The sequence below is a fragment of the Streptomyces sp. NPDC093094 genome (assembly GCF_044754345.1).
In the GTDB taxonomy this organism is placed as follows: Bacteria; Actinomycetota; Actinomycetes; order Streptomycetales; family Streptomycetaceae; genus Streptomyces.
Map to the genome: position 1 here is coordinate 166870 of NZ_JBIVOX010000009.1, position 56778 is coordinate 223647.

The 56778-nt window shown below is 69.9% G+C and carries 54 protein-coding genes and 4 tRNA genes (1 of these 58 only partly in view); 44 read left to right on the forward strand and 14 right to left on the reverse strand.

Features of this window, described 5'->3' with window-relative positions; translation table 11 throughout:
• The 5 genes from ACIQGV_RS20895 to ACIQGV_RS20915 all read right to left on the reverse strand — a co-directional run.
• On the reverse strand, positions 1-922 hold the 5' portion of the coding sequence (locus ACIQGV_RS20895) for a 2-oxoacid:ferredoxin oxidoreductase subunit beta (protein WP_402496554.1). Its footprint begins 128 nt before the window's first position; the window shows 922 of its 1050 coding nt (coding positions 1-922); its start codon is at positions 920-922; the stop codon falls past the left edge of the window.
• Positions 915-2843, reverse strand: coding sequence for a 2-oxoacid:acceptor oxidoreductase subunit alpha (locus tag ACIQGV_RS20900; RefSeq protein WP_402496555.1), 1929 nt, complete (start codon positions 2841-2843; stop codon positions 915-917). Before ACIQGV_RS20900 ends, ACIQGV_RS20895 begins: the two co-directional genes overlap by 8 nt.
• Before the next feature lie 270 nt (positions 2844-3113).
• Positions 3114-3785, reverse strand: coding sequence for a LuxR C-terminal-related transcriptional regulator (locus ACIQGV_RS20905; RefSeq protein WP_402496556.1), 672 nt, complete (start codon positions 3783-3785; stop codon positions 3114-3116).
• A 163-nt stretch (positions 3786-3948) separates the two neighbouring features.
• Complete coding sequence (locus ACIQGV_RS20910; RefSeq protein WP_402496557.1) at positions 3949-5286, reverse strand: sensor histidine kinase; 1338 nt, start codon at positions 5284-5286, stop codon at positions 3949-3951.
• 153 nt (positions 5287-5439) lie between these two features.
• Positions 5440-6633, reverse strand: a complete 1194-nt coding sequence (locus ACIQGV_RS20915) for a sensor histidine kinase (protein ID WP_402496558.1) — start codon at positions 6631-6633, stop codon at positions 5440-5442.
• Between the two features lie 192 nt (positions 6634-6825).
• On the opposite strand from ACIQGV_RS20915, the gene ACIQGV_RS20920 reads away from it, so the two are divergent.
• From ACIQGV_RS20920 to ACIQGV_RS20975, 12 genes are all read left to right on the forward strand, one after another.
• Entirely contained in the window at positions 6826-7218 is a 393-nt protein-coding gene (locus tag ACIQGV_RS20920) for an NADH-quinone oxidoreductase subunit A (protein WP_402496559.1), read from the forward strand.
• On the forward strand, positions 7209-7808 hold the full coding sequence (locus ACIQGV_RS20925; protein WP_402496560.1) for an NADH-quinone oxidoreductase subunit B: 600 nt from the start codon (positions 7209-7211) through the stop codon (positions 7806-7808). Before ACIQGV_RS20920 ends, ACIQGV_RS20925 begins: the two co-directional genes overlap by 10 nt.
• The gene (locus ACIQGV_RS20930; RefSeq protein ID WP_402496561.1) at positions 7805-9097 is read left to right on the forward strand and encodes an NADH-quinone oxidoreductase subunit C; all 1293 of its coding nucleotides are present in this window, start codon (positions 7805-7807) and stop codon (positions 9095-9097) included. Before ACIQGV_RS20925 ends, ACIQGV_RS20930 begins: the two co-directional genes overlap by 4 nt.
• Positions 9094-10062 carry an NADH-quinone oxidoreductase subunit H gene (locus ACIQGV_RS20935; protein WP_402496562.1) on the forward strand — a complete coding sequence of 323 codons (969 nt, stop codon included), beginning with the start codon at positions 9094-9096 and terminating at the stop codon, positions 10060-10062. The genes ACIQGV_RS20930 and ACIQGV_RS20935 overlap by 4 nt, the downstream gene beginning before the upstream one ends.
• Complete coding sequence (locus ACIQGV_RS20940) at positions 10062-10610, forward strand: NuoI/complex I 23 kDa subunit family protein (RefSeq protein WP_402496563.1); 549 nt, start codon at positions 10062-10064, stop codon at positions 10608-10610. Before ACIQGV_RS20935 ends, ACIQGV_RS20940 begins: the two co-directional genes overlap by 1 nt.
• Entirely contained in the window at positions 10607-11185 is a 579-nt protein-coding gene (locus tag ACIQGV_RS20945; RefSeq protein ID WP_402496564.1) for an NADH-quinone oxidoreductase subunit J, read from the forward strand. Before ACIQGV_RS20940 ends, ACIQGV_RS20945 begins: the two co-directional genes overlap by 4 nt.
• On the forward strand, positions 11185-11562 hold the full coding sequence (gene nuoK, locus ACIQGV_RS20950) for an NADH-quinone oxidoreductase subunit NuoK (RefSeq protein ID WP_402496565.1): 378 nt from the start codon (positions 11185-11187) through the stop codon (positions 11560-11562). The genes ACIQGV_RS20945 and nuoK overlap by 1 nt, the downstream gene beginning before the upstream one ends.
• Positions 11559-13553, forward strand: coding sequence for an NADH-quinone oxidoreductase subunit L (locus ACIQGV_RS20955; protein WP_402496566.1), 1995 nt, complete (start codon positions 11559-11561; stop codon positions 13551-13553). Before nuoK ends, ACIQGV_RS20955 begins: the two co-directional genes overlap by 4 nt.
• Positions 13554-13559: 6 nt before the next feature.
• Positions 13560-15134, forward strand: a complete 1575-nt coding sequence (locus ACIQGV_RS20960; RefSeq protein ID WP_402496567.1) for a NuoM family protein — start codon at positions 13560-13562, stop codon at positions 15132-15134.
• Positions 15131-16654 (forward strand): NADH-quinone oxidoreductase subunit N, encoded by a 1524-nt coding sequence (locus tag ACIQGV_RS20965; RefSeq protein ID WP_402496568.1) that lies wholly within the window; start codon positions 15131-15133, stop codon positions 16652-16654. The genes ACIQGV_RS20960 and ACIQGV_RS20965 overlap by 4 nt, the downstream gene beginning before the upstream one ends.
• 195 nt (positions 16655-16849) lie before the next feature.
• Positions 16850-17713 carry a zinc metalloprotease HtpX gene (htpX, locus tag ACIQGV_RS20970; RefSeq protein WP_402496569.1) on the forward strand — a complete coding sequence of 288 codons (864 nt, stop codon included), beginning with the start codon at positions 16850-16852 and terminating at the stop codon, positions 17711-17713.
• The gene (locus ACIQGV_RS20975) at positions 17710-18102 is read left to right on the forward strand and encodes a YccF domain-containing protein (protein ID WP_402496570.1); all 393 of its coding nucleotides are present in this window, start codon (positions 17710-17712) and stop codon (positions 18100-18102) included. Before htpX ends, ACIQGV_RS20975 begins: the two co-directional genes overlap by 4 nt.
• 33 nt (positions 18103-18135) lie before the next feature.
• On the opposite strand, the gene ACIQGV_RS20980 is transcribed toward ACIQGV_RS20975, so the two are convergent.
• Both ACIQGV_RS20980 and ACIQGV_RS20985 read right to left on the reverse strand, forming a co-directional pair.
• Positions 18136-19383: an APC family permease gene (locus tag ACIQGV_RS20980; protein ID WP_402496571.1), complete on the reverse strand. Its 1248-nt coding sequence runs from the start codon at positions 19381-19383 to the stop codon at positions 18136-18138.
• 101 nt (positions 19384-19484) lie between these two features.
• Complete coding sequence (locus ACIQGV_RS20985) at positions 19485-19973, reverse strand: YajQ family cyclic di-GMP-binding protein (protein WP_402496572.1); 489 nt, start codon at positions 19971-19973, stop codon at positions 19485-19487.
• A 170-nt stretch (positions 19974-20143) separates the two neighbouring features.
• Here ACIQGV_RS20985 and ACIQGV_RS20990 point away from each other — a divergent pair.
• Both ACIQGV_RS20990 and ACIQGV_RS20995 read left to right on the forward strand, forming a co-directional pair.
• Positions 20144-20225, forward strand: a tRNA-Tyr gene (locus ACIQGV_RS20990).
• 104 nt (positions 20226-20329) lie between these two features.
• On the forward strand, positions 20330-20542 hold the full coding sequence (locus ACIQGV_RS20995; RefSeq protein ID WP_402496573.1) for a hypothetical protein: 213 nt from the start codon (positions 20330-20332) through the stop codon (positions 20540-20542).
• Between the two features lie 21 nt (positions 20543-20563).
• Here the strand turns inward: ACIQGV_RS20995 and ACIQGV_RS21000 are convergent, their stop codons facing one another.
• Together ACIQGV_RS21000 and ACIQGV_RS21005 are read right to left on the reverse strand one after the other, a co-directional pair.
• Positions 20564-21220 carry an SDR family oxidoreductase gene (locus ACIQGV_RS21000; RefSeq protein ID WP_402496574.1) on the reverse strand — a complete coding sequence of 219 codons (657 nt, stop codon included), beginning with the start codon at positions 21218-21220 and terminating at the stop codon, positions 20564-20566.
• A 136-nt stretch (positions 21221-21356) separates the two neighbouring features.
• The gene (locus ACIQGV_RS21005) at positions 21357-22613 is read right to left on the reverse strand and encodes an amidohydrolase family protein (protein ID WP_402496575.1); all 1257 of its coding nucleotides are present in this window, start codon (positions 22611-22613) and stop codon (positions 21357-21359) included.
• 225 nt (positions 22614-22838) lie between these two features.
• Between ACIQGV_RS21005 and ACIQGV_RS21010 the strand changes: the two genes are divergently transcribed.
• The 9 genes from ACIQGV_RS21010 to ACIQGV_RS21050 all read left to right on the forward strand — a co-directional run bounded on the left by ACIQGV_RS21010 (position 22839) and on the right by ACIQGV_RS21050 (position 28304).
• Positions 22839-22911: transfer RNA gene (locus ACIQGV_RS21010), tRNA-Thr, on the forward strand.
• A gap of 46 nt (positions 22912-22957) precedes the next feature.
• Positions 22958-23030 (forward strand) — tRNA-Met (locus ACIQGV_RS21015).
• A 91-nt stretch (positions 23031-23121) separates the two neighbouring features.
• Positions 23122-23286: a 50S ribosomal protein L33 gene (gene rpmG / locus ACIQGV_RS21020; protein WP_003948671.1), complete on the forward strand. Its 165-nt coding sequence runs from the start codon at positions 23122-23124 to the stop codon at positions 23284-23286.
• 106 nt (positions 23287-23392) lie between these two features.
• Positions 23393-23845: a MaoC family dehydratase N-terminal domain-containing protein gene (locus ACIQGV_RS21025; RefSeq protein WP_402496576.1), complete on the forward strand. Its 453-nt coding sequence runs from the start codon at positions 23393-23395 to the stop codon at positions 23843-23845.
• A 4-nt stretch (positions 23846-23849) separates the two neighbouring features.
• Complete coding sequence (locus ACIQGV_RS21030; protein ID WP_402496577.1) at positions 23850-24278, forward strand: MaoC family dehydratase; 429 nt, start codon at positions 23850-23852, stop codon at positions 24276-24278.
• A 91-nt stretch (positions 24279-24369) separates the two neighbouring features.
• The gene (locus tag ACIQGV_RS21035; protein WP_402496578.1) at positions 24370-24942 is read left to right on the forward strand and encodes a TetR/AcrR family transcriptional regulator; all 573 of its coding nucleotides are present in this window, start codon (positions 24370-24372) and stop codon (positions 24940-24942) included.
• Positions 24943-25045: 103 nt separating this feature from the next.
• A complete protein-coding gene (locus ACIQGV_RS21040) occupies positions 25046-26506 on the forward strand; it encodes an MFS transporter (RefSeq protein WP_402496579.1) in 1461 nt (486 codons plus the stop codon).
• Positions 26507-26745: 239 nt separating this feature from the next.
• A complete protein-coding gene (locus tag ACIQGV_RS21045; RefSeq protein WP_402496580.1) occupies positions 26746-27126 on the forward strand; it encodes a DUF3291 domain-containing protein in 381 nt (126 codons plus the stop codon).
• A gap of 122 nt (positions 27127-27248) precedes the next feature.
• On the forward strand, positions 27249-28304 hold the full coding sequence (locus ACIQGV_RS21050) for a UDP-N-acetylmuramate dehydrogenase (RefSeq protein WP_402496581.1): 1056 nt from the start codon (positions 27249-27251) through the stop codon (positions 28302-28304).
• Positions 28305-28538: 234 nt separating this feature from the next.
• On the opposite strand, the gene ACIQGV_RS21055 is transcribed toward ACIQGV_RS21050, so the two are convergent.
• Both ACIQGV_RS21055 and ACIQGV_RS21060 read right to left on the reverse strand, forming a co-directional pair.
• Positions 28539-29570 (reverse strand): adenosine deaminase, encoded by a 1032-nt coding sequence (locus ACIQGV_RS21055; RefSeq protein WP_402496582.1) that lies wholly within the window; start codon positions 29568-29570, stop codon positions 28539-28541.
• Between the two features lie 137 nt (positions 29571-29707).
• Complete coding sequence (locus tag ACIQGV_RS21060; protein ID WP_402496583.1) at positions 29708-30934, reverse strand: pyridoxal phosphate-dependent aminotransferase; 1227 nt, start codon at positions 30932-30934, stop codon at positions 29708-29710.
• A gap of 273 nt (positions 30935-31207) precedes the next feature.
• On the opposite strand from ACIQGV_RS21060, the gene ACIQGV_RS21065 reads away from it, so the two are divergent.
• The 17 genes from ACIQGV_RS21065 to ACIQGV_RS21145 all read left to right on the forward strand — a co-directional run bounded on the left by ACIQGV_RS21065 (position 31208) and on the right by ACIQGV_RS21145 (position 52026).
• Positions 31208-31280, forward strand: a tRNA-Trp gene (locus ACIQGV_RS21065).
• Positions 31281-31385: 105 nt separating this feature from the next.
• The gene (gene secE / locus ACIQGV_RS21070) at positions 31386-31673 is read left to right on the forward strand and encodes a preprotein translocase subunit SecE (protein WP_402496584.1); all 288 of its coding nucleotides are present in this window, start codon (positions 31386-31388) and stop codon (positions 31671-31673) included.
• Positions 31674-31753: 80 nt separating this feature from the next.
• Positions 31754-32605: a transcription termination/antitermination protein NusG gene (gene nusG, locus ACIQGV_RS21075; RefSeq protein ID WP_402496585.1), complete on the forward strand. Its 852-nt coding sequence runs from the start codon at positions 31754-31756 to the stop codon at positions 32603-32605.
• A gap of 168 nt (positions 32606-32773) precedes the next feature.
• Positions 32774-33208, forward strand: a complete 435-nt coding sequence (gene rplK / locus ACIQGV_RS21080) for a 50S ribosomal protein L11 (RefSeq protein ID WP_018543896.1) — start codon at positions 32774-32776, stop codon at positions 33206-33208.
• 80 nt (positions 33209-33288) lie between these two features.
• Positions 33289-34014, forward strand: a complete 726-nt coding sequence (gene rplA, locus ACIQGV_RS21085) for a 50S ribosomal protein L1 (RefSeq protein WP_402496586.1) — start codon at positions 33289-33291, stop codon at positions 34012-34014.
• A 117-nt stretch (positions 34015-34131) separates the two neighbouring features.
• A complete protein-coding gene (locus ACIQGV_RS21090; protein WP_402496587.1) occupies positions 34132-34992 on the forward strand; it encodes a hypothetical protein in 861 nt (286 codons plus the stop codon).
• 75 nt (positions 34993-35067) lie between these two features.
• On the forward strand, positions 35068-35907 hold the full coding sequence (locus tag ACIQGV_RS21095; RefSeq protein ID WP_402496588.1) for a DUF1396 domain-containing protein: 840 nt from the start codon (positions 35068-35070) through the stop codon (positions 35905-35907).
• Between the two features lie 298 nt (positions 35908-36205).
• Positions 36206-36736, forward strand: coding sequence for a 50S ribosomal protein L10 (gene rplJ, locus ACIQGV_RS21100; protein ID WP_328873243.1), 531 nt, complete (start codon positions 36206-36208; stop codon positions 36734-36736).
• 121 nt (positions 36737-36857) lie between these two features.
• Complete coding sequence (gene rplL / locus ACIQGV_RS21105; RefSeq protein WP_402496786.1) at positions 36858-37241, forward strand: 50S ribosomal protein L7/L12; 384 nt, start codon at positions 36858-36860, stop codon at positions 37239-37241.
• 578 nt (positions 37242-37819) lie between these two features.
• Positions 37820-41305, forward strand: a complete 3486-nt coding sequence (rpoB, locus tag ACIQGV_RS21110) for a DNA-directed RNA polymerase subunit beta (protein WP_402496589.1) — start codon at positions 37820-37822, stop codon at positions 41303-41305.
• 97 nt (positions 41306-41402) lie between these two features.
• On the forward strand, positions 41403-45299 hold the full coding sequence (locus ACIQGV_RS21115) for a DNA-directed RNA polymerase subunit beta' (protein ID WP_402496590.1): 3897 nt from the start codon (positions 41403-41405) through the stop codon (positions 45297-45299).
• A gap of 175 nt (positions 45300-45474) precedes the next feature.
• Complete coding sequence (locus tag ACIQGV_RS21120) at positions 45475-45981, forward strand: DUF1707 and DUF4190 domain-containing protein (protein WP_402496591.1); 507 nt, start codon at positions 45475-45477, stop codon at positions 45979-45981.
• A 293-nt stretch (positions 45982-46274) separates the two neighbouring features.
• The gene (gene rpsL, locus ACIQGV_RS21125) at positions 46275-46646 is read left to right on the forward strand and encodes a 30S ribosomal protein S12 (RefSeq protein WP_003948652.1); all 372 of its coding nucleotides are present in this window, start codon (positions 46275-46277) and stop codon (positions 46644-46646) included.
• A gap of 2 nt (positions 46647-46648) precedes the next feature.
• The gene (rpsG, locus tag ACIQGV_RS21130) at positions 46649-47119 is read left to right on the forward strand and encodes a 30S ribosomal protein S7 (RefSeq protein ID WP_003992340.1); all 471 of its coding nucleotides are present in this window, start codon (positions 46649-46651) and stop codon (positions 47117-47119) included.
• A 39-nt stretch (positions 47120-47158) separates the two neighbouring features.
• Complete coding sequence (fusA, locus tag ACIQGV_RS21135) at positions 47159-49285, forward strand: elongation factor G (protein WP_402496592.1); 2127 nt, start codon at positions 47159-47161, stop codon at positions 49283-49285.
• 156 nt (positions 49286-49441) lie between these two features.
• The gene (gene tuf, locus ACIQGV_RS21140; protein ID WP_351143372.1) at positions 49442-50635 is read left to right on the forward strand and encodes an elongation factor Tu; all 1194 of its coding nucleotides are present in this window, start codon (positions 49442-49444) and stop codon (positions 50633-50635) included.
• A 230-nt stretch (positions 50636-50865) separates the two neighbouring features.
• Positions 50866-52026: an acyltransferase family protein gene (locus tag ACIQGV_RS21145; RefSeq protein WP_402496593.1), complete on the forward strand. Its 1161-nt coding sequence runs from the start codon at positions 50866-50868 to the stop codon at positions 52024-52026.
• Here ACIQGV_RS21145 and ACIQGV_RS21150 read toward each other — a convergent pair.
• The 3 genes from ACIQGV_RS21150 to ACIQGV_RS21160 all read right to left on the reverse strand — a co-directional run bounded on the left by ACIQGV_RS21150 (position 52009) and on the right by ACIQGV_RS21160 (position 54220).
• On the reverse strand, positions 52009-52623 hold the full coding sequence (locus tag ACIQGV_RS21150; RefSeq protein WP_402496594.1) for a Uma2 family endonuclease: 615 nt from the start codon (positions 52621-52623) through the stop codon (positions 52009-52011). The genes ACIQGV_RS21145 and ACIQGV_RS21150 overlap by 18 nt on opposite strands.
• A 49-nt stretch (positions 52624-52672) precedes the next feature.
• The gene (locus ACIQGV_RS21155; protein WP_402496595.1) at positions 52673-53521 is read right to left on the reverse strand and encodes a helix-turn-helix domain-containing protein; all 849 of its coding nucleotides are present in this window, start codon (positions 53519-53521) and stop codon (positions 52673-52675) included.
• 177 nt (positions 53522-53698) lie between these two features.
• Positions 53699-54220, reverse strand: a complete 522-nt coding sequence (locus ACIQGV_RS21160; protein ID WP_402496787.1) for an ATP-binding protein — start codon at positions 54218-54220, stop codon at positions 53699-53701.
• Between the two features lie 103 nt (positions 54221-54323).
• Between ACIQGV_RS21160 and ACIQGV_RS21165 the strand changes: the two genes are divergently transcribed.
• The 4 genes from ACIQGV_RS21165 (at position 54324) to rplC (ending at position 56778) form a co-directional block, all read left to right on the forward strand.
• A complete protein-coding gene (locus tag ACIQGV_RS21165; RefSeq protein ID WP_402496596.1) occupies positions 54324-55178 on the forward strand; it encodes a helix-turn-helix domain-containing protein in 855 nt (284 codons plus the stop codon).
• A complete protein-coding gene (locus ACIQGV_RS21170; protein ID WP_402496597.1) occupies positions 55175-55357 on the forward strand; it encodes a DUF397 domain-containing protein in 183 nt (60 codons plus the stop codon). The genes ACIQGV_RS21165 and ACIQGV_RS21170 overlap by 4 nt, the downstream gene beginning before the upstream one ends.
• A 450-nt stretch (positions 55358-55807) precedes the next feature.
• The gene (rpsJ, locus tag ACIQGV_RS21175) at positions 55808-56116 is read left to right on the forward strand and encodes a 30S ribosomal protein S10 (RefSeq protein ID WP_003948644.1); all 309 of its coding nucleotides are present in this window, start codon (positions 55808-55810) and stop codon (positions 56114-56116) included.
• A gap of 17 nt (positions 56117-56133) precedes the next feature.
• Complete coding sequence (gene rplC, locus ACIQGV_RS21180) at positions 56134-56778, forward strand: 50S ribosomal protein L3 (protein ID WP_402496598.1); 645 nt, start codon at positions 56134-56136, stop codon at positions 56776-56778.

The window sequence follows — 56778 nt, forward strand, 5'->3', positions numbered from 1 at the left end:
GCAGCACGCCGATCGGCGTGTGGTGCAGGGTGTCGGGGTCGGCGAGGCGCGACAGGGCGAACGCGGTGGTCGGGGACGCCGCGTGGGCGTCGTGGACGAGCACGTCGGCCTCGTTGTCCGGTGTCACCGTGACCACCTTCAGATCGCCGGTCGCCCGGTCCCGTACGACGCCCTTGGCGAGGTCCGTGCCGAAGCGGACGGGCTGTCCGTGCTCCAGCCGGATCAGCGCCTCCTGCGCGGACTCCCTGTCCTTGAGGGAGTCGAAGGCTCCGTCGTTGAAGATGTTGCAGTTCTGGTAGATCTCGACCAGCGCCGTGCCCGGGTGGGCGGCGGCCCGGCGCAGCACCTCGGTCAGGTGCTTGCGGTCGGAGTCGATCGTGCGGGCCACGAAGGACGCCTCGGCGCCGAGCGCCAGCGAGACCGGGTTGAAGGGCGCGTCCAGCGACCCCATCGGCGTCGACTTGGTGATCTTCCCGACCTCGGAGGTGGGGGAGTACTGGCCCTTGGTGAGACCGTAGATCCGGTTGTTGAACAGCAGGATCTTGAGGTTCACATTGCGGCGCAGCGCATGGATCAGATGGTTGCCGCCGATGGACAGGGCGTCGCCGTCGCCGGTGACCACCCACACGCTCAGGTCCTGGCGCGAGGCGGCCAGGCCCGTCGCGATGGCCGGGGCGCGGCCGTGGATGGAGTGCATGCCGTACGTGTTCATGTAGTACGGGAAACGGGACGAGCAGCCGATGCCGGAGACGAAGACGATGTTCTCGCGGGCCAGGCCCAGCTCCGGCATGAAGCCCTGGACCGCCGCGAGGATCGCGTAGTCGCCGCAGCCGGGACACCAGCGCACTTCCTGGTCGGACTTGAAGTCCTTCATGGACTGCGCGGCCTCGGCCTTGGGGACCAGCTTCAGTGCCTCAGTCATCGATGGCCTCCTTGAGGGCCTTGGCGAGCTGCTCGGCCTTGAACGGCATGCCGTTGACCTGGTTGTAGGAGTGCGCGTCCACCAGGTACTTCGCCCGGATCAGCGTGGCGAGCTGGCCGAGGTTCATCTCGGGGACGACGACCCGGTCGTAGCGTGCGAGGACCTCGCCGAGGTTGCGCGGGAAGGGATTGAGGTGGCGCAGGTGGGCCTGCGCGATCTCCTGCCCGGCCGTCCGCAGCCGCCGCACCGCGGCGGTGATCGGCCCGTAGGTGGAACCCCAGCCCAGCACCAGGGTCTTCGCGCCGTGCGGGTCGTCGACCTCCAGGTCCGGCACCTCGATCCCGTCGATCTTCGCCTGGCGGATGCGGACCATGAGGTCGTGGTTGGCCGGGTCGTAGGAGATGTTCCCGGTGCCGTCCTGCTTCTCGATCCCGCCGATCCGGTGCTCCAGACCGGGCGTGCCCGGCACCGCCCACGGCCGGGCGAGGGTCTGCGGGTCCCGCTTGTAGGGCCAGAACACCTCGGTGCCGTCGTCCAGGGTGTGGTTCGGGCCCTGGGTGAACTGCACCCGCAGATCCGGCAGCTCGTCCACCTCCGGGATGCGCCAGGGCTCGGAGCCGTTGGCGAGGTAGCCGTCGGAGAGGAGGAACACCGGGGTGCGGTAGGCCAGCGCGATCCGGGCCGCCTCGATCGCGGCGTCGAAGCAGTCCGCCGGGGTGCACGGGGCGATCACCGGGACGGGCGCCTCGCCGTTGCGGCCGTACATCGCCTGAAGCAGGTCCGCCTGCTCGGTCTTCGTCGGCAGTCCGGTGGAGGGGCCGCCGCGCTGGATGTCCACGATCAGCAGCGGCAGCTCCAGCGACACCGCCAGCCCGATCGTCTCCGACTTCAGCGCCACACCCGGACCGGACGTCGTCGTCACCGCCAGCGAGCCGCCGAACGCCGCGCCCAGCGCCGCGCCGATGCCCGCGATCTCGTCCTCGGCCTGGAAGGTGCGCACACCGAAGTTCTTGTGCCGGCTGAGCTCGTGCAGGATGTCGGAGGCCGGAGTGATCGGGTACGAGCCCAGGAACAGCGGCAGATCCGCCTGACGCGAGGCCGCGACCAGCCCGTACGACAGCGCCAGGTTCCCCGAGATGTTGCGGTAGGTGCCCACCGGGAACGCCTTCGCGGCCGGCGCCACCTCGTAGGAGACCGCGAAGTCCTCGGTGGTCTCCCCGAAGTTCCAGCCCGCCCGGAACGCCGCGATGTTCGCCGCCGCGACCTGCGGCTTCTTCGCGAACTTCGACGTCAGGAACTTCTCCGTGCCCTCCGTGGGCCGGTGGTACATCCACGACAGGAGGCCGAGCGCGAACATGTTCTTGCTGCGCTCGGCCTCCTTGCGGGTGAGGTCGAATTCCTTCAGGGCCTGGACCGTCAGCGTGGTCAGGGGGACGGGGTGGAGGTGGTAGCCGTCGAGGGAGCCGTCCTCCAGCGGATTGCTGTCGTAGCCGACCTTCTGCATCGCCCGCTTGGTGAACTCGTCCGTGTTGACGATGATCTCCGCGCCGCGCGGCAGATCGCCCACGTTCGCCTTCAGCGCGGCCGGGTTCATCGCCACCAGCACGTTCGGCGCGTCGCCCGGCGTGAGGATGTCGTGGTCCGCGAAGTGCAGCTGGAACGAGGACACACCGGGCAGGGTCCCGGCGGGCGCCCTGATCTCGGCGGGGAAGTTCGGCAGCGTGGAGAGGTCGTTGCCGAAGGACGCCGTCTCCGAGGTGAAGCGGTCACCGGTGAGCTGCATGCCGTCACCCGAGTCACCCGCGAACCTGATGATCACCCGGTCGACGCGCTGGACGTCCTTCGCCCCGGCCGGTCTGCGCTGCTCTCCTACGACGGTTCCGTCGGCCTGCTCCGCTGGGCTGCTGACCTGGCTGGTCACTGAACTGGACCTCCTTCGAGGCGGCTGTCGGGGAGCGGCCTGCCGGCAGGCCCTCCCAGGATCAACCCTACGACCGTGAGGGTCGCCTTCCCTGGACCGTTCACCCGACGATCACCGCATCGAGAGCGTCCGGCCCCCGCGCGCGCCCTCGCCCCGGCGCCCTGACTTGTCATCTCGCCCTCGGCTTCCTCGTGAAGAGGTACTCCGCCCATCGTTCGGTTCTCGGCTCGACAGCGGCTAGAACGGTGCGGCAGCCCCCCCGGGGGGAGCTCAGGAATTCAGATACGTCAGCACCGCCAGCACCCGCCGGTGGTCGCCCTCGCTCGGGGACAGCCCCAGCTTGAGGAAGATGTTGCTGACGTGCTTCTCCACCGCGCCGTCGCTGACCACCAGCTGCCGGGCGACGGCGGAGTTCGTCCGGCCCTCGGCCATCAGCCCCAGCACCTCCCGCTCCCGCGGGGTGAGCACCGCGAGCACGTCCTGCTTGCGGCTGCGCCCCAGCAACTGCGCGACCACCTCAGGGTCGAGCGCCGTACCTCCCCGGGCCACCCGCACCACGGCGTCCACGAACTCGCGCACCTCGGCCACGCGGTCCTTGAGCAGATACCCGACGCCCTGCGTGGAACCGGCCAGCAGTTCGGTGGCGTAGCGCTCCTCCACGTACTGCGACAGCACCAGCACCCCGAGCTCCGGGTGCGACTGCCGCAGCCGCACCGCGGCCCGCACACCCTCGTCCGTGTGGGTCGGCGGCATCCGGACGTCGGCGACGACGACGTCCGGCAGGGCGCCCTCGGCGTCCAGCTCCGTGATCGTCTTGATCAGCGCCTCCGCGTCCCCGACCCCGGCGATCACCTCGTGTCCGCGGTCGGTCAGCAGCCGGGTCAGGCCCTCCCTGAGCAGCACTGAATCCTCGGCGATGACCACCCGCACCCTGTCCTCCACGACTTTCGGCCCCCCATGCCCCCGGCTCCACTCGTACGCCCCTCAAGCATCCCAGCAATCGGGCCTTCACGGGCGGGAAACCGCAGCCGCGCACACCTGCGGCCGCACCCCGAAGGAGCAGGTGCGGCCGAGGACGACCGGGGGACGGCGGGCCGTACGGTGATCAGCCCCGCCAGGGCAGCTCCGCGGTGACGGTCGTCGGCCCGCCGGCCGGGGAGTCCACGACGAGGACGCCGTCGACCGCGCCCAGCCGCTCGGCCAGACCGGCCAGGCCCGAGCCGGCCGCCGTGTCGGCCCCGCCGACGCCGTCGTCCGTGACCTGGAGCATCAGACGGCTCTCCGCACGCCACACTTCCACCGAGGCCGAGCGGGCCCGCGCGTGCTTGCTGATGTTCTGGAGCAGCTCGGAGACGGTGAAGTAGGCGATCCCCTCGATGGCCGGGGCGGGACGCGAGGGCAGATCGACCTCGACCGTCACCGGCACCGTGCACCGCGAGGCGACCGAGGACAGCGCCGCGTCCAGCCCCCGGTCGGTGAGCACCGCCGGGTGGATGCCCCGCGCCAGGTCACGCAGCTCCTGGAGCGCCGTCTTCACCTCGCTGTGCGCCTCGTCCACCATCCGGGCCGCCGCCCGCGGGTCCTCGGTGAGCTTCTCCTTCGCCAGCCCCAGATCCATCGCGAGGTTCACCAGCCGCGCCTGCGCCCCGTCGTGCAGATCCCGCTCGATGCGCCTGAGGTCGGCGGCGGCCGTGTCCACCACCACCCCCCGGTCCGACTCCAGCTCCACCACCCGCGCCGACAGCCGCGACGGCCCCAGCAGCCCCGTCACCATCAGCCGGTCCACCATCGTCAGCGCCCGCACGATCCACGGCGTGGCCAGCGTGACCAGCAGCCCGAGCAGCGCCGTCGTCCCGATCTCGAACGCGTTGTCCAGATAGACCGAGTGCGTCTCGTCGCCGTACAGCTGGATCCCGTCCTGACCCGCGTACACCGGGAGGACCCAGAACCACAGCGGATACGTCAGCATCGCCCAGCCGTACACCCAGAACGTCACGGCCACGCAGAAGGAGAACACCGCCCACGGCAGATGCAGCACCGCGTACAGCAGCTGCCGCCAGGACGAGCCGCTCTTGAACACGGCGCCCGTCCACGCCATCAGACCGTTGCCGCGCACCCGCAGCGGCTCCGGGTCGGACAGGTCGACCCGCAGCAGCGCCCGGGCCCGCGCCCGCTCCATCGCGCCCAGTCCCCGGCACCCGGCGAGAGCCCCCGCCATCACCGGGATGCCGAGGAACGTCACCAGCAGACCGACGCCGAGCGACACCATCGTCACCGCGTAGGTGAACGTCAGCACGCTGATCGGCAGGCTCAGCAGCACATACCCGAGCTCCCGCCAGTGCCGCGCCTCGAACGGCGCCCGCAGCCCGGCGGGCAGCCGGCGCCGGCCGTCCCGGTGCCCGTACTCCTGTCCGTACCTGCTGTCCCCGTACGTGGTGGCCATCGCCTGCCGTCCGTTTCTGCTCTGCCGCCGGTGGATGCACCGCCTGCTCGCGGTCGTGCCGTCCGCGTCCGGTGTCTCGTTCTGGAACCAGCCTCCTCCGGCCCGGGCCTTCGGGACATGGAGGCCGTCGGCCTCTCGGAAGGGGGGTTTTCCCTACCCCCGCCGCGGTGCGGCGGACCGCTCCCGCCAGGGCAGTTCGGCGGTGACGACCGTCGGACCCCCCACGGGGGAGTCGACGACGAGCACCCCGTCGACGGCGCCCAGCCGCTCCGCCAGCCCGCGCAGCCCGCTTCCCGCGTCCAGCTGCGCCCCGCCCCGGCCGTCGTCCTCGACCTGGCACAGCAGCCGGTCCGCCGACCGCCACACCTCCACCGAGGCCGAGCGGGCCTGCGCGTGCTTGCTGATGTTCTGGAGCAGCTCGGAGACGGTGAAGTAGGCGATCCCCTCGATCGCCTCGGCCGGCCGCGTCGGAAGGTCCACGGTCACCTTCACCGGCACCGTGCACCGCGAGGCGACCGAGGACAGCGCCGCGTCCAGCCCCCGGTCGGTGAGCACCGCCGGATGGATGCCCCGCGCCAGGTCACGCAGCTCCTGGAGCGCCAGCTTCACCTCGCCGTGCGCCTCCTCGACCATCACCGCAGCCGAGTCGGGGTCCTCCAGCAGCTTCTCCTTGGCCAGACCCAGCCCCATCGCGAGGTTCACCAGCCGCGCCTGCGCCCCGTCGTGCAGATCCCGCTCGATGCGCCTGAGGTCGGCGGCGGCCGTGTCCACCACCACCCCCCGGTCGGACTCCAGTTCGGCGATACGGCGTTCCAGCTCGTCCGACGGCGACAGCAGCCCCCGCACCATGGCCCGGTCCGCGTTGGCGAGCCCCCGCGCCAGATACGGCAGCACCGGCCACAGCACGAACAGCGACGTCAGCGTCAGCGCGAAGGTGAGCACCCCCCACGGCAGCCGGATGAAGTCGTACAGCAGCGTCCGCCAGCCCACCGGGTCCTTCAGCATCATCCACAGCTGCTGGAGGAACCCGCCCCGCCCGCGCCACGGCATCGGCGACGGCTCCTCCACCCGCACCCCGAGCAGCGCCCTGGCACGCGCCCGCTCCAGCCTGCCCAGCTGCCGCGCGCCCAGCAGACCCGCCGCGAGCAGCGGGAACCCGATCACGGTGACGGTCAGGAAGGCACTGGTGAACACCACGGTCGTCACATAGACGAAGCCGATCAGCGCCGCGGGAAGGTTCGCCAGGAGATGCGCGATCTCCTTCCAGGTGTGAGCGTCGTAGGCGGGACGCGGCGGCGGCAACGGCTCGGCCGTCTCGGCGCCCGCGGACGGAGTACGTTCGGTCATACGGGTCAGCCTGCCCGTCCGCGCCCGGCCACGCCATGAGGCGGACCGCCCGGCACTGCTGGGGAAAACCCCACCCCGGCATCTCAAGGCGTGACGGGCTGCTTACCGTCTCTTTATCAGGGCCTAGACTCCCGTGCGTACAGCGTCGAACAAGGTCGTCGTCGAGGGTCGGCCAGGGAGCGAGGGACGGACGTGCGGGAACCGACCGTCGTCGCGGCGGACTACTTCCAGTCCTATTCGGTCGTCGGACTGCTCGCCGCCGTCGGCGTGCTGTTCGTCGCCGTCGCCTTCGGGGCCGGCCGGCTGCTGCGGCCCACCGTGCCGACCCCCGAGAAACTCCTGACCTACGAGTGCGGCGTCGACCCCGTCGGCGAGGGCTGGGCCCACACCCAGGTCCGCTACTACGTCTACGCCTTCCTCTACGTCATCTTCGCCGTCGACTCGATCTTCCTGTTCCCCTGGGCGACGGTGTTCGCCGCGCCGGGCTACGGGGCGACGACCCTCGTCGAGATGTTCGTCTTCCTCGGTTTCCTCACCGTGGGACTGCTCTACGCGTACAAGAAGGGGGTCCTGGAATGGACGTGACCCCGGAGCCCGTCCCCCTGCCCGAACCGAAGAGGCTGGGCGCCCTCGCGCGCCTCGCCCCCGAGCCGATGAAGGTCGTCCTCAACTGGGGACGCCGCTACTCGCTCTGGGTCTTCAACTTCGGGCTCGCCTGCTGCGCGATCGAGTTCATCGCCGCGTCGATGGCCCGCCACGACTTCATCCGCCTCGGGGTGATCCCCTTCGCGCCCGGCCCCCGCCAGGCCGACCTGATGATCGTGTCCGGCACGGTCACCGACAAGATGGCCCCCGCCGTGAAGCGGCTCTACGAGCAGATGCCCGAGCCGAAGTACGTCATCTCCTTCGGCGCCTGCTCCAACTGCGGCGGCCCCTACTGGGACTCGTACTCGGTCACCAAGGGCGTCGACCAGATCATCCCCGTCGACGTCTACGTCCCCGGCTGCCCGCCCCGGCCCGAGGCGCTGCTCCAGGGCATCCTCAAGCTCCAGGAGAAGATCGCCCGGGAATCGCTCGCGGAGCGCTACGGCACCGCTGCCCGCCCCTCGGCGGCCGCGCTGCAGAGCGGCCTGGTGAAACCGCCCGCCGCACCGGCCGAGGAGGGCTCCCGATGAGCACCGCCGGCTGGCTGCCCGCCCCCGCCGCAGAGCTGTTCGGCCCGGACGCCACCGCCGAGGAGTCCTACGACGTCCTCACGGTCGACGTCCCCGCCGCCGGCTGGATCCCCGCCCTGCGCACCGCCCGCGACGAGCTGGGCTGCACCTACTTCGACTGGCTGAGCGCCGTCGACGAACCCGGCACCGGCTTCCGTGTCACGGCCCATGTCGTGGCCCTCGCGCCGGTCCGGAGGCTGCTGCTGCGCACGACCGTCCCGCACGAGGCGCCCGCCCTCGCCTCCGCCGTCGGCGTCTACGCCGGTGCCGGCTGGCACGAGCGCGAGACGCACGAGATGTTCGGCGTGACCTTCGAGGGCCACCCCGGCCTGGAGCATCTGCTCCTCCCGGAGAACTTCGAGGGCCACCCCCTGCGCAAGGACTTCGTCCTCGCCGCGCGCGTCGCCAAGGCGTGGCCCGGCGCCAAGGAGCCGGGGGAGTCCGACCACGGCGGCCCCAAGCGCCGCCAGATGCTTCCGCCCGGCGTCCCCGACCCCAACGACTGGGGCCCCCTCAAGGGCCAGCTCCCGCCCGCTCCGGCCCGCCCGGCCCGAGGTGCCGCCCGCCCCGCGGGCGAGCGCCCGGCCCGCCGTGCCCGCACCGCCTCGGAGGGCTCGGCGAGCCAGACCGCCCCGGCGGCGGACGCCGCGGCCACCCCGGCAGCGGCCCCGGCGGCACCAGGGGCCCGCCGTGCCCGCACCGCCTCGGAGGGCTCGGCCTCCCAGCGTGCGGAGGCACCCGCCGCGCCCGCGGCAGAGGCCCCGGCGGGCACACCCGCGGGTCCGTCCGACCCGGCACCGGCACCTCCCGCCGGGCCCCGCCGCGCCCGCAGCGCATCCCAGGGCTCGGCCTCCCAGCGGGCCGGCGCCCCGGCCGAGCCGGGGACCGGTGCCGCCGTCGAGCCCCGTACCTCCCCGCGCAGCCCCGACGCCCCCTGGCATCACGCCCGCCCCGCCTTCGACGAACCGAAGCCGGAGCCGTCCGAGCCGGAGCCGTCCGAGCCGGGACAGCCGGAGCCGTCCGAGCCGGGACAGCCGGAGCCGTCCGAGCCGGGACAGCCGGAGCCGCAGCAGCCGCAGGACCCCGTGACGGAGACTCCGCAGGAACCCGTCCCCGGGAACCCCGAAACCCCCGGGAACCCCGAAACCCCCGGGAACCCCGAAACCCCCGGGAACCCCGAAACCCCCGGGAACCCCGAAACCCCCGGGAACCCCGAGAACCCCGAAGATCCCGCAGGAGGCCCGCAGTGAACGACGCTCTCGACGTCGCCCTGCGACTCCTGATCGTCTTCGTCGTCTTCCTCACCTTCCCGCTGATCATCGGCCAGACCGAGCACAAGGTGATGGCCCACATGCAGGGCCGCCTCGGCCCGATGTACGCGGGTGGCTTCCACGGCTGGGCCCAGCTCGTCGCCGACGGCGTGAAGTTCGCGCAGAAGGAGGACGTCGTCCCCGCGGGCGCGGACCGCAGGATCTTCCAGCTCGCCCCGGCCGTCGCCCTGCTGCCCTATCTGCTCGTGCTGCTCGCCGTCCCGATCGGCCCGGGCGAGGGCGCGGTCGGGGAGGTCATCGACGCGGGCGTCTTCTTCGTCCTGGCCGTCATGGGCGTCGGTGTCCTCGGCGCACTGATGGCCGGCTGGGCCAGCGCCAACAAGTTCTCCCTGCTCGGCGGCCTGCGCACCGCCGCCCAGCTCCTCGCCTACGAACTGCCGATGCTGCTCGCCGCCGCCTCCGTGGCGATGGCGGCCGGCACCGTCTCCCTCCCCGGCATCCTCGACGCCTTCGAGTGGTGGTGGCTGCCCTGGCAGATCGTCGGCGCGATCGTTTTCTTCGTGGCGGGCCTCGCCGAGCTCCAGCGCCCGCCCTTCGACATGCCCGTGGCCGACTCCGAGATCATCTTCGGCGCCTACACCGAGTACACCGGTCTGCGTTTCGCTCTCTTCCTCCTCGCCGAGTACGCCGGGATCGTCGTCCTGTGCGGCCTGACCACCGTCCTGTTCCTCGGCGGCTGGCACGGCCCCTGGGGCGCCGACGGCCTCGGCTGGGTGTGGACCCTGCTGAAGACGGCCGCCCTCGCCTTCGTCGTCATCTGGCTCCGCGTGACCTACCCCCGGCTGCGCGAGGACCAGCTCCAGAAGCTCTCCTGGACCCTCCTCGTCCCCCTCGCCCTCGCCCAGATCGCCCTCACCGGCATCGTCAAGGTGGTGATCTCCTAGTGGCCCCCGTTCCCGGCTCCGGCCTCGCCAAGGGCCTGGCCGTCACCCTCCGCACGATGACGAGGAAGACCGTCACCCAGCAGTACCCGGACGTCCAGCCCGACCTCCCGCCCCGCACGCGCGGTGTCATCGGTCTGTTCGAGGAGAACTGCACGGTCTGCATGCTCTGCGCCCGCGAGTGCCCCGACTGGTGCATCTACATCGACTCCCACAAGGAGACGGTCCCCGCGGCCGCACCCGGTGGGCGCGAACGCAGCCGCAACGTCCTCGACCGCTTCGCCATCGACTTCTCGCTCTGCATGTACTGCGGCATCTGCATCGAGGTCTGCCCCTTCGACGCGCTGTTCTGGTCCCCGGAGTTCGAGTACGCCGAGACCGACATCCGCGACCTCACCCATGAGCGCGACAAGCTCCGCGAGTGGATGTGGACCGTGCCGGCCCCGCCCGCCCTCGACCCCGCCGCCGAGGAACCCAAGGAGATCGCCGCGGCCCGCAAGACCGCGGAGAAGCTCGCCGCCGCCCAGGCCGAACCCCAGGAGGAGGCGTGACCCTCGCCGCAGACACCCACGGCTTCCTCTCACCGACCGGCGTCGAGATCGCCTTCCTCCTCGTCGGCCTGGTCACCTTCGGCGCCGCCCTGGTCACCGTCACCACCCGGCAGCTCGTGCACGCCGCCCTGTGGCTGGTGGTCGCCCTCGGCGGCCTCGCCGTCGAGTACCTCCTGCTCACCGCGGAGTTCATCGCCTGGGTGCAGGTACTGATCTACGTCGGTTCCGTCGTGGTCCTCCTCCTCTTCGGACTGATGCTCACCCGGGCCCCCATCGGCCGCTCCCCGGACGCCGACTCCGGCAACCGCCGGGCCGCCCTCGCCGTGGCCGTCGCCGCCGCGGCCGCCCTGGTCTGGGTGGTCGCCGACGCCTTCCGCACCACCTGGATCGACCTCGACGGAGCCCCCGCCGGCACCACCGAGGTCACCGGCCAGGCCCTGTTCCAGAACTGGGTCCTGCCCTTCGAAGCCCTCTCCGTCCTCCTTCTCGCCGCCCTGGTCGGCGCGATCGTCCTGTCGCGCAAGGCGAAGGCCGACTCCGTGGACGCAGCACCCGGGAAGGAAGGCGCCCGCTGATGCACCTCGCCTATCCCGCCGTACTCTCCGCCCTGCTGTTCTGCACCGGCCTGTACGGCGTCCTCGCCCGCCGCAACGCGATCCTGGTCCTGATGTCGGTCGAGCTGATGCTCAACGCCGTCAACCTCAACCTGGTCGCCTTCGACGTCTGGCTCAGCCGCGCCGCCGAGGAGACCCTGCACTCCGGCCAGGCCCTGACCCTGTTCACCATCGCCATCGCCGCCGCCGAGATCGGCATCGGCCTGGCGATCGTCCTCGCCGTGCACCGCAACCGCGGCACCTCGGACATCGACAGGCTGCGCGACACCGCCGAGGGCCACGAGACCGACGTCCCCGAGGCCGCCGCGGCCGCCGAGAAGGCTGAGGCCACCGCGTGACCACGACCACCCTGGCCGTCCTCGTCCCCCTCCTGCCGTTCCTCGCCGCCGCCGCCGGACTCCTCCTCGGCCGCACCGCCCCCGGCTTCGTCCGGCCCCTCGCCGTCCTGCCGGCCCTCGCCTCCCTCGTGCTGGCCGCCCTGGTCGCGGCCCGCCAGGGCGGGAACGCGCCCGTCGAAGCCTCCACCGAGCTCACCCCGACCGGCTCGGTCCCCATCGACCTCGCCCTCTACGTCGACGGCTTCGCCGCGCTGACCGCCGTCGTGGTCACGGTCGTCGCCACCTGCGTGCAGATCTACTCCACGGGCTACCTCCGCGACGACCCGCGCTATCCCTCCTACGCGGCCCTGGTCTCGCTGTTCACCTCCGCCATGCTCCTCGTCGTCTACACCGGCGACCTGATGGTGCTCCTCGTCGGCTGGGAGGTCATGGGCATCTGCTCCTACTTCCTCGTCGGCCACTACTGGGAGACCCCCGAAGCCCGCGCCGCCTCCCTCAAGGCATTCCTGGTCACCAAGCTCGGCGACGTCCCCTTCCTCATCGGTCTGTTCGCCCTCGCCACCGATGCCGGGTCCTTCCGCATCACCAAGGTCCTCGGCGCCGTCGCGAGCGGGGCGCTCGACCACCCCACCCTGATCGCCCTGCTGCTCCTCGCGGGCGTGGCGGGCAAGTCGGCGCAGTTCCCGCTGCACACCTGGCTCCCCGACGCGATGGCCGGCCCCACCCCGGTCTCCGCGCTGATCCACGCCGCGACGATGGTCGCCGCCGGTGTCTACTTCGTCGCCCGGCTCCTCCCCGTCTTCCAGGCGTCCACGGCCGCGATGGTCACCCTCGCCGTCATGGCCGCGGTGACCATGGTCGGCTCCGGCCTCGCCGCGCTCGCCCAGGACGACATCAAACGCGTCCTCGCCTACTCGACGATCGGCCAGCTCGGCTACATGACCGGCGCCCTCGCCGTCGGCGACCGCGGCGCCGCCGTCTTCCACCTCCTGTCCCACGGCGCCTTCAAGGCGCTCCTCTTCCTCGCCGCGGGCGTGATCATCCACGCCGCCGGCACCAACTCGCTGGCCGCGATGTCCCGCATGAGCCGACTGCGCGACCGCGTCCCCGACGCCTACTGGACGATGACCGTGGCGCTCCTCGCGCTCGCCGCGATCCCGCCGTTCAGCGGCTTCTTCTCCAAGGAGTCCGTCCTCGGCGCCGCCGAGCACGTCTCCACCGGACACACCGAGCACGCCCCCGGCGCCGCCGGCTGGATCATCCTCGTCACCGGCCTGTTCACCGCCCTGCTCACCGCGGGCTACGCCACCCGTCTGTGGCTGCTCGCCTTCCGGGGCCACGGCACCGAGGCCCCCGACCACGGCCGCCAGCCCCTGAGCATGACCGCCGTGCTGTGGGTCCTCGCCGTGCCGTCCCTCGGTCTCGGCGGGCTCGCCTACCGGCTGCTGCCCGACTGGTTCGACGGCAACGATCTCGCCCCGACCCTCACCACCTCGGTCCTCGGCACGGGCGTGGCCCTCGTCGGCGCCATCGTCACCTACGCGGCCTGGCGCCACACCGCCCCGCTCGCCGCCCGTGTCCCCCTGGGCGCGGTCGCCGCCCACCCCGAGGGCGACGCCGGACTCGTCGAGGCCGAGGCCATCGCCGCCCACGCACCCGCGTACGGGGACGTGGCCCAGGCCCCCGACCCGGCCGACCCGGGACGGCTGCTGCTCGGCCCGCTGCACCGCCACGCGGCCGTCGGCTTCCACCTCGACGCCGTGTACTCGGCGCTGTTCGTCCGCCCGGTCCAGGCCGGCGCGACTCTCGTGCGGTTCCTCGACCGCGAGGTCGTCGAGACCTATGTACGCGGCGCGGGCGCCCTGCCCCGCCTGCTCGGCGCGGCCGTCCGCCGCGCCCAGACCGGCAATGTGCAGACCTATGTGAGCGCGCTGCTCGCCGGCACCGTCGTCCTGACGGTCGCCGTCGTCCTCGTCGCCACGGGAGCGTGAGCAGGCGTGATCGATATCAACGAGTCAGTGATGCAGTTCCTTCTGGCGTTCGTCGTCGTCGGCCCGCTCCTCGGCGCCGCCGCCGCTCTGCTGCCCGCCCCGCCCGGACTGAAGGGGAAGTCGCCCGAGCAGGCCGTGCTCCGGCACGGGGTCACCGTGACCGGCGCGGTCCTCCTCGCCGCGATCGCCCTCGCGCTCGGCTTCGACCACGACCACCCGTCGAAGATGCAGGCGAGCACGGACATCAGCTGGATCCCCGCACTCGACGTGCGCATCCACCTCGGCATCGACGGCATCTCCCTCCCCCTTCTGGTCCTGACCGCGCTGCTGACCTTCCTCTGCGCGCTCTACAGCTACTTCAAGATGCCCTCGGGCCCGTCCCCGAAGGCGTTCGTCGCCCTGCTGCTCGTCCTGGAGTCCGGCACCCTCGCCACCTTCGCCGTCCTCGACCTGCTGCTGTTCTTCCTCGCCTTCGAGACGGTCCTGATCCCGATGTACTTCCTCATCGCCCGCTGGGGCGGCGAGGGACGGGCCCAGGCCGCCTGGCGGTTCATCCTCTACACGCTGCTCGGCTCCGTGGTCATGCTGCTCGGCCTGCTCCTGATCGGAATCACGGCGGGCACGTTCGACATGGTGGCACTCGCCACTGACAACGGCCGGTCCCTGAGCACGTCCGTGCAGGTCACCGCCGTACTGGCGATCGGACTCGGGCTCGCGGTGAAGACCCCGATGTGGCCGCTGCACAGCTGGCTGCCCGACGCCCACACCGCCGCCCCGACCGTCGGCTCGGTGCTGCTGGCGGGCGTCCTGCTGAAGATGGGCACCTACGGGTTCGTCCGCATCCTGCTGCCGGTCACCCCCGACGGCTTCGCCGACTTCGCGCCGTACCTCGCCGCGTTCGCCGTCGTCGGGATCATCTACGGATCCCTCGCCTGCCTCGCCCTCGCCCGGCGCGGCGCGAAGGGCGACCTCAAGCGCCTCATCGCCTACTCCTCCGTCGGCCACATGGGCTTCGTCCTGCTCGGCATCGCCACGATGACCCCGACCGGCGTGAACGGCGCCCTGTTCGCCAACGTCGCCCACGGCCTCATCACCGGCCTCCTCTTCTTCCTGGTCGGCGCGCTGAAGGACCGCACCGGCACCACCGACCTCGACACCCTCGCCGAGGAGACCGGCGCCGCCCTGTACGGCCGGGCCCCGCGCCTCGGCGGCCTGCTCGCCTTCGCTGCGGTCGCCTCCCTCGGACTGCCCGGCCTCGCCGGGTTCTGGGGCGAGATGCTCGCCCTGTTCGGCGCGTTCGAACCGGCCGAGGGCCTCAGCAGACCCGCCTTCCTCACCTTCATGGCGATCGGCGCGTTCGGCACCCTGCTGACGGCCGCGTACCTGCTGGTCGTGGTCCGCCGGGTGTGCATGGGCGCCGCCCGGGACGAGGTGCCGAAGCTCACCGACGTCCGGACCTACGAGTTCGCGGCCTGGACCCCGCTCGTCGTCCTCACCCTCGTCGCGGGCCTGTGGCCCAAGACCCTCCTCGGCCTGACCGACCCGGCCGTGCAGCAGCTCCTCGCAGGAGGCACCCGATGAGCTCCCCGGCCCAGACGCAGGCCGTCAACCTCGTCCAGGACGTCGACTGGCTCGCCGTCGCGCCGCCCACCCTCGCCGCGGTCGTCGCGCTCGCCGTCCTCGTCGCCGACCTGTTCGTCCCCGACGCGAAGAAGGCCGTGCTCGGCTGGATCTCGGTGGCGGGCCTGGCCGTCTCGACCGCGCTGCTGCTGCCCCTCCTGGACGGCGACCGCTCCACCTTCTGCCTCACCGGTGACCCCGGCGCGTGCAGCTACACCGCGGACCGCTTCACCCTGGTCGTCCAGTTCCTGGTCCTCGCCGGCGCCCTCCTCGCCGCCCTGCTGTCGGTCACCGCGCTGAAGGACGAGCGCAAGGCACTGCCCGAGGGCGAGTTCTGGTTCCTGCTGCTCTCCTCCGCGGCCGGTGCCGCGCTGCTGCCCGCCTCCCGCGACCTGGCCACCCTGATCGTCGCCCTGGAGGTCGCCTCCCTGCCGGCCTTCGCCCTCGTGGGCCTGCGCCACGGCGACAGGCGCTCCTCCGAGGCGGCCCTGAAGTTCTTCCTGTCCTCGGTCACGGCCACCGCCGTCAGCCTGATGGGCGTCAGCTTCGTCTACGCCACGACCGGCACCCTGTACCTCACCCAAATCGCCGAGCGCATCCAGGACGTCGACGGCCAGCTGCACACCCTCGCCCGGACCGGCGTCGTCCTCGCCCTCGTCGGCTTCGCCTTCAAGACGGCCGCCGTGCCCTTCCACTTCTGGGTCCCGGACACCTACGTGGGCGCCCCCCTCCCGGTCGCCGCCTATCTGTCCGTCGTCGGCAAGGCGGTCGGCTTCACCGGCCTGATCCTCGTCACCGTCGTCGCCCTGCCGTCCTACGGAGACGTCTGGGGCCCCGCCCTCGCCGTGCTGGCCGCGCTCACCATGACCGTCGGCAACGTCGGTGCCCTGCGGCAGCAGGGCACGCGCGCGTACAGCGCCGTACGCCTGCTCGCCTGGTCCTCCGTCGGCCAGGCCGGCTACCTCCTCGTCCCCGTCGCCGCCGCCGCGTACGCCGACGACGCCGAGCAGGCCGTCGGCTCCACCGTCGCCTACGCCCTCATGTACGGCGCCGTGAACCTCGGCGCGTTCGCGGTGGCCGCCCTGGTGGGCCGCAGGCACACGCTCAACCGCGTGGCGGACTACCGCGGCCTGTACGCGCAGAACCCCGTCACCGCCCTCGTCCTGGCCTTCTTCCTGCTCTGCCTCGCGGGCCTGCCGCCCGGCGTCATCGGCCTGTTCGCGAAGGTCACCGTCTTCTCGGCGGCCGTCGACGCGGGCCTCGGCTGGCTCGCCGTGGTGATGGCCGTCAACGTCGTGATCGCGCTGGTCTACTACCTGAAGTGGACAGGTCTGCTCTTCCGCGCCCCCGAGGGCGACGCTGCCCGGCATCCCGCCCCGGCGCCCCTCACGGCGGCGATCGCGGTCACCGCCGTCATCGCCGTCGTCCTGTCCGGGGCGCCCCAGATGGTCCTCCGCTTCACGGACACCGGCCTGTTCTGAGCGGTGCGGGCCGCCCGGTCACCCGTACGGCCCACACCGCAGAGCCGCACGCCCGGCGCGCACAAGGGAACTAGTGGCTCCCGCCTCGCGTTGTCCCAAGCGGGAGGGTCCACTGGACGTGAACAACACGACACCAGTGGTATCGCAGACCACACAGCAAAGGGTTCCCCTGCCGCACCACTTGGAGGGCGTACCGTGCACCGCCGGCACAACGGGCTCAGGACCGCAGTACTCCTCGGGGGACTGTCCGCGGTCATCATCGTCATCGGCAGCTTCTTCGGCCGTACGGGACTGATCGTCGCGGTGCTGGTCGCCCTCGCCACCAACGCGTACGCGTACTGGAACAGCGACAAGCTCGCCCTGCGCGCCATGCGGGCCCGCCCGGTCAGCGAGTTCGAGGCGCCCGCCCTGTACCGGATGGTCCGCGAGCTCTCCACCCAGGCCCGCCAGCCCATGCCCCGCCTGTACATCTCCCCGACGGAGGCGCCCAACGCCTTCGCGACGGGCCGCAATCCGCGCAACGCCGCCGTGTGCTGCACCGAAGGCATCCTCCGCATCCTCGACGAACGCGAGCTGCGCGGCGTCATCGGCCATGAGCTCAGCCACGTCTACAACCGCGACATCCTCATCTCCTCGGTCGCGGGCGCCCTCGCCTCGGTGATCATGTTCCTGGTCAACTTCGCCTGGCTGATCCCCATCGGCCGCTCGGACGACGACGACGGACCCGGTCTGCTCGGCCTGCTGCTGATCATGATCCTGGGCCCGCTCGCCGCCGGCCTCATCCAGATGGCCATCAGCCGCTCCCGCGAGTACGAGGCCGACGCCTCCGGCGCCCAGCTCACCGGCGACCCCCTCGCCCTCGCGTCCGCCCTGCGCAAGCTCGAGAACGGCACCAAACAGCTGCCCCTGCCTCCCGAGCCCAGAATCGAGACGGCGAGCCACATGATGATCGCGAACCCGTTCCGGCCCGGTCAGGGCCTGTCCCGGATGTTCTCCACCCACCCGCCCATGGCCGAGCGCATCTCGCGCCTGGAACAGATGGCAGGTCCCCGCCGATGAAACTCGTCCTGAACGTCATCTGGCTCGTCCTCAGCGGCTTCTGGCTGTTCCTCGGCTATCTGGCCGCGGGCGTGCTGCTGTGCATCACCATCATCGGAATCCCCTTCGGCATCGCGGCCTTCCGCATCGGCGTGTACGCCCTCTGGCCCTTCGGCTACACCACGGTCGAGCGCCGCGACGCGGGCGCGGCCTCGTGCGTGGGCAATGTGCTCTGGCTGGTGCTGGCCGGCTGGTGGCTGGCGCTGGCGCACATCGTCACCGGGATCGCGCTGTGTCTGACGATCATCGGGATCCCGTTCGGCATCGCCAACTTCAAGCTGACCCCGGTCTCCCTGTTCCCGCTGGGCCGCGAGATCGTCCCGACGGACGAACCGTTCGCAGGCCGCTGACCCGCACAGGACCCGGCCCCGGCAGGGTTTCCGTCAGCTCCCGGCCGTCCGTGCCCGTACTCCGTGGGCCAGCGCCCCGGCCGCCAGGACGGCGGCGCCCGCCGCGACCGAGGTGCCCGGCAGCGAGCAGGCCAGCACCGCGCAGCCCAGCAGGCCCAGGACCGGCAGGGCACGGGCCCTGAGGGACGGGTCGAGGGTCCAGGCGGAGGCGTTGGCGACGGCGTAGTACGCGAGAACGCCGAAGGAGGAGAAGCCGATCGCACCCCGCAGGTCGGCCGTGGCGGCGAGGACGGCCACCACCGCGCCGACAGCGAGCTCCGCGCGGTGGGGCACCTGGAAACGCGGGTGCACGGCCGCGAGAGCGCCGGGCAGATGGCGGTCGCGGGCCATCGCGAGAGCGGTGCGCGAGACGCCGAGGATCAGCGCGAGCAGCGAGCCCAGCGCGGCCACCGCCGCACCCGCGCGCACGACCGGCACCAGCCCGGGCAGCCCGGCCGCCCGCACCGCGTCGGCCAGCGGGGCCGTGGCCAGCCCGAGCTCCTGCGGGCCCAGCACGGACAGCACGGCGACCGCCACGCACGCGTACACGGCCAGCGCGATGCCGAGGGCGAGCGGGACGGCACGGGGGACGGTGCGCGCGGGGTCGCGGACCTCCTCGCCGAGCGTGGCGATGCGGGCGTACCCGGCGAAGGCGAAGAACAGCAGCCCGGCCGCCTGGAGCACCCCGTACAGGCCGCCCGACAGACCGATGCGCAGATGGACGCCCTCCGCCTCCCCGGAGCCCAGGCAGACGGCCACGACCAGCACCAGGACGGCCAGGACGAACGCCACGACGGCCCGGGTCAGCCGGGCGGACTTCTGCACGCCCCCGTAGTTGACGGCCGTCAGCGCCACCACGGCGGCGACCGCCACGGCGTGCGCCTGCTCCGGCCAGACGTAGGCGCCCACGGTGAGCGCCATCGCGGCGCAGGAGGCGGTCTTGCCGACGACGAAGGACCATCCGGCGAGGTAGCCCCAGAACGGGCCCAGCCGCTCCCGCCCGTACACATAGGTCCCGCCCGAGGCCGGATACAGCGCGGCCAGCCGGGCGGACGCCATGGCGTTGCAGTACGCGACCACGGCGGCCAGGGCGAGGCCGAGCAGCAGTCCGGTGCCCGCGGCGTGCGCGGCGGGTGCGAGCGCGGCGAAGATCCCCGCCCCGATCATCGAGCCGAGCCCGACGACCACGGCGTCGCCCACACCGAGTGTGCGGCGCAGCCCGGGACCCGAGGTGTCCGTCATGCGGCGCACCTTAGCGAAGGAGGACGAACACCCGGTTCACCCGTGCGGAGGGCGGGCGCCCCGGGAGATCCCGGGACGCCCGCCCTCCACGGCCGGTGAGGTCACCGGTAGTTGACGAACTGCAGCGCGAAGTCGAAGTCCCTGCCCTTCAGCAGGGAGATGACGGTCTGGAGGTCGTCACGGCTCTTGGAGCTGACGCGCAGCTCGTCGCCCTGGACCTGGGCCTTGACGCCCTTGGGGCCCTCGTCGCGGATGATCTTCGCCACCTTCTTGGCGTTCTCCTGGGAGATGCCCTCCTCGATGGAGGCGAAGATCTTGTACTCCTTGCCGGAGAGCTGCGGCTCGCCCGCGTCCAGTGCCTTCAGCGAGATGCCCCGCTTGATCAGCTTGGACTGGAAGACGTCGAGGACGGCCTTGACCCGCTCCTCGGAGTTCGCCTCCATGAGGATCTTCTCGCCGGACCACGCGATGGAGGCACCGACGCCCTTGAAGTCGTAGCGCTGGGAGATCTCCTTGGCTGCCTGGTTGAGTGCATTGTCGACCTCCTGCCGCTCGACCTTGGAGACGATGTCGAAACTGGAGTCGGCCATGACGTGTGGCTCCTTGCTCGGATGCTGTGATGACGCTCTGCGGATACGGCCTCAAGCCTAGCGATCTCGGCGCAGATCAACCGGGTGGCGAAGCACCCCCCGGGATCAGGTATTGTTTACGTCGTTGCCACGGAACACCGCCGCAAAGCGGGTCCGAGCGACAATCCCATGGCGGTGTGCCCGAGTGGCCAATGGGAGCGGACTGTAAATCCGTCGGCTTAGCCTACCCAGGTTCGAATCCTGGCGCCGCCACGCGTCGAAGACCCCCTCCGTGCGAACGGAGGGGGTCTTCGCGTTGGGTGCGTGCCTGTCCGTGGCGAAGCGGCGTTGTCGGACCCGGCGGGCACACTGAGGGCATGTCGTCCCGTCGCAGGCACTGCCCCGAGTGCCGCCGTGAAATCGCCGTCGTCGCCGGACGGTTCGCCCGGCACGATCCGCCCGGCGTGCGGGAGGGCGACCGGCTCGTCTCGTGCCCGGGGTCCCGTCGGCCCGCACAACTGGGTGCGGCGCAGCCGTCGTTGGACGGCTACGTCGTCCCGGAGTTCCCGGGGCAGCTGCCTCTGTTCTGAGCGAACCCGCCCCGGGCGCGCTCAGTTGCCGGCCACCGACTTCACCGCGACCGGCACCGGAGTCCTGCCGCCGATCAGTTCCAGCGTCAGGCCCGCCGTCGCCGGGGTCTCGATCAGCTCGGCCAGGACGGTGGCCACGTCGTCGCGGGGGACCGCGCCCCGGCCGGTACGCGCCTCCAGCCGCACCTGCCCGGTCCCGGGGTCGTCCGTCAGCGAACCGGGCCGCAGGATCGTCCAGTCCAGCGCGTCCAGGCCCTGTACGTGGGCGTCCGCCTCGCCCTTGGCGCGCAGGTAGACGTCGAAGATCTCGGAGCCCACGTGGCGCGGGTCCGCGCCCATCGAGGACACCACCAGGAGGCGCCGTACGCCGGCCCGGACGGCCGCGTCCGCGAACAGCACGGCCGCGCCCTTGTCGACCGTGTCCTTGCGTGCCGCCCCGCTGCCCGGACCGGCACCCGCCGCGAACACCGCGGCGTGCGCGCCCTGCAGATGCGCGGCGACCTCCTCGACCGAGGCCGACTCCAGGTCCAGCAGCACCGGTTCGGCGCCCGCCTCCCGCAGATCGTCGCCCTGCTCCGGCCTGCGGATGATGCCCGCGACCTCGTAACCGCGCGAGGAGAGCAGCTTCTCCAGCCGCCGCGCGATCTGACCATGGCCCCCAGCGATGACAATGCGCATGCCTTCGACCGTACGCCCGAACGCCCGCCCTCGCCCCACGGCCCGGACCCGGCCGCCCACCGGCACGACCCGTGCTCCCGCCGGACGCGCCCGGACGCGGGGTGCCGTGCCTCGGCGCCTCGGTCTCCCGGTCCCGCTACGGCGCCTCTCCCCGGCCCTGACGGGGCAGTCCCGGCTCCTCCGCGCCGGCCGAGTTGCAGTACTCGCGCACCGCGCTGGTGCGGGCGACCACACGGCCCCGGTGGATGACGATCCGGCTGTAGGCCAGGGACAGCGCGCCGGAGAGCCGGTCGCCGCGCACGGCGAGCAACTCCGCGGGGAAGCCCGCCTCCACACGGACCTCGGGAAGACCGAGTACGGCCCGCGCGGCGGCGCTGACGGTGTCGTAGGCGTCCTCGGGACGCAGCCCGGAGCGCGAGGACAGCAGGTAGGCGGCCTCCAGGGGATCGCCGCGCCCCACCGGGTTGGAGACGTCGCGCAGCGCTCCGCTGCCGGCGGCGACCCGGACGCCCGCGGCGCGCAGCAGCCGGACGGGGGCGGTGGCGCGGCGGTCGGCGGCCGAGCAGCCGCCCTGCGGCAGGCACACCACGCTCACCCCGGCCGCGGCGAGCAGGTCGGCGGTGCGGGAGGCGGCCTCGCCGGGCAGCCGGGCCAGGCCCCCGCAGGGGCTCAGGGTCACACCGGGCCGCAGCCCCCCGGCCATCGCGGCGAGCCGGGCGAGGCGGGCCGGGTCGGCGGCGTCGGTGTGCAGGTCGACGGGGCAGCCGTGCTCGGAGGCGACCTCCAGGACGGTCTCGACGTAGCCCGTGGGGTCGGGGTCGAGGTCGGGGCAGCCGCCCACCACGGAGGCCCCCATCTTCAGGGCGTCCCGCAGCATGGCGAGCCCGTCGGCACCGGCCGCCCCGGTCAGCAGGCGGGGTACGGCGACCGTCGTCAGCTCGGCGAGCCCGCGCAGCGAGCGCCGGGCCTGGAGCACGGCACCGAGCGCGCCGAGCCCGGGGACGTCGCCCACGCGCACGTGGGCGCGCAGCGCGGTGGCCCCGTGGCCGAGCTGGAGCAGGGCCGCCTCGGTGGCGCGGCGCTGCACGTCGAGGGGTTCGTAGGAGACGGGTCCGTCCTGGTCGGCGGTGAGGGCGGTGTCGCCGTGGGCGTGGGGTTCCGCGGGAGCCGGCAGCAGGAGGTGGCCGGAGAGGTCCACACGGGCGCCGCCGCCGCGGGCACGGCCGCCGAGGCTGCCGGCCGTGCCGACCGCCTCGATGCGCCCGTCGCCCAGCCGTACGTCGACGGTCCGGCCGTCGGTCAGCCGCGCCCCGCACAGCAGCAGCGTGCCGGACCGCCCCACGGAGCCCGGCGAGGACGACGAGGGGGGCGGCTGCGGCTGGCTGTCGGGCATCGGGCTCCAGGGGCTCACATGATCACGCAGAGTGAGTCGAGCCTAGGGCGGCGGCCGGTCCGGGACCGGGAGGAGCGCAATAGTCGTACCGGTGTGGCCCCGGGCGGGCGCACGGGGAGGGAGGGGCCGGAAGGGCCCTCGGGAGAGGCGTGGCGAAGGGCCGGAGGGGGTCTCGGATACGGATTTGGGTGAACGGCCGCGGACCGTGTAATGTCTTCCTCGCTCGCCCCAATAGCTCAGTCGGCAGAGCGTCTCCATGGTAAGGAGAAGGTCTACGGTTCGATTCCGTATTGGGGCTCTGGTGTGAGAGGTTCCCGTCGCGAGACGGGAACGGATCACATCAAAGCGGTGTAGCTCAGTCGGTAGAGCAAGCGGCTCATAATCGCTGTGTCACCGGTTCAAGTCCGGTCACCGCTACTGACAGTAGCCGATTGCGGGGTCGGTCCTTCGATCGGCTACTCTTTCTTGCGTTGAATTAAATCCTACCCGTTCGTCAAGGAGCACTCACGTGGCTGCCACCGACGTCCGCCCGAAGATCACGCTGGCCTGCGTGGAGTGCAAGGAGCGGAACTACATCACCAAGAAGAACCGGCGTAACAACCCGGACCGTCTTGAGATGAAGAAGCACTGCCCGCGTTGCAACGCGCACACCGCGCACCGCGAGACGCGCTGACTCAGACTCACGTACGAGGCCGCCCCCGCTGTTCCAGGGGGGCGGCCTCGTGCCGTTTCACCAGCAACGCAGTTTCGACACAGCTCAGACCAGGAGGCGCCGGGCCATGGCACTCGACCAGTCCTTCGTGGGGCGCAGCTACCCGCCCACCGAGCCCTATGAGGTGGGCCGGGAGAAGATCCGCGAGTTCGCGGAGGCCATCGGGGACACCCATCCGGCCTACACGGACCCGGAGGCCGCCAAGGCGCTCGGCCATCCCGATGTGATCGCTCCTCCGACCTTCGTCTTCGCGATCTCCTTCAAGGCCGCGCAGGCGGTCGTCCACGACCCGCAGCTCGGCCTGGACTACAGCCGGGTCGTGCACGGCGACCAGAAGTTCGCCTACTCTCGTCCCGTGCGGGCGGGCGACCGGCTGACGGTCACCTCCACCATCGAGGGCATCAAGTCCCTCGCGGGCAACGACATCCTGGACGTCCGGGGCGAGGTGCACGACGAGGCCGGCGAGCACGTCGTGACCGCCTGGACCAAGCTGGTGGCCCGCGCGGCCGAGGAGGCGTGAGCAGATGACCGCGAAGATCGCGTACGCCGACGTCGAGGTCGGCACCGAACTGCCGGTGCGGACCTTCTCCGTGGACCGCGCCACCCTCGTCCGCTACGCGGGCGCCTCCGGCGACTTCAACCCGATCCACTGGAACGAGAAGTTCGCCAAGGAGGTCGGCCTGCCGGACGTCATCGCGCACGGCATGTTCACCATGGCCGAGGCCGCGCGTGTGGTCACCGACTGGGCCGGCGACCCGGGTGCGGTCGTCGAGTACGGCGTCCGCTTCACCAGGCCCGTGGTGGTCCCGAACGACGACCAGGGTGCCCAGATCGAGGTCGGCGGCAAGGTCGCGGCCAAGCTGGACGACAACACCGTCCGTGTCGACCTGACGGTGACCAGCGCCGGCCAGAAGGTGCTGGGCATGTCCCGGGCGGTCGTACGCCTGGCCTGACGCGCCTGTGAGGCGAAGGGGCGCCCCGCCGGGACGGGGTGCCCCTTTCTCCCGCTTGACTTAGTTAGTGATTGAGTACTAACTTGTGGGCATGGTCAGGATGAGCGCAGAGGAGAGGCGTGAGAGCGTCATCCGCGCGGCGACGCAGGAGTTCGCCCGCGGCGGCTACCACGGCACGTCGACCGAGGCGATCGCCAAGCGGGTCGGGGTCTCGCAGCCGTATCTCTTCCGGCTCTTCCCGGGCAAGAAGGCCATCTTCCTGGCGGCGTCCGAGCGGTGCATGGAGGACACCATCCGCACCTTCCGGGAGGCGTCCGAGGGCCTGGAGGGCGAAGAGGCATTGCACGCGATGGCCGATGCGTACACCCGGGTCATCGCGGAGCGTCCCGAGCGGCTGATGATGCAGATGCAGATGTACATCGCCGTGGGCGCCGCCGAGCAGGAGGGCGACCACGAGTTCGGCGAAGCCGTGCGGACGGGCTGGATGCGGCTGTGGGACACGGTCCATCTGCCGCTGGGCGCCGACGTGAACGAGACCACGACCTTCATGGCCTTCGGGATGCTCATCAACTGCCTGGTGGCCATGGGGTTTCCTCCCGGTCACCGTGTCTGGGAGGGGCTCTACGAGTCCTCTCGGCGCAAGGAACTGCCGGAAGACGAGTAGGCCGGCGACCGGGGGCCTGCCGGTCTTTTTTCATGGCCGCGAAAGTTAGTCAGCAATAACTAAGTAAACCTCGAGTCATCCACGAGCATCCTCTGGGGGAGAGATGTCACAGCACACCGCACCAGGTGCCCGCCGCGGCGGAGTCGGCTGGGCCCTCGTCATCACCAGCGTCGCCGGGTTCATGGCGGCCCTCGACAACCTCGTCGTCACCACCGCCCTGCCCTCCATCCGCGAGGACCTCGGCGGCGGGCTGCACGACCTGGAATGGACCGTGAGCGCCTACACGCTCACCTTCGCCGTGCTGCTGATGTTCGGCGCGGCGCTCGGAGACCGCTTCGGCCGCCGCCGTCTCTTCGGCATCGGGCTCACGATCTTCACCCTCGCCTCCGCCGCCGCGGCCCTCGCGCCGGGCATCGACTCGCTGATCGCCGCCCGCGCGGTGCAGGGCGTCGGCGCGGCCGTGATGATGCCCATCACCCTGACCCTGCTCACCGCGGCCGTCCCCGCCGAGAAGCGCGGCATGGCGTACGGCATATGGGGCGCGGTCAACGGTCTCGCCGTCGCCTCCGGGCCGCTCATCGGCGGCACCCTCACCGAGCACGTCTCCTGGCAGTGGATCTTCTGGCTGAACGTCCCGCTCGGCGTCGCCCTGCTGCCGCTCGCCCGGCTGCGGCTCGCCGAGTCCCACGGCTCCGGCGCCCCGCTCGACCTGCCCGGCACCCTGCTCGCCAGCGGCGGTCTCTTCGGCATCGTCTACGGCCTGGTCCGCGGCCCGGTCGACGGCTGGACCGGACTGCCCGTGCTGCTCGGCCTCGGCGCCGGAACCGTGCTGCTCGCCGGGTTCGTCGTCCACGGCACCCGCGCGAAGAACCCGATGCTGCCGATGCGGCTGTTCCGCTCCCGTGCCTTCGCCGGCATCAACGCCGCGAGCCTGCTGATGTTCCTCGGCATGTTCGGCTCGATCTTCCTGCTCAGCCAGTACATGCAGGGCGTGCTCGGCTACTCGCCCACCGAGGCCGGACTGCGCATGCTCCCCTGGACCGGCATGCCCATGCTCGTCGCACCCGTCGCCGGCATCCTGTCCGACCGCATCGGCGGCCGTCCGGTCGTCGCCGCCGGTCTCTTCTTCCAGGCCGCCGGTCTCGGCTACCTCGCCTCCGTGGCCACCGCCGACGCCTCCTACGCCTCGCAGCTGCCGGGCCTGATCCTCAGCGGCATCGGCATGGCGCTGTTCTTCGCCCCCGCGTCGGCACTGGTCATGGCCAGTGTCACGGCCAAGGAGCAGGGCATCGCCTCCGGCGCCAACAACGCCCTGCGCGAGGTGGGCGGCGCGCTCGGCATCGCGGTCATGTCCTCGATCTTCTCGGCCCGGGGCGGCTACGAGTCCGCCCAGGCGTTCGTCGACGGACTGCGGCCCGCCGTCGCCGTCGGCGCCGGGGTGGTCGCCCTCGCGGGGCTCGCCGCCCTGATGATCCCCGGTCGCCGCCACGCCGCCGCGGCGCAGGGCACCCCGGCCGACGGCGGCACGGCCCCGGAGAAGGTCCTGGAGCCCTCCACCCGCTGATCCCGCCCGGCACCGACGCCGCACTCCGCACTCCGCCCGCCGGTCGCCGGTCGTCCGCCCGCCCGTCCGCTGGTCGCCCGCCCGCCCGTCCGCCGGTGGGCGGGCCCGCACCGCCGCCCCATCCGCGGCCGGGCCCCGCGTGCCTACGGCCGTTCGCGCCAGGCTCCACCGCTCCACCGCACTGCCGCCCCGCACCGACGCCCACCGCACCGACGCGATGCCGCACAGAGGAGTCCGAGATGCCCACCCTTCCCTGGACCGTGCCGAACACCCCGCCGCAGGGCGCCGACGTCCATGTCTTCGCCTCCCGCTTCGAGACCCGCAGCCTGTGGGGAGCGCTCAGGTTCCTCGCCCGCACGCCGGGAGTGTGGCGGCAGGTGAGCCGGGCACCGGGCGCCTACGGGGCGACCCTGAAGGCGGAGCCGCTGAAGCGGACCTTCTGGACTCTCTCCGCCTGGGAGTCGCCCGCCGCCCTCAAGAACTTCGCCCGCTCCGGCACCCACGCCCCCACCTCCCGCGGTCTCGCCGCCGAGATGAAGGACGTGAAGTTCGCGACCTGGGCGGTGACCGGGGACGACCTTCCGCTCGACTGGGCGGAGGCGGCCCGGCGCCTGACCTGAGACAGGACACGCCGACGGCCCCGGCACCCACCCCGGCACACGCGTGTACGGCCCCGCCCACCCCGGCGGGGCCGTACACGCGTGTGCCGGGGCTGCCGGCGGTGTCTCGTAGTCTTGGGCGCGTGCAGGAACTCCACGACGCCCCCCTCGCCCCGCTGACCACCTTCCGGCTGGGCGGCCCCGCCACCCGGCTCGTCACCGCGACCACCGACGCCGAGGTGATCGACGCCGTCCGTGAGGCCGACGCCACCGGCACCCCGCTGCTGGTCATCGGCGGCGGATCCAACCTGGTCATCGGGGACAAGGGCTTCGCCGGCACCGCCCTGCGCATCGCCACCCGCGGTGCGAAGCTCAGCGGCACCCGTCTGGAGGTGGCCGCCGGCGAGGTCTGGACCGACACCGTCGCCCGCACCGTGGAGGCCGGGCTCGCCGGAGTCGAGTGCCTGGCCGGCATTCCCGGCTCGGCGGGCGCGACCCCGATCCAGAACGTGGGGGCGTACGGCCAGGAGGTCTCCTCCACCGTCACCGAGGTCGTGGCCTACGACCGCCGCGCGGGCGAGACGGTCGCGCTCACCGGCGCCGAATGCGACTTCTCCTACCGCCACAGCCGCTTCAAGGCCGACCCCGACCGGTACGTCGTCCTGCGCGTCCGCTTCGGGCTGGAGGACGCGGGCGGCCTGTCCGCGCCGGTCAAGTACGCCGAGACGGCCCGTGCCCTCGGCGTGGAACCGGGCGACCGGGTACCGCTCGCCGACGCCCGCGAGACGGTGCTGAAGCTGCGGGCCGGCAAGGGCATGGTGCTGGACCCGGAGGACCACGACACCTGGTCCGCGGGGTCGTTCTTCACCAACCCGATCCTCACCGACACGGCCTTCGCCGCCTTCCGCGCACGCGTGGAGGAGCGCCTCGGCGAGGGAGCCGAGCCGCCCTCCTACCCGGCCGGGGAGGGCCGCACCAAGACCTCCGCGGCCTGGCTGATCGACAGGGCCGGCTTCACCAAGGGCTACGGCACCGGCCCGGCCCGCATCTCCACCAAGCACACCCTCGCCCTCACCAACCGCGGCGAGGCCACCACCGAGGACCTGCTGGACCTCGCCCGCGAGGTCGTCGCCGGAGTGCGCGAGACCTTCGGCATCACGCTGGTCAACGAACCGGTGACGGTCGGCGTCAGCCTGTAGTCGCGGGCCGCCGGGTCACTCGCGTGCGCGCTCCCACAGCGACGGCACAGAGTCTGCCTCCGTCGCGCCGGGGGCGCGCGGGGAGGGGACACCCATGCGGGGCGCGGGACACCGTCGTACGGCCGTGATCGCGGTCGTCGTGGCCATGGCCGCCGTGCCGGCCGCCGGATGCGGCAGACGAGCCGAGGACACCGGCGGCGGAAACGCCGACGCCGATCGCCGGTCTGTGACCGCTCAGCCCGTCAGCCAGTCGTCCACGCCCGCCAGCAGCTTCTCCTTGACCTCCGCCGGGGCGGCCGACGCGCGCACCGACTGACGGGCCAGCTCCGCCAGCTCCTGGTCGGTGAAGCCGTGGTGCCGGCGCGCGATCTCGTACTGGGCCGCGAGCCGCGAGCCGAACAGCAGCGGGTCGTCGGCGCCGAGGGCGAGCGGCACCCCCGCCTCGAACAGAGTGCGCAGGGGGACGTCCTCGGGCTTCTCGTAGACGCCCAGAGCCACGTTCGAGGCCGGGCACACCTCGCAGGTCACGCCCCGGTCGGCGAGCCGCTTCAGCAGCCGCGGGTCCTCCGCCGCACGCACCCCGTGCCCGATCCGGTCGGCGTGCAGATCGTCGAGGCAGTCACGGACCGAGGCCGGACCGGTCAGCTCGCCCCCGTGCGGGGCCGACAGCAGCCCGCCCTCGCGCGCGATGTGGAAGGCCCGGTCGAAGTCCCTGGCCATGCCCCGGCGCTCGTCGTTCGACAGCCCGAAGCCGACCACGCCCTGGTCGGTGAAGCGCACCGCCAGACGGGCCAGCGTGCGCGCGTCCAGCGGGTGCTTCATCCGGTTCGCGGCGACCACCACCCGCATGCCGATCCCGGTGTCCCGCGAGGTCGTCCCCACCGCGTCCAGGATGATCTCCAGCGCCGGGATCAGCCCGCCCAGGCGCGGCGCGTACGAGGTCGGGTCCACCTGGATCTCCAGCCAGCCCGATCCGTCGCGCAGGTCCTCCTCCGCCGCCTCGCGCACCAGCCGCTGGATGTCCTCCGGCTCTCTCACGCACGAGCGGGCCGCGTCGTACAGCCGCTGGAAGCGGAACCAGCCGCGCTCGTCCGTCGCCCGCAGCTGCGGCGGCTCCCCGCTCGTCAGCGCCTCGGTCAGCGCCTCCGGCAGCCGCACTCCGTACTTGTCGGCCAGTTCCAGGACGGTCCCCGGCCGCATCGAGCCGGTGAAATGCAGGTGCAGATGGGCTTTCGGCAGTTCAGAGAGATCACGTACACGCTCCATTCGCCGATCCTGCCGTACGCCGTACACCTCCCGGTAGCGGTTTCCCCTCACGAGGTCTTGCCCGCACAAAGAAACGTCCCGCCCGTGCAGACAGAAGGGCCCCGCCGGATCGGCGGGGCCCCACGACGGAGGGGACGTCAGTCCCGGGCCTCCGCCAGCAGCTTCTGGATGCGGGAGACGCCCTCGACGAGGTCCTCGTCGCCCAGCGCGTAGGACAGGCGCAGGTAGCCCGGCGTGCCGAACGCCTCGCCCGGGACGACCGCGACCTCGGCCTCCTCCAGGATCAGCGCGGCCAGCGCCACGGTGTCCTGCGGGCGCTTGCCGCGGATCTCCTTGCCGAGCAGGCCCTTCACCGACGGGTAGGCGTAGAACGCGCCCTCGGGCTCGGGGCAGAGCACGCCGTCGATCTCGTTGAGCATCCGCACGATCGTCTTGCGGCGCCGGTCGAAGGACTCCTTCATCTTCTCGACGGCCGACAGATCGCCGGAGACGGCCGCGAGGGCGGCCACCTGGGCCACGTTGGAGACGTTCGAGGTGGCGTGCGACTGGAGGTTGGTCGCGGCCTTGACCACGTCCTTCGGGCCGATGATCCAGCCCACGCGCCAGCCCGTCATGGCGTACGTCTTGGCGACACCGTTGACCACGATGGTCTTGTCGGCGAGCTCCGGCACGACCACCGGCAGGGAGTGGAACTCGGCGTCGCCGTAGACCAGGTGCTCGTAGATCTCGTCGGTCAGGACCCACAGGCCCTTCTCGGCGGCCCAGCGGCCGATCTCCTCGATCTGCTCGCGGGAGTAGACCGCGCCGGTCGGGTTGGACGGCGAGACGAACAGCAGGACCTTGGTGTTCTCGGTGCGGGCCGCCTCCAGCTGCTCCACCGAGACGCGGTAGCCGGTCGTCTCGTCGGCGACGACGTCGACGGGCACACCGCCGGCCAGGCGGATCGACTCGGGGTACGTCGTCCAGTACGGGGCCGGGACGATGACCTCGTCGCCCGGGTCGAGGATCGCCGCGAACGCCTCGTAGATGGCCTGCTTGCCGCCGTTGGTGACGAGGACCTGCGACGCCTCCACCCGGTAGCCGGAGTCCCGCAGCGTCTTGGCGGCGATGGCCTCCTTCAGCTCGGGCAGGCCGCCGGCCGGCGTGTAGCGGTGGTACTTGGGGTTCTGGCATGCCTCGACGGCCGCCGCGACGATGTAGTCCGGGGTCGGGAAGTCCGGCTCGCCCGCGCCGAAGCCGATCACCGGACGCCCGGCGGCCTTGAGGGCCTTGGCCTTGGCGTCCACGGCGAGGGTGGCGGACTCGGAGATCGCGCCGATGCGGGCGGAGACCCGGCGCTCGGTGGGAGGGGTTGCAGCGCTCATGGGCCCCATCGTTCCAGACCCGAAACCTGCCCGGCACACGGGTTTCACGGACTGAACCAGGGCGGGTCGGCAGGTGAACAGACGTCCGGATTCCGGGCCCGGACCGGGTGATCTTCCGGCGATCCTTCACGTTCCCGGCCCCCACGGCCACTTTCTGTTCGACGACCGGCCCAGGAACACGTACACTCTCACCTCGTCGGCCTCCACCGGCACGCGCTCAGACGGTGCACACCGAGCACCCGTCCGGATGCGGTACGTTGGGGGACGCAACAAAGGGTCGTAGCTCAATTGGTAGAGCACCGGTCTCCAAAACCGGCGGTTGGGGGTTCAAGTCCCTCCGGCCCTGCTACACACACCGCCAGGATGTGTGCGCAGGTACGTACAGCAATGCACCGCCGTGCGGCTCAGACCGGGCGCGGCACGGCCACGACCCGGGACCAGGTGAGGATTGATGACGGACGCCGTGGGCTCCCTCGACACGCCTGACGCCCAGGACGAGGTGCCGGAGTCCAAGAAGAAGGCCCGCAAAGGCGGCAAGCGCGCCAAGAAGGGCCCGCTGAAGCGTCTGGCTCTCTTCTACCGCCAGATCGTCGCGGAACTCCGCAAGGTCGTCTGGCCGTCGCGCAACCAGCTGACCACGTACACGACCGTCGTGATCGTCTTCGTGGTCATCATGATCGGTCTGGTCACCGTGATTGACTATGGACTCGACCACGCAGCCAAGTACGTCTTCGGCTGAGCCAGAAGCGAAGGGCGCCGCGGTTACCGGCGCCCCTTTCGCATGTTCCACCCCTATGCACCCAGGAAGAAGCAGCCACCGTGTCTGACCAGAACCTGAACGACGCCATCGAGCCGGATGAGTCGGTGGACGACGAGCTCGACATCGTCGAGGGCGCGGACGAGGACCTGGACGAGTTCGAGGCTGCCGAGGCCGACGCGGGGGAGCCCGCCGAGGAAGCCGCTCTCCATGTCGAGGACGAGGCCGACGAGGCCGAGGCCGCCGACGGGACGGAGTCCGAGGAAGAGGCGGAGGAGGCCGAGGAGGCCGCTCCCGTCGACCCGGTCCAGGCGCTTCGCGAGGAGCTGCGCACCCTGCCCGGCGAGTGGTACGTCATCCACACCTACGCCGGCTACGAGAACCGCGTGAAGACCAACCTGGAGCAGCGCGCGGTCTCCCTGAACGTCGAGGACTACATCTTCCAGGCCGAGGTGCCGCAGGAAGAGGTCGTCCAGATCAAGAACGGCGACCGCAAGACGATCCGTCAGAACAAGCTCCCCGGCTACGTGCTGGTGCGCATGGACCTGACGAACGAGTCCTGGGGCGTCGTCCGCAACACCCCCGGCGTCACCGGCTTCGTGGGCAACGCCTACGACCCGTACCCGCTGACCCTGGACGAGATCGTCAAGATGCTCGCCCCGGAGGCCGAGGAGAAGGCCGCCCGCGAGGCCGCCGAGGCCGAGGGCAAGCCGGCTCCGCAGCGCAAGGTCGAGGTCCAGGTGCTGGACTTCGAGGTCGGCGACTCGGTCACCGTCACCGACGGCCCGTTCGCCACGCTCCAGGCCACGATCAACGAGATCAACCCCGACTCCAAGAAGGTCAAGGGTCTGGTGGAGATCTTCGGCCGCGAGACGCCGGTCGAGCTGAGCTTCGACCAGATCCAGAAGAACTGACCCCTTCTGGGCACCGCACTTCCGAACAGGTCGGACAAGCCGCCGAGGCTCGTCTGACCTGCTCGGTTTTTGGCCGCGCATCCATACCCGTTATCGTTGTGCGGTATGCCTGCGTCCGGGTGATTCCCGAACACGGGCAGGACCCGAATCGAAAGGACCCGGAGAGCTATGCCTCCCAAGAAGAAGAAGGTCACGGGGCTCATCAAGCTCCAGATCAACGCCGGTGCGGCGAACCCGGCTCCGCCGGTCGGCCCCGCGCTCGGTCAGCACGGCGTCAACATCATGGAGTTCTGCAAGGCCTACAACGCCGCGACCGAGTCGCAGCGTGGCTGGGTCATCCCGGTGGAGATCACGGTCTACGAGGACCGCTCCTTCACCTTCGTCACCAAGACCCCGCCGGCCGCGAAGATGATCCTCAAGGCCGCTGGTGTCGAGAAGGGCTCCGGCGAGCCGCACAAGACCAAGGTCGCCAAGATCACCGAGGCGCAGGTCCGCGAGATCGCCACCACCAAGATGCCCGACCTCAACGCCAACGACCTGGACGCCGCGTCGAAGATCATCGCCGGCACCGCCCGTTCCATGGGCATCACGGTCGAGGGCTGAGCCCCAACCTCGTAGACAAGCAGTAGTGGCAGGGCCCGCTCGGCCCGGACCACAACTCCTAAGAACCCCCAGGAGCAGTAGTGAGCAAGCGCAGCAAGTCTCTCCGCGCTGCGGACGCCAAGGTCGACCGGGAGAAGCTGTACGCCCCGCTCGAGGCCGTCCGTCTCGCCAAGGAGACCTCCACGACCAAGTTCGACAGCACCGTCGAGGTCGCCTTCCGTCTGGGTGTCGACCCGCGCAAGGCCGACCAGATGGTCCGTGGCACCGTGAACCTCCCGCACGGCACCGGTAAGACCGCCCGGGTCCTGGTCTTCGCGACCGGTGACCGTGCCGAGGCCGCTCGTGCCGCGGGCGCCGACATCGTCGGCGCCGACGAGCTCATCGACGAGGTGGCGAAGGGCCGTCTGGACTTCGACGCCGTCGTCGCCACCCCGGACCTCATGGGCAAGGTCGGCCGTCTCGGCCGCGTCCTCGGCCCCCGTGGTCTGATGCCGAACCCGAAGACCGGCACCGTCACCCCCGACACCGCCAAGGCCGTCACCGAGATCAAGGGCGGCAAGATCGAGTTCCGCGTCGACAAGCACTCGAACCTGCACTTCATCATCGGCAAGACGTCGTTCGACGACGCCAAGCTGGTGGAGAACTACGGCGCGGCCCTGGAGGAGATCCTCCGTCTGAAGCCGTCCGCCGCCAAGGGTCGCTACATCAAGAAGGCCGCCATCAGCACCACGATGGGCCCCGGCATTCCGCTCGACTCGAACCGCACCCGCAACCTCCTCGTCGAGGAGGACCCGGCCGCGGTCTGAGCCTCTCGGGCTCACTGAAGCAGGCCACGGGCCCCGCACCTTCTCGAAGGTGCGGGGCCCGTTCCCGTTGTGGCGCCCTGCGCTAGCGTGCGGGCAGGCACGGCACGGGGAGGACGTATGACCTGCGGCAGGACGGGACGGGGCCGGGCGCTGCTCGCGGCACTGGTGCTCGCGGGAGCGGCCGGCTGCACCTCCGCGGGCGGCGACGGCCCTCGGGAGGACGCCGGAGGGCGCCGTACGGCCACGGCCGAGCCGGAGGCGGTCGCCGCGCTGCGGGCCGCCGAGCGGGCCACCGGACGGGCCGGGTCGGCGCGGGTGGAGTCCACGACCACCCTCGGCGAGGACGTCTCCATGACCTCGTCGGGCACCCTCGCCTGGGCGGACGGCCTCACCGGGTCCCTCACCGTCACCTACACCGGCGGCAGCATGGCCGAGACCATGCGCGAGCTGGGCTCCGCCACGATGCAGGCCCGCTATCTGGCCGACGCGTACTACGCGCGCATGGGCGACGAGTTCGCCGCCGAGGCCGGAGGCAGGCACTGGATCCGCTACGACTGGGACGACCTCGCCGGCCTCGGCGACTCCGGTTCCGCTCTCGCCGAGCAGATCCGTGAGGCAGCCCCGCACCAGGCCCTGCGACTGCTGCCGGCCGCGGGCGACGCGCACCGGGTCGGCACGGAGACGGTCCGCGGCGAACCCGCCACCCGGTACCGGGCCACGGTCCGCGTCGCCGACCTGGAGGAGGCCGCGCTGCGCGAGCGGCTGCGGCAGACCGGGGTGCGGACACAGACCCTCGACGTGTGGATCGACGGAGACGGCCTGCTGGTCAAGAAGGTCGAGAAGGACCGCACGGAGACCGGACAGGTCACCCAGATCTCCTTCTACGGCGACTACGGCGTACCCGTGAGGGTCGCGCCGCCCCCGGCCGCCGACACCCAGGACTTCACGGCGCTGATGCCCGGTCCGGCCGGGAATTGAGAGGCCGTTGTCGGAGCCCTCGGCTACGCTCCGAGCGGACTGTGCATCTGCATCTTTTTTCCGTGGGGGGAATCCATGGCTCTTTCCGTACGCACCCGTGCCGCCACCGCGGGCCTCGCGGCGCTGCTGCTGGCCGGCGCCGTCGGCTGTTCCGACAGCGGCGGGTCGCCCGGGATGGAGCCGGCCGCGGCCGTCGCCAAGGCCGCGAAGAACTCCGAGGACATCACCTCCCTGCGCTACCGCATGGAGGGCACCGTGCCCGGCGAGGGCGAGGTCAGCGGCACCGCCGCGATGAGCTTCGAACCGCTGGCCATGAGCATGAAGATGAAGGTCGACGGCAAGACGGCCGACGAGAGCGGCGAGGTGGAGATCCGGCTCGTCGACAAGGCGATGTACCTCGGCGGGGGAGCCGAGGCCGCCAAGGAGATGGACGGCAAGAGCTGGATGAAGTTCGACATGTCCGCCCTGGAGAAGAACGGCGCCGCAGCCGGTCTCGGGGCCAACCAGGTCGAGCAGAACCCGGCCGCCGAGGCGGGCTTCCTCACCGACGCCGACGACGTGGAGCGGCTCGGCACCGAGAAGGTCGACGGGGTGGGCACCACGCACTACCGGGGCACGATCAAGCTCGACGACCTGCGCGCCTCGCTCAAGGACGAGGACAAGAAGACCCGCGAGCGCCGTGAGAAGAGCCTGAAGCAGTACGAGGACCTCGGCATCGACGAGCTGAAGATGGACATGTGGATCGACGGCGACGACCGCCCCAAGCGGTTCCGCACCCGTGGTGACGCCGACAAGGGCGCCTTCGACATGACCATCACCTTCCTCGCGGTCAACGAGCCCGTGAAGGTCGTCGCACCGGCGGCGAAGGACACCATGGACCTCGCCGAGATGATGGAGGAGATGGGCCAGGGCTGAGCCCGCACGGTCCCCGTACGACCGGATTTGCCTGCGGGCGATCCGGTCACGTACTCTCCTTGAGAAGCCAAAGACCGCTGGTCGTTGCCGTGCACTCGCAAGAGGGTGCGGTGGCCGAAGGATCCGCTGTAAATGCGGGCGACCCGCGCAGGTGACCGTGGAAGAACTCCCGGAGTGCACACACGCTGTGTACGGCCGGTCGAGTCCGCCCCGAGCGCCTGCGCCGGGGCGTTTCGTTTTCCCCAGTCCTCCTTCGGGTCCGCGCGGTCCGAATCACCCGGAAGGAGGCCGAGGCTCTATGGCGAGGCCCGACAAGGCTGCCGCGGTTGCCGAGCTGACGGACAAGTTCCGTAGCTCGAACGCCGCCGTGCTGACCGAGTACCGCGGTCTCACCGTGGCGCAGCTCAAGACGCTGCGTCGTTCGCTCGGTGAGAACGCCCAGTACGCCGTGGTGAAGAACACGCTGACCAAGATTGCGGCCAACGAGGCCGGGATCACGCTGGACGACCAGCTCTTCGCTGGTCCGACGGCCGTCGCCTTCGTCACCGGTGACCCGGTGGAGTCGGCGAAGGGTCTGCGCGACTTCGCCAAGGACAACCCGAACCTCATCATCAAGGGCGGTGTCCTTGACGGCAAGGCGCTGTCCGCCGATGAGATCAAGAAGCTTGCGGACCTCGAGTCCCGCGAGGTTCTGCTCGCCAAGCTGGCGGGCGCCATGAAGGGCAAGCAGACGCAGGCTGCGCAGCTCTTCCAGGCGCTTCCCTCGAAGCTCGTCCGCACCGTGGACGCCCTTCGCGCCAAGCAGGACGAGCAGGGCGGTGCCGAGTAATTCGGCTCGCATCATGATCGCCGCCTGAGGCCCAGCGCCTGGGGCAGCGGTCGTCGCGGGCCGAATGTACGCCCGCCATTCATGTACATCCGGCACCAGCCGAATTAGTGGAAGGAAAGCCATCATGGCTCTCACCCAGGACGAACTGCTCGCCGAGTTCGAGACGATGACCCTCATCCAGCTCTCCGAGTTCGTGAAGGCGTTCGAGGAGAAGTTCGACGTCACCGCCGCCGCCGCGACCGTCGTCGCCGGCCCGGCGCAGGGTGGCCCGGCCGCCGAGGCCGAGGAGGAGAAGGACGAGTTCGACGTCATCCTCACCGGTGCCGGTGACAAGAAGATCCAGGTCATCAAGGTCGTGCGCGAGCTGACCTCCCTGGGCCTGAAGGAGGCCAAGGACCTCGTGGACGGCGCCCCGAAGCCCGTTCTCGAGAAGGTCGCCAAGGACGCCGCGGAGAAGGCCGCCGAGGCCCTCAAGGGCGCCGGCGCCTCCGTCGAGGTCAAGTAAGACCTCAGCGGTCCGCACGGACTCCCTGCGAGCTGATTACGGCCCTGTAGGGCTGTAACGCCGACGCACCGAAGAGCGATCATCCATCTGGGTGGTCGCTCTTCGGCGTTCCCGGAGGGGCGGTCGCGGTTGCCTTGCACCCGGTACGGCGGGAGGTATGGTGATCTTCGTCGTGTCTTCGAACATCCTGGTTCCGGCCAGGGGGGCCTTGACGAACCGAACGCGGCGCGCAATTCTCAGGACGCGTCGTCACAACGGTCCGAATCCGAGGCATGGATCGACGGCGAAGAGGGCAGTATCAACGTGCGTTGAGGGCGTGGCCTTGTCGCAGGAGTTGAGAACAACGAGGGTTCATGAAAACCCGCACTGGACATCAGTGTGCCAAGTGGCTACACTGACCCTTTGCGCTGCCTGTTAGCTGTCCCCTGCCCGTCACCAGGGGCCTGCCCTCACCTCAGCACTGACGACCGGACTTCTCCGACCTGGCCCGACGGCCGAAAAAAGAGAAGCCTGCCTCTTTGGGTGAGTGAGGGACCGGCACGCGCGTAGTGAGTCCGAGCCCTCGGAAGGACCCCCTCTTGGCCGCCTCGCGCAACGCCTCGACCGCGAATACGAACAACGCCGCCAGCACCGCCCCGCTGCGCATCTCTTTTGCAAAGATCAAGGAGCCTCTCGAGGTTCCGAACCTGCTCGCGCTGCAGACCGAGAGCTTCGACTGGCTGCTCGGCAACACCGCTTGGCAGAGTCGGGTCGAGGAGGCTCTGGAGTCCGGTCAGGACGTCCCCACCAAGTCCGGTCTGGAGGAGATCTTCGAGGAGATCTCCCCGATCGAGGACTTCTCCGGGTCGATGTCGCTGACGTTCCGCGACCACCGTTTCGAGCCGCCGAAGAACAGCATCGACGAGTGCAAGGAGCGCGACTTCACGTACGCGGCCCCGCTCTTCGTGACGGCTGAGTTCACCAACAACGAGACCGGCGAGATCAAGTCCCAGACGGTCTTCATGGGCGACTTCCCGCTCATGACGAACAAGGGCACCTTCGTCATCAACGGCACCGAGCGTGTCGTGGTGTCGCAGCTGGTCCGTTCGCCGGGTGTCTACTTCGACTCCAGCATCGACAAGACGTCCGACAAGGACATCTTCTCCGCCAAGATCATCCCGTCCCGGGGTGCCTGGCTGGAGATGGAGATCGACAAGCGCGACATGGTCGGCGTTCGTATCGACCGCAAGCGCAAGCAGTCGGTGACCGTCCTGCTCAAGGCGCTCGGGTGGACCACCGAGCAGATCCTCGAGGAGTTCGGCGAGTACGAGTCCATGCGCGCCACCCTGGAGAAGGACCACACCCAGGGCCAGGACGACGCGCTGCTCGACATCTACCGCAAGCTGCGTCCGGGCGAGCCCCCCACGCGTGAGGCCGCGCAGACGCTGCTGGAGAACCTCTACTTCAACCCCAAGCGCTACGACCTCGCGAAGGTCGGCCGCTACAAGGTCAACAAGAAGCTGGCCGCGGACGCGCCGCTCGACGCCGGTGTCCTGACCGTCGAGGACGTCATCGCGACGATCAAGTACCTGGTCAAGCTGCACGCCGGCGAGACCGAGACGGTCGGTGACAACGGCCAGACGATCGTCGTCGAGACCGATGACATCGACCACTTCGGCAACCGTCGTCTGCGCAGCGTCGGCGAGCTCATCCAGAACCAGGTCCGCACGGGTCTGGCTCGTATGGAGCGCGTCGTCCGTGAGCGCATGACGACCCAGGACGTCGAGGCGATCACGCCGCAGACCCTGATCAACATCCGGCCGGTCGTCGCCTCCATCAAGGAGTTCTTCGGCACCAGCCAGCTGTCGCAGTTCATGGACCAGAACAACCCGCTGTCCGGGCTGACGCACAAGCGTCGTCTGTCCGCGCTCGGCCCGGGTGGTCTGTCCCGTGAGCGGGCCGGCTTCGAGGTCCGAGACGTGCACCCGTCCCACTACGGACGCATGTGCCCGATCGAGACGCCCGAAGGCCCGAACATCGGTCTGATCGGTTCGCTGGCCTCCTACGGCCGGGTCAACGCGTTCGGTTTCGTCGAGACCCCGTACCGCAAGGTCGTCGACGGCCAGGTCACCGACGAGGTCGACTACCTGACGGCCGACGAGGAAGACCGCTACGTCATCGCGCAGGCCAACGCCACGCTCAACGACGACCTGCGCTTCGCCGAGAACCGCGTCCTGGTCCGCCGCCGTGGCGGCGAGGTCGACTACGTCCCCGGTGACGACGTGGACTACATGGACGTCTCGCCGCGCCAGATGGTGTCGGTCGCGACCGCCATGATCCCGTTCCTGGAGCACGACGACGCCAACCGTGCCCTCATGGGCGCGAACATGATGCGCCAGGCCGTGCCGCTCATCAAGTCCGAGGCACCGCTCGTCGGCACCGGCATGGAGTACCGCTCCGCCGTCGACGCCGGCGACGTGGTCAAGGCCGAGAAGGCGGGTGTCGTCCAGGAGGTCTCCGCGGACTACATCACCACCGCCAACGACGATGGCACGTACATCACGTACCGCCTGGCCAAGTTCGCCCGCTCCAACCAGGGCACCTCGGTCAACCAGAAGGTCATCGTCCTCGAGGGCGACCGCATCATCGAGGGCCAGGTCCTCGCCGACGGTCCGGCCACCGAGAACGGCGAGATGGCCCTGGGCAAGAACCTGCTCGTGGCGTTCATGCCGTGGGAGGGTCACAACTACGAGGACGCGATCATCCTGTCGCAGCGCCTCGTGCAGGACGACGTCCTCTCCTCGATCCACATCGAGGAGCACGAGGTCGACGCCCGTGACACCAAGCTCGGCCCCGAGGAGATCACCCGGGACATCCCGAACGTCTCCGAGGAGGTCCTCGCCGACCTCGACGAGCGCGGCATCATCCGCATCGGTGCCGAGGTCGTCGCCGGTGACATCCTCGTCGGCAAGGTCACCCCGAAGGGCGAGACCGAGCTGACCCCCGAGGAGCGCCTGCTGCGCGCGATCTTCGGCGAGAAGGCCCGTGAGGTCCGCGACACCTCGCTGAAGGTGCCGCACGGCGAGATCGGCAAGATCATCGGCGTGCGCGTCTTCGACCGCGAGGAGGGCGACGAGCTTCCCCCCGGTGTGAACCAGCTGGTGCGCGTGTACGTCGCGCAGAAGCGCAAGATCACCGACGGTGACAAGCTCGCCGGCCGTCACGGCAACAAGGGCGTCATCTCCAAGATCCTGCCGATCGAGGACATGCCGTTCCTGGAGGACGGCACCCCGGTCGACATCATCCTCAACCCCCTGGGTGTGCCGTCCCGAATGAACCCGGGACAGGTCCTGGAGATCCACCTCGGCTGGCTCGCCAGCCGCGGCTGGGACGTCTCCGGCCTCGCCGACGAGTGGGCCCAGCGCCTGCAGAACATCGGCGCGGACCAGGTCGCCCCGGGCACCAACGTCGCCACCCCGGTCTTCGACGGTGCGCGTGAGGACGAGCTCGCGGGTCTGCTCCAGCACACCATCCCGAACCGCGACGGCGAGCGCATGGTGCTCCCGACCGGCAAGGCGCGGCTGTTCGACGGCCGCAGCGGTGAGCCGTTCCCGGACCCGATCTCGGTCGGCTACATGTACATCCTGAAGCTGCACCACCTGGTCGACGACAAGCTGCACGCGCGTTCGACCGGCCCGTACTCGATGATCACCCAGCAGCCGCTGGGTGGTAAGGCGCAGTTCGGTGGCCAGCGCTTCGGTGAGATGGAGGTGTGGGCCCTGGAGGCATACGGCGCCGCGTACGCCCTCCAGGAGCTGCTGACCATCAAGTCCGACGACGTCACCGGCCGCGTGAAGGTCTACGAGGCCATCGTCAAGGGCGAGAACATCCCCGAGCCCGGCATCCCCGAGTCCTTCAAGGTGCTCATCAAGGAGATGCAGTCGCTCTGCCTGAACGTGGAGGTGCTGTCCAGCGACGGTATGTCCATCGAGATGCGCGACACCGACGAGGACGTCTTCCGCGCTGCGGAGGAGCTCGGCATCGACCTGTCCCGGCGCGAGCCGAGCAGCGTCGAAGAGGTCTGACGGGAGTTCGGCGGGCCTTGATCGCTCAAGGCCCGCCGGCCCCGGGACCCCCGTTTCAGACCCCAAGACTTACAACCCTGAGAGGGATTGACGCATAGTGCTCGACGTCAACTTCTTCGACGAGCTCCGGATCGGCCTGGCCACCGCGGACGACATCCGCCAGTGGAGCCACGGCGAGGTCAAGAAGCCCGAGACCATCAACTACCGCACCCTCAAGCCCGAGAAGGACGGACTCTTCTGCGAGAAGATCTTCGGTCCGACCCGGGACTGGGAGTGCTACTGCGGCAAGTACAAGCGCGTCCGCTTCAAGGGCATCATCTGTGAGCGCTGTGGCGTCGAGGTCACGCGCGCCAAGGTGCGCCGTGAGCGGATGGGCCACATCGAGCTCGCCGCTCCCGTGACCCACATCTGGTACTTCAAGGGCGTTCCGTCGCGGCTGGGCTACCTGCTCGACCTCGCCCCGAAGGACCTGGAGAAGGTCATCTACTTCGCGGCGTACATGATCACGTACGTCGACGAGGAGCGCCGCACCCGCGACCTGCCCTCGCTGGAGGCCCACGTCTCCGTCGAGCGCCAGCAGATCGAGCAGCGCCGTGACGCCGACCTCGAAGGCCGGGCCAAGAAGCTCGAGACCGACCTGGCCGAGCTGGAGGCCGAGGGCGCCAAGGCCGACGTGCGCCGCAAGGTGCGCGAGGGCGCCGAGCGCGAGATGAAGCAGCTGCGCGACCGCGCGCAGCGCGAGATCGACCGTCTCGACGAGGTGTGGAGCCGGTTCAAGAACCTCAAGGTCCAGGACCTGGAGGGCGACGAGCTGCTCTACCGCGAGCTGCGTGACCGCTTCGGCACGTACTTCGACGGCTCGATGGGTGCCGCGGCGCTGCAGAAGCGCCTGGAGTCCTTCGACCTGGACGAGGAGGCCGAGCGCCTCCGCGAGATCATCCGCACCGGCAAGGGCCAGAAGAAGACCCGTGCGCTCAAGCGCCTGAAGGTCGTCTCCGCGTTCCTGCAGACGTCCAACAGCCCCAAGGGCATGGTCCTGGACTGCGTCCCGGTCATCCCGCCGGACCTGCGTCCGATGGTGCAGCTGGACGGTGGCCGCTTCGCGACCTCCGACCTGAACGACCTGTACCGCCGTGTGATCAACCGCAACAACCGTCTGAAGCGCCTGCTGGACCTGGGCGCTCCGGAGATCATCGTCAACAACGAGAAGCGCATGCTTCAGGAGGCTGTTGACGCCCTCTTCGACAACGGTCGTCGCGGCCGCCCGGTGACGGGCCCCGGCAACCGCCCGCTGAAGTCCCTCAGCGACATGCTGAAGGGCAAGCAGGGTCGATTCCGTCAGAACCTGCTCGGCAAGCGAGTCGACTACTCGGCGCGTTCCGTCATCGTCGTCGGCCCGCAGCTGAAGCTGCACCAGTGCGGTCTGCCGAAGGCCATGGCGCTGGAGCTCTTCAAGCCGTTCGTGATGAAGCGCCTGGTCGACCTGAACCACGCGCAGAACATCAAGAGCGCCAAGCGCATGGTGGAGCGCGGCCGCACGGTCGTGTACGACGTCCTCGAAGAGGTCATCGCCGAGCACCCGGTTCTGCTGAACCGTGCTCCCACCCTGCACCGCCTCGGCATCCAGGCGTTCGAGCCGCAGCTGGTCGAGGGCAAGGCCATCCAGATCCACCCGCTCGTCTGCACCGCGTTCAACGCGGACTTCGACGGTGACCAGATGGCCGTGCACCTGCCGCTGTCCGCGGAGGCGCAGGCCGAGGCCCGCATCCTGATGCTGTCCTCGAACAACATCCTCAAGCCGGCCGACGGCCGCCCGGTGACGATGCCGACCCAGGACATGGTCCTCGGTCTGTTCTTCCTCACCACCGACGGCGAGGGCCGGAACGTCAAGGGCGAGGACCGTTCGTTCTCGTCGGTCGCCGAGGCGATCATGGCGTTCGACGCGCGTGAGCTCTCGCTCCAGTCGCGGGTGGACATCCGCTTCCCGGTGGGCACCATCCCGCCGCGTGGCTGGGAGCCGCCGGCGCGCGAGGAGGGCGAGCCGGAGTGGCAGCAGGGTGACAGCTTCACGCTGCGCACCACGCTGGGCCGTGCGCTCTTCAACGAGCTGCTGCCCGAGGACTACCCGTTCGTCGACTACGAGGTCGGCAAGAAGCAGCTCTCCCAGATCGTCAACGACCTGGCCGAGCGCTACCCGAAGGTCATCGTGGCGGCGACGCTCGACAACCTGAAGGCGGCCGGCTTCTTCTGGGCCACCCGTTCCGGCGTCACCGTCGCCATCTCCGACGTCGTCGTCCCCGAGGCGAAGAAGGAGATCGTCCGCGGCTACGAGGCGCAGGACGAGAAGGTCCAGAAGCAGTACGAGCGCGGTCTGATCACCAAGGAAGAGCGCACTCAGGAGCTCATCGCGATCTGGACCAAGGCGACCAACGAGGTCGCCGAGGCGATGAACGAGAACTTCCCCAAGACGAACCCCATCTTCATGATGGTTGACTCGGGTGCCCGAGGAAACATGATGCAGATGCGCCAGATCGCCGGTATGCGTGGTCTGGTGTCGAACGCCAAGAACGAGACGATCCCGCGTCCGATCAAGGCGTCCTTCCGTGAGGGTCTGTCCGTGCTGGAGTACTTCATCTCCACGCACGGTGCCCGTAAGGGTCTGGCGGACACCGCTCTGCGTACCGCCGACTCGGGTTACCTCACCCGTCGTCTGGTGGACGTCTCCCAGGACGTCATCATCCGCGAGGAGGACTGCGGCACCGAGCGCGGTCTGCGTCTGCGGATCGCCGACGTCGAGAACGGTGTGCTCGTCAAGGCGGGCGACGTCGAGACGTCCGTGTACGCGCGCTGCCTCGCCGAGGACATCGTCGTGGACGGCAAGGTCCTGGCCCCGGCCGGCACCGACCTCGGCGACGTGCTGATCGACGAGCTCATCGCGGGCGGCATCGCGGAGGTCAAGACCCGTTCGGTCCTGACCTGCGAGTCCGCCGTCGGCACCTGCGCCATGTGCTACGGCCGTTCGCTGGCCACCGGCAAGCTGGTCGACATCGGTGAGGCGGTCGGCATCATCGCCGCCCAGTCCATCGGTGAGCCCGGTACCCAGCTGACGATGCGTACCTTCCACACCGGTGGTGTGGCCGGTGACGACATCACCCAGGGTCTGCCGCGTGTCGTCGAGCTCTTCGAGGCCCGTACCCCGAAGGGTGTCGCCCCGATCTCCGAGGCGTCCGGCCGCGTGCGGATCGAGGAGACCGAGAAGACCAAGAAGATCGTCATCACGCCGGACGACGGCAGCGACGAGACGGCGTTCCCGATCTCGAAGCGTGCCCGTCTCCTGGTCAGCGAGGGCGAGCACGTCGAGGTGGGCCAGAAGCTCACCGTGGGTGCCACCAACCCGCACGACGTGCTGCGCATCCTGGGTCAGCGTGCCGTCCAGGTCCACCTGGTCGGCGAGGTCCAGAAGGTGTACAACTCGCAGGGTGTGTCGATCCACGACAAGCACATCGAGATCATCATCCGGCAGATGCTCCGCCGTGTGACGATCATCGAGTCCGGCGACGCCGAGCTGCTGCCCGGCGAACTGGTCGAGCGCTCGAAGTTCGAGACCGAGAACCGTCGTGTGGTCCAGGAGGGCGGTCACCCGGCCTCCGGCCGTCCGCAGCTCATGGGTATCACCAAGGCGTCGCTGGCCACCGAGTCGTGGCTGTCGGCGGCGTCCTTCCAGGAGACGACCAGGGTCCTCACGGACGCGGCGATCAACGCCAAGTCCGACTCCCTGATCGGCCTCAAGGAGAACGTCATCATCGGTAAGCTCATCCCGGCCGGTACGGGTCTGTCCCGCTACCGCAACATCCGGGTCGAGCCGACCGAGGAGGCCAAGGCCGCGATGTACTCGGCCGTCGGCTACGACGACATCGACTACTCGCCGTTCGGCACGGGCTCCGGCCAGGCCGTTCCGCTGGAGGACTACGACTACGGTCCGTACAACCAGTAAGCGAGCGTCCGCTTGATCCGAAGGGCGGTCACCCCGCGGGGTGACCGCCCTTCGGCGTGCGCGGCCCGGTTCACGGGCCGTCGCGGGGCCGCGGACCGCCACCGGTTCGTGGACTGTCGCCGGGACGCCGCCGCGGAGCATGATGGATGCGCACAGTGCCAGGAGGTGTTCTTCGGTGTCGTATCCCGCATGGCAGCCGTGGGCCGGGCAGAACCCCCCGTCGCTGCTCGCCTCCACCGCCGACCGCGAGCGGGCCGTGGACGTGCTCCGGGCCGGATACGCCGAGGGGCGGCTGGAGCGGCCCGAGTTCGAGAAGCGCGTGGAGCGGGCGTACGGGGCCCGTACGGTGGGGGAGCTGGCGCTGCTGGTCGCGGACCTTCCCCAGGGGCCTGTGCCGCAGCCGGCGGCCGTCCCGGCGGCGTTCGTCCCGGTGGCCGCCCGGCGGAAGACCAACGAGAAGGCGATCGGGGCGGTGATCTGCGGCGGCCTGGTGTTCTTCACCGGCGGACTCACGGGGGTCCCGGCCGTCGTCCTGGGGCATCTGGCGCGCAACGAGATCCGGCAGACCGGGGACTCGGGGGACGGGCTCGCGCTGACCGGTCTGGTCCTGGGCTGGCTGGCCACGGGGGCCTGGGCGCTGTTCCTGCTGTCGCTGCTGTTGCTGGCCGTCGCCCTGGGGTGACAGGGCCTGGGAGAGGGTGTACTCTACGCGCCCGCTTTGGGGCGTTTTGGGGTGCACTCTCCATTTGTTTTGACCGCAGCTCATGAGGTAGGTACGCTCAGACCTTGTGCCTGGGGTGTGCCCTGGCTTCCGTGCGTGCCTTCAACCGCACCGGCAGTCCATGAGCGGCCACCGTGATCTGCGCTTCTTTCTGCCTCGCGGCGGAGATCAGCAGGATTCGACACACCCGACCGCGTGGGTCGGCGACGTTCCAGGTTAGCTTCACCATTCGGCACACAGAAACCGGAGAAGTAGTGCCTACGATCCAGCAGCTGGTCCGTAAGGGCCGGCAGGACAAGGTCGAGAAGAACAAGACGCCCGCACTCGAGGGTTCCCCTCAGCGTCGTGGCGTCTGCACGCGTGTGTTCACGACCACCCCGAAGAAGCCGAACTCGGCCCTGCGTAAGGTCGCGCGTGTGCGTCTGACCAGCGGCATCGAGGTCACCGCTTACATTCCGGGTGAGGGACACAACCTGCAGGAGCACTCCATCGTGCTCGTGCGCGGCGGCCGTGTGAAGGACCTGCCGGGTGTTCGCTACAAGATCATCCGCGGCTCGCTCGACACCCAGGGTGTCAAGAACCGCAAGCAGGCCCGCAGCCGCTACGGCGCCAAGAAGGAGAAGTAAGAATGCCTCGTAAGGGCCCCGCCCCGAAGCGCCCGGTCATCATCGACCCGGTCTACGGCTCTCCTCTGGTGACCTCCCTCATCAACAAGGTGCTGCTGAACGGCAAGCGCTCCACCGCCGAGCGCATCGTCTACGGCGCCATGGAGGGTCTGCGTGAGAAGACGGGCAACGACCCGATCATCACGCTGAAGCGCGCGCTGGAGAACATCAAGCCGACCCTCGAGGTCAAGTCCCGCCGTGTCGGTGGTGCGACGTACCAGGTTCCGATCGAGGTCAAGCCCGGTCGTGCCAACACGCTCGCGCTGCGCTGGCTCGTCGGTTACTCCCGCGCCCGTCGCGAGAAGACCATGACCGAGCGTCTGCTCAACGAGCTTCTCGACGCTTCGAACGGCCTCGGTGCGGCCGTCAAGAAGCGCGAGGACACGCACAAGATGGCCGAGTCCAACAAGGCCTTCGCGCACTACCGCTGGTAGTCGCAGTCCACATCGAGACCGAGAGAAGACTGAAGCCTTATGGCTACCACTTCGCTTGACCTGGCCAAGGTGCGCAACATCGGCATCATGGCCCACATCGACGCGGGCAAGACGACCACCACTGAGCGGATCCTGTTCTACACCGGCGTCTCCTACAAGATCGGTGAGGTCCACGACGGCGCCGCCACCATGGACTGGATGGAGCAGGAGCAGGAGCGTGGCATCACGATCACCTCTGCTGCCACCACCTGTCACTGGCCGCTGCAGGACGTCGACCACACCATCAACATCATCGACACGCCGGGCCACGTCGACTTCACCGTCGAGGTGGAGCGTTCGCTGCGCGTGCTCGACGGTGCCGTGACGGTGTTCGACGGCGTCGCCGGTGTCGAGCCGCAGTCCGAGACCGTCTGGCGTCAGGCGGACCGCTACGGCGTTCCGCGTATCTGCTTCGTCAACAAGCTCGACCGCACCGGTGCCGAGTTCCACCGCTGTGTCGACATGATCTCTGACCGCCTGGGCGCTCAGCCGATCGTGATGCAGCTGCCGATCGGCGCCGAGGCCGACTTCAAGGGTGTCGTCGACCTCGTCACCATGAAGGCGTTCGTGTGGTCCGCCGAGGCCACCAAGGGCGAGATGTACGACATCGTCGACATCCCGGCCACGCACACCGAGGCTGCCGAGGAGTACCGCGGCAAGCTGATCGAGGCCGTCGCCGAGAACGACGAAGAGATCATGGAGCTGTACCTGGAGGGCGAGGAGCCTTCCGTGGAGCAGCTGTACGCCGCGATCCGTCGTATCACCATCGCGTCCGGCAAGTCCAAGGACACCACGGTCACCCCGGTGTTCTGCGGCACCGCGTTCAAGAACAAGGGCGTCCAGCCCCTGCTCGACGCGGTCGTGCGCTACCTGCCCTCTCCCGTTGACATCGAGGCCATCGAGGGCCACGACGTCAAGGACGCGGAGACGGTCGTCAAGCGCAAGCCGTCCGACGACGAGCCGCTGTCGGCGCTGGCGTTCAAGATCATGAGCGACCCGCACCTCGGCAAGCTCACCTTCGTCCGGGTCTACTCGGGGCGCCTGGAGTCCGGCACCGCCGTGCTGAACTCCGTCAAGGGCCGCAAGGAGCGCATCGGCAAGATCTACCGTATGCACGCGAACAAGCGTGAGGAGATCGAGTCGGTGGGCGCCGGCGACATCGTCGCCGTGATGGGTCTGAAGCAGACCACGACCGGTGAGACGCTGTGCGACGACAAGAACCCCGTGATCCTGGAGTCCATGGACTTCCCGGCTCCGGTGATCCAGGTCGCCATCGAGCCCAAGTCCAAGGGTGACCAGGAGAAGCTGGGCGTCGCGATCCAGCGTCTCGCGGAGGAGGACCCCTCCTTCCAGGTCCACTCGGACGAGGAGACCGGCCAGACCATCATCGGTGGTATGGGCGAGCTGCACCTCGAGGTGCTGGTCGACCGTATGCGCCGTGAGTTCAAGGTCGAGGCCAACGTCGGCAAGCCGCAGGTCGCCTACCGCGAGACGATCCGCAAGGCCGTCGAGCGCGTGGACTACACCCACAAGAAGCAGACCGGTGGTACCGGTCAGTTCGCCAAGGTGCAGATCGCGATCGAGCCGATCGAGGGCGGCGACGCCTCGTACGAGTTCGTGAACAAGGTGACCGGTGGCCGCATCCCGAAGGAGTACATCCCTTCGGTCGACGCCGGTGCGCAGGAGGCCATGCAGTTCGGCATCCTCGCCGGCTACGAGATGACGGGCGTCCGCGTCACGCTCATCGACGGTGGCTACCACGAGGTCGACTCCTCCGAGCTCGCGTTCAAGATCGCCGGCTCGCAGGCCTTCAAGGAGGCCGCGCGCAAGGCCAGCCCCGTGCTGCTCGAGCCGATGATGGCCGTCGAGGTCACCACGCCCGAGGACTACATGGGCGAGGTCATCGGCGACATCAACTCCCGCCGTGGCCAGATCCAGGCCATGGAGGAGCGGGCCGGTGCCCGCGTCGTGAAGGGTCTCGTGCCCCTCTCGGAGATGTTCGGCTACGTCGGCGACCTGCGCAGCAAGACGTCCGGCCGGGCCAGCTACTCCATGCAGTTCGACTCCTACGCCGAGGTTCCGCGGAACGTCGCCGAGGAGATCATCGCGAAGGCCAAGGGCGAGTAACGCTCCGCGTTCCCACGCTTTAGGCTTGACTCCGGAGCCTCACGGGGCAAACAGCCGCAAACGCGGATGCTTGCCCCGGGTTCCGGGCCTTTTCAGCAAAGATCACCTGGCGCCGATGAACCAAGGCGTACAGAACCACTCCACAGGAGGACCCCAGTGGCGAAGGCGAAGTTCGAGCGGACTAAGCCGCACGTCAACATCGGCACCATCGGTCACATCGACCACGGTAAGACGACCCTCACGGCCGCCATTACCAAGGTGCTGCACGACAAGTACCCGGACCTGAACGAGGCCTCGGCCTTCGACCAGATCGACAAGGCTCCTGAGGAGCGCCAGCGCGGTATCACCATCTCCATCGCGCACGTCGAGTACCAGACTGAGGCGCGTCACTACGCCCACGTCGACTGCCCGGGTCACGCGGACTACATCAAGAACATGATCACCGGTGCCGCGCAGATGGACGGCGCGATCCTCGTGGTCGCCGCCACCGACGGCCCGATGCCGCAGACCAAGGAGCACGTGCTCCTGGCCCGCCAGGTCGGCGTTCCGTACATCGTCGTCGCCCTGAACAAGGCCGACATGGTGGACGACGAGGAGATCCTGGAGCTCGTCGAGCTCGAGGTCCGTGAGCTCCTCTCCGAGTACGAGTTCCCGGGCGACGACGTTCCGGTCGTCAAGGTCTCGGCGCTCAAGGCGCTCGAGGGCGACGCCACGTGGGGCCAGTCCGTTCTGGACCTCATGGACGCCGTCGACTCCGCCATCCCGGAGCCGGAGCGTGACGTCGACAAGCCGTTCCTCATGCCCATCGAGGACGTCTTCACGATCACCGGTCGCGGTACGGTCGTCACCGGCCGTATCGAGCGTGGTGTCCTGAAGGTCAACGAGACCGTCGACATCATCGGCATCAAGACCGAGAAGACCACCACCACGGTCACCGGTATCGAGATGTTCCGCAAGCTGCTCGACGAGGGCCAGGCCGGTGAGAACGTCGGTCTGCTGCTCCGCGGCATCAAGCGCGAGGACGTCGAGCGCGGCCAGGTCATCATCAAGCCCGGTTCGGTCACCCCGCACACCGAGTTCGAGGCCCAGGCCTACATCCTGTCCAAGGACGAGGGTGGCCGCCACACGCCGTTCTTCAACAACTACCGTCCGCAGTTCTACTTCCGTACGACGGACGTGACGGGCGTTGTGACCCTCCCCGAGGGCACCGAGATGGTGATGCCGGGTGACAACACCGAGATGAAGGTGGAGCTCATCCAGCCCATCGCCATGGAGGAGGGCCTGAAGTTCGCCATCCGTGAGGGTGGTCGGACCGTGGGCGCCGGCCAGGTCATCAAGATCACCAAGTAAGTCCGCTTGCTTGAGGGTCCGTTGACCCGGTAGCTCTCTTCGAGCTCCAGAAGGGGCCCGCACGACTTCGGTCGTGCGGGCCCCTTCGCTCGTTGCACGGGGCGGCGGTGAAGTCTTCGGGAACGCTGGGCGGCCGGAGGCGGGCGGTTGCCTCAACAACGGCCCGTGTGCGGGGGAAATGGGCGCTTGCGCCCGTAAAGGGCGGTAGGTGTCGCCGTACCGTGCTGGCTGTGCCCAGATCGTCGATAGCCGCGGAGGGCGTCGCCGTCGCCGAGCGGCTCACCCGCACCCCGTCGGCCCGCACCCCCGAGAGTTCTTCCGCCGAACGCGGCAGGCGGCCCCGGCTGTACCTCGTCGACGGCATCCGGCTCGCCGCGGCGCTGCTGGTGGTGATGCACCATTTCGCCGGCACCAGGCGGGCCGACCAGCCGGGCAACGCCTTCTGGGACCGGCCGGTCGGGGACATCATGCCGACGGTGTTCCGGGCGGCGTCCTTCGGCTGGATCGGCGTCGAGATCTTCTTCGTGATCAGCGGCTTCGTGATCTGCATGTCCTGCTGGGGCCGTACGCCCCGGCAGTTCTTCGTCTCCCGTGTGATCCGCCTCTACCCGGCCTACTGGTTCGCGGTCCTGTTCAGCACCGCCGTGCTCGTCGCCCTGCCCGGCGTGTGGGAGCGGCTGCCCGCCCGTGACGTGCTGTTCAACCTCACGATGCTCCAGTCCGGCTCGCGCGTCCCGCATGTCGACGCCGTGTACTGGACCCTCTGGTCGGAGCTGCGGTTCTATCTGCTGTTCCTGGTCGTCGTCGCCCTGGGGCCGACGTACCGCAGGGTCGTCGTCTTCTGCTGCGTGTGGGGTGCCGCCGCGATGCTGGCGCCCCTCGCGGAACTCCCGCTGCTGACGCTCGTCGCCCAGCCCGACGGGGCCTGGTACTTCATCGCCGGCCTCGCCCTGTACCTCATGCACCGCTTCGGCCAGGACCTGCTGCTGTGGGGCATCCTCGGCATGTCCTGGCTGATGGCCCAGCACGAGCTGGCCGAGCGCGTCGTCTACGAGGGCGTCTCCAGCTGGCGCGGGGCCCTTCTGATCTACACCGTCTTCCTGCTGGTCATGGTCGCCACGGCCCTGGGCCGGGCGGACCGCTTCCAGTGGCGATGGCTCGCGACGGCCGGGTCCCTGACGTATCCGCTGTACCTGCTGCACTACGTCGTCGGGACGACGCTCATCAACCGTCTGCGCGACACGACGGACCCCCGCCTGCTGCTGGTCGTGCTCACCGCCGGGTTCCTGGTGCTGGCCTGGCTGGTGCACCGGTTCGTGGAGCGGCCGCTCTCCCGCGCGATGAAGCGGGGCCTGGAGGCGTCCTTCAGCCGTCTACGCGGGCTCGGCTGAGGGGGCGCCGCTGTAGAGCGGGAGGCCGTCCGTCGGGATGGTCCACTCGCCGATGGTGACGTCCTCGCCGTAGACGAAGTCCTTGCGGGTCGCGTAGCGGGGACCGGCGGGGGTGGCGTGGATGTCGGTGAGGACGGCTCCGGCGCCGGTGCGGGGGTCGAAGACCGCGTAGACGGGGATGCCGATGAGGGGATAGTCGCGCATCTTGGCGACCCAGTCGTTGTCGGGGCTGGAACGGGAGACGACCTCGACGACGGCCATGATCGCCTGAGGGTCGACAGGACCTTCGACGTCCATGTCGGCTTCGGCGATCACCATGACATCGGGGCGGCGCATGACGCCTTCCGGTTCGTCCTCGACGTCGGGCTCGCCCGTATGGGCCACGATCTCCTCCGGCATCACCCGCTCCAGACGCTTGCGGAGCCGCAATGTCGTCAGTTCGTGTCGACCGACGGGCGACGTCATGTCGTGGACGATCCCTTCCTTGGTGATCTCGAATCTGCCGGGAACGGTGTCGTCCACGGACTGAACGAGGTCGTGCATGGCCCGGTACAGGTGGGAGGCGCTCCGCCGTGCGTCGTCCGGTGCGATGGTCATGGCGCTCGCTCCTCGTCTGTGCCCGAGGGCAAGGATCGTCGCTCTCATGCTAGGGCTCCTGCGGAAGCACGGGCCGGCAGTCGCGGCAGCGGCCCGGGGCGGGGGCCCGGAAGACGAGGCCGCAGCCGTCGCAGTCCTGGAAGGGGTGGCGGACCGGTGCGGGCGCGGCCGGTGCGCGGAAGGGCGGCGGCGGTGGGAGGAGCGCCGCGAGACGGTGGGCCAGGAGGGCGGCCGGGCGCCGGAGGTCCTCGGCCGGCAGGTCCCTGGTCAGGGCTTCTCCTACGGCGCTGGGGGCCACGTCCCGTTCCAGCCAGGCTGCGACACCCGGAGCCAGGTGGGCCGTGTCGCAGGCCGAGAGGAGCAGGCGCGGGTCGAGGCGGCGCAGGCCCGCGAGGAGGCCGGTCGCGGCCCGCACGAGCTCGGGCGCGGGACAGGCCGGCTGCGGGACCTCGGGGAGGGCCTTCCCACGTGGCGGCGCCTGCCTGGGCTTCCTCGCCGGTGGAGCGTCCTCGGCGCGGTGGCCGGGCCGGTTGCAGGAGGTCGTGCGGGTGACGATGCGGCCGGTGGACGTGCGGACGCGCTCGCGGCGCAGATAGCCGTGCGCCTCCAGCTCGCGCAGGGCCGCCGCGATACGGGTCGTCCCCTCCGGGAACCGCGCCGCGAGGCTCTTGATGCCGGCCTGGCTGCCTGCGGGGAGCGACTGGAGGTGGCACGCCAGGCCGATCGCCAGCAGCGACAGCTCCACGTGCTGGGTCAGGTGGTTGCCGATCACCGTGAAGCGGGTGGTATGGCGGGAGTTCTCGTGAACCAGACCGGGGCCGGGACGCCGGATCGGGTGCTTGTCGGCGGTAATCCGGGGCCGGGCGGGCGCGGTCGCGCTAAGGTGCTGGGTATCCATCGGGAATGCCTTCTGCTTCGTTTCTCGGTGGTGTCCACCAGGAAGTCCTTTGCTTCCTCGGTGGTGGCCCTCGCAACGGGATGCCAGTCCCGGCGGGGGCCTTTCGCATGTCTGCGGTGGTCCTGCGGCGAGCGTAGGGCATGCAACCGGCCCCGAATCCAGCTCAGTTGGCGATGTTCACCCTCCGGAGTGAGCCGTCGGAACGGGCGGGAGGGGTGGGGCTTGGTGCGGGTTCTTTCCTCTCGTCGGTCCTTGGGGAAGGCCGCCGACGACACCGCAGCACGAGATCCCGGGTCGCGGTGGCAGAGCCACTTCCGCCCAGACCGTCTTGCGGGGCCGCGGGCCCTCGGTCACGCCCCAGCGGTCGGCGAGCGCCTCCACCAGCAGCAGGCCGCGGCCGGACTCGGCGTCCGGAGCGGCCCGGCCCGCGCGCGGCCGCCGGTCACCGCGCGTGTCCGTCACCTCGATCCGGAGCGTGCCGCCGACGACGTACAGCGTGAGCCGGAAGTCCCGGCCCGGCACGCGCCCGTGCGTGACCGCGTTCGCCGCCAGCTCCGCCACGAGGTGCTGCGCGGTCTCGAACGGCAGCTCCCAGGAGCGGAGTTGCTCCGTGGCGAGGAGCCGGGCCAGTCGCGCTCCGCGCGGGGTGGGGGAGAGCAGCACGCTGAAGTTGCGGATTCCTTGATTCACATCACTCAGCGTGGTCGCCTCCGCCTACCGTGGTGAGTGACACGGTCGGTACGTACGGTCACTGTCCAGGGGTTGTCCGGTGGTGTCCGGGCTTGTCGAGAGGGGTGGGCGGGTGCTGCTCAAGACGGAGGCGGACGACTCGGGCTGGGAGCTGGACCCGGACGACGAATGGGGTGCCGCCGTCGTCGCGACGGTGGGGCGTCAGCTCAAGCTGCGCCGCGAGGCCGTGGGGATGCGTGCCTCCGACTTCGCGACGGAGGTCGGGTACGGCGAGGACATGGTCTACAAGATCGAGTCTGGGAAGCGGATTCCCCGGCCGGAGTACCTGGACAAGGCCGACGCGGTGCTGGGCTCGGGCGGACTGCTGGCCGCGATGAAGGAGGACGTGAGGAAGGTCCGGTACCCGAAGAAGGTGCGGGACCTGGCGAAGATGGAGGCGCAGGCGGTCGAGATCGGGGTGTATGTGTGCCACAGCATCAGCGGGCTGTTGCAGACGGCGGCGCATGCCAGAGCGGCTATCGAGGCGGCGCAGCCCCCGTATTCGCCGGACGATGTGGAGCGCATGGTCGCTGCACGCGTGGCCCGGCAGTCGATCTTCGAGCGTGTTCCGGCGCCAGCGCTGAGTTTCGTGCTGGAAGAGGCCCCTCTGCGTCGCCCGCTCGGAGGCACAATGGTCTGGCGGCAGCAGCTCGAACGTCTGTTGGAGGTGGGCCAGTTGCGTAATGTGACGCTCCAGGTGATGCCCACTCACCGAGAGGTGCACTCCGGTCTGGACGGCAGGATCGAACTGCTGAAGTTTGAGGACGGCACCGCTGTCGGGCGCTCCGACGGAGCGTTCAGCGGACGCCCTGTCACCGATCTGAGGCAGCTGCGCATCCTTGAGCTGCGGTATGGCACCATCCGGGCGCAGGCGCTTCCCCCTGGGGATTCGCTGGCTTTCATCAAGGAACTGCTGGGAGAGACATGAGTGAGCTGGCGTGGTTCAAGAGCAGCTACAGCGATGGCAATGACGGCGAGTCCTGTGTCGAAGTCGCTCTCGCCCCCGCTCCCGTCGCTGTCCATGTCCGTGACTCCAAGCAGGCCGACGGTCCCCGGCTGCGCCTCGCCCCGCGGACCTGGTCGGCGTTCGTCTCCTGGACGCGCTGACGCCGGTGCGCGCCGGGCCTCGGTGGCCGTGACCCCGGGTTTGACGTGCGTCACTCTCGGGGTATTCTCTCCGGCTCGATTGGCGTCCGACGTGCCCTGTATGGCAGACTGTCGGAGTTGCTCGGTCGAGTGTTGATGCTGCGCGCCTCCCGCCGGGAGGACCGGAAGCGAGTCCCACAGTACTCGTCGCCCTAACTGCCACACGGCAGCGCTGGGGCGGACGTACGGGAATCTTTCGGGAAGTGCTGTGCGGCACCGACCAGGCACCCGGTGGGCCTTCCGCCCTCGGCTTGCGGTTCCGGTAGGGCCGTGTGCATTCCCCGCAGGGATGTTCGAACAAGGGACATCTTTGTCAGCGGGAGAGCGACACGCCCGACCGCGTGGGTCGGAGAGGCGGGACCAGGAACGCCGGGTTCCGGAGCGTACGAGACAAAGGACTACTGAGTAGCCATGGCGGGACAGAAGATCCGCATCCGGCTCAAGGCCTACGACCACGAGGTCATCGACTCCTCGGCGAAGAAGATCGTCGAGACGGTGACCCGCACTGGTGCGTCGGTCGCGGGCCCGGTGCCGCTGCCCACTGAGAAGAACGTGTACTGCGTCATCAAGTCGCCGCACAAGTACAAGGACTCGCGCGAGCACTTCGAGATGCGCACGCACAAGCGTCTGATCGACATCCTCGACCCGACGCCCAAGACCGTTGACTCTCTGATGCGACTCGACCTCCCGGCCGGTGTCGACATCGAGATCAAGCTCTAGGGGCCGGTGATCTGAGAATGGCTAAGCAGATCAAGGGCATCCTGGGCGAGAAGCTCGGCATGACGCAGGTGTGGGACGAGAACAACCGTGTTGTTCCGGTCACCGTCGTCAAGGCCGGCCCCAATGTCGTCACCCAGGTCCGTACGAACGATGTCGACGGCTACGAGTCCGTCCAGATCGCTTTCGGCGAGATCGACCCGCGCAAGGTGAACAAGCCCCTCAAGGGCCACTTCTCCAAGGCCGACGTCACTCCCCGCCGCCACCTCGTCGAGATCCGTACCGCTGACGCCAGCGAGTACACCCTCGGCCAGGAGATCACCGCCGAGGTGTTCGAGGCCGGCATCAAGGTCGACGTGACCGGCAAGAGCAAGGGCAAGGGCTTCGCCGGTGTCATGAAGCGTCACAACTTCAAGGGCCTCGGCGCCGGACACGGCACCCAGCGCAAGCACCGCTCGCCCGGTTCCATCGGTGGCTGCGCCACCCCGGGCCGCGTGTTCAAGGGCCTCCGCATGGCGGGTCGCATGGGCAACGAGCGGGTCACCACCCAGAACCTGACCGTCCACGCCGTTGACGCGGAGAAGGGTCTGCTGCTCATCAAGGGCGCGGTTCCCGGTCCGAACGGCGGCCTCGTCCTGGTCCGCACCGCGGCCAAGGGGGCCTGA

Excerpts from the sequence above, each read along its gene's own strand:
- ACIQGV_RS21025 (WP_402496576.1), top strand. The coding sequence starts at position 23,393 with ATGGCACTCGACCAGTCCTTCGTGGGGCGCAGCTACCCGCCCACCGAG.
- ACIQGV_RS20980 (WP_402496571.1), bottom strand. The coding sequence starts at position 19,383 with ATGACGGACACCTCGGGTCCCGGGCTGCGCCGCACACTCGGTGTGGGC.
- ACIQGV_RS20925 (WP_402496560.1), top strand. The coding sequence starts at position 7,209 with ATGGACGTGACCCCGGAGCCCGTCCCCCTGCCCGAACCGAAGAGGCTG.
- rplJ (WP_328873243.1), top strand. The coding sequence starts at position 36,206 with ATGGCGAGGCCCGACAAGGCTGCCGCGGTTGCCGAGCTGACGGACAAG.
- ACIQGV_RS21030 (WP_402496577.1), top strand. The coding sequence starts at position 23,850 with ATGACCGCGAAGATCGCGTACGCCGACGTCGAGGTCGGCACCGAACTG.
- fusA (WP_402496592.1), top strand. The coding sequence starts at position 47,159 with ATGGCTACCACTTCGCTTGACCTGGCCAAGGTGCGCAACATCGGCATC.
- ACIQGV_RS20930 (WP_402496561.1), top strand. The coding sequence starts at position 7,805 with ATGAGCACCGCCGGCTGGCTGCCCGCCCCCGCCGCAGAGCTGTTCGGC.
- ACIQGV_RS20975 (WP_402496570.1), top strand. The coding sequence starts at position 17,710 with ATGAAACTCGTCCTGAACGTCATCTGGCTCGTCCTCAGCGGCTTCTGG.
- ACIQGV_RS20915 (WP_402496558.1), bottom strand. The coding sequence starts at position 6,633 with ATGACCGAACGTACTCCGTCCGCGGGCGCCGAGACGGCCGAGCCGTTG.
- ACIQGV_RS20910 (WP_402496557.1), bottom strand. The coding sequence starts at position 5,286 with ATGGCCACCACGTACGGGGACAGCAGGTACGGACAGGAGTACGGGCAC.
- rplK (WP_018543896.1), top strand. The coding sequence starts at position 32,774 with ATGCCTCCCAAGAAGAAGAAGGTCACGGGGCTCATCAAGCTCCAGATC.
- ACIQGV_RS21045 (WP_402496580.1), top strand. The coding sequence starts at position 26,746 with ATGCCCACCCTTCCCTGGACCGTGCCGAACACCCCGCCGCAGGGCGCC.
- ACIQGV_RS21150 (WP_402496594.1), bottom strand. The coding sequence starts at position 52,623 with ATGACCATCGCACCGGACGACGCACGGCGGAGCGCCTCCCACCTGTAC.
- ACIQGV_RS21005 (WP_402496575.1), bottom strand. The coding sequence starts at position 22,613 with ATGCCCGACAGCCAGCCGCAGCCGCCCCCCTCGTCGTCCTCGCCGGGC.
- ACIQGV_RS21095 (WP_402496588.1), top strand. The coding sequence starts at position 35,068 with ATGGCTCTTTCCGTACGCACCCGTGCCGCCACCGCGGGCCTCGCGGCG.
- ACIQGV_RS21055 (WP_402496582.1), bottom strand. The coding sequence starts at position 29,570 with ATGGAGCGTGTACGTGATCTCTCTGAACTGCCGAAAGCCCATCTGCAC.
- rplC (WP_402496598.1), top strand. The coding sequence starts at position 56,134 with ATGGCTAAGCAGATCAAGGGCATCCTGGGCGAGAAGCTCGGCATGACG.
- ACIQGV_RS21090 (WP_402496587.1), top strand. The coding sequence starts at position 34,132 with ATGACCTGCGGCAGGACGGGACGGGGCCGGGCGCTGCTCGCGGCACTG.
- rpsJ (WP_003948644.1), top strand. The coding sequence starts at position 55,808 with ATGGCGGGACAGAAGATCCGCATCCGGCTCAAGGCCTACGACCACGAG.
- ACIQGV_RS21035 (WP_402496578.1), top strand. The coding sequence starts at position 24,370 with ATGGTCAGGATGAGCGCAGAGGAGAGGCGTGAGAGCGTCATCCGCGCG.
- ACIQGV_RS20995 (WP_402496573.1), top strand. The coding sequence starts at position 20,330 with ATGTCGTCCCGTCGCAGGCACTGCCCCGAGTGCCGCCGTGAAATCGCC.
- ACIQGV_RS21000 (WP_402496574.1), bottom strand. The coding sequence starts at position 21,220 with ATGCGCATTGTCATCGCTGGGGGCCATGGTCAGATCGCGCGGCGGCTG.
- ACIQGV_RS21170 (WP_402496597.1), top strand. The coding sequence starts at position 55,175 with ATGAGTGAGCTGGCGTGGTTCAAGAGCAGCTACAGCGATGGCAATGAC.
- ACIQGV_RS21040 (WP_402496579.1), top strand. The coding sequence starts at position 25,046 with ATGTCACAGCACACCGCACCAGGTGCCCGCCGCGGCGGAGTCGGCTGG.
- ACIQGV_RS21155 (WP_402496595.1), bottom strand. The coding sequence starts at position 53,521 with ATGGATACCCAGCACCTTAGCGCGACCGCGCCCGCCCGGCCCCGGATT.
- rpsG (WP_003992340.1), top strand. The coding sequence starts at position 46,649 with ATGCCTCGTAAGGGCCCCGCCCCGAAGCGCCCGGTCATCATCGACCCG.
- ACIQGV_RS21060 (WP_402496583.1), bottom strand. The coding sequence starts at position 30,934 with ATGAGCGCTGCAACCCCTCCCACCGAGCGCCGGGTCTCCGCCCGCATC.
- secE (WP_402496584.1), top strand. The coding sequence starts at position 31,386 with ATGACGGACGCCGTGGGCTCCCTCGACACGCCTGACGCCCAGGACGAG.
- ACIQGV_RS20985 (WP_402496572.1), bottom strand. The coding sequence starts at position 19,973 with ATGGCCGACTCCAGTTTCGACATCGTCTCCAAGGTCGAGCGGCAGGAG.
- ACIQGV_RS20965 (WP_402496568.1), top strand. The coding sequence starts at position 15,131 with ATGAGCTCCCCGGCCCAGACGCAGGCCGTCAACCTCGTCCAGGACGTC.
- nuoK (WP_402496565.1), top strand. The coding sequence starts at position 11,185 with ATGCACCTCGCCTATCCCGCCGTACTCTCCGCCCTGCTGTTCTGCACC.